This is a genomic window from Planococcus chinensis (assembly GCF_020071995.1).
Classification (GTDB): domain Bacteria; phylum Bacillota; class Bacilli; order Bacillales_A; family Planococcaceae; genus Planococcus; species Planococcus chinensis_A.
Genome location: NZ_JABWTK010000013.1, coordinates 1 through 57671, shown reverse-complemented (window position 1 = coordinate 57671; position 57671 = coordinate 1). Strand labels below are relative to the sequence as shown.

The following is a 57671-nucleotide window of genomic DNA, read 5'->3' as shown; positions in this document are numbered from 1 at the left end:
CCAGGAATTAAATGTGCAAGTCGCAACATGGTCAGTCGTTTATACAAAATTACATAATTTCCATTGGTATGTGAAAGGGCATCAGTTCTTTACATTACATGTGAAATTTGAAGAGCTGTACAACGAAGCGACACTACATATGGATGAAATTGCAGAGCGCTTATTAGCACTTGGCGGCAAACCGGTGGCTACCATGAAAGAGCAGTTGGAACTATCAGTTGTTGATGAAGCGACAAGCAAAGAAACTGCAGATGAAATGGTGCAAACCGTTGTATCGGATTACGATAAAATCATGAAATCTTTGAAAAAAGGCATGGAGCTGGCAGCAGAAGACAATGACGACATGACTGAAGACTTGTTGAATGCCATCCACCAAAGCCTTGAGAAACATTCTTGGATGTTGTCAGCATTTTTGGGCGAAAAGAAGTAAGATAGAGATACAGAAGCGTACACTGACAATTTCAGTGTACGCTTTTTCTGATGTCCAAGAGGTGAAAAGATGGAATATATCGATTTGAACGGCTGCCGCTGTGAACTGTCTTTTGAGCCCGAAACATTTCAGATTGAGAGCAGGCATGTGCTGGTGATCAGCAAATTCAACAACAATTGGGTGCTGACGAAACATTCGGTGCGCGGCCTTGAATTTCCAGGCGGCAAGGTAGAGCCGGGCGAAAGTTTAGCACAGGCAGCGAAAAGGGAAGTATACGAAGAAACCGGCGCAGTCATCGGCAAACTGGAATGGTTTGCGGAGTATGTGGTCTTTTCAGAAACACCATTTTCCAAAACGGTGTTTCTGGCGGAAGTGGAGCGTCTGGAAAAGATCGAAAAGATGGAAACCGAAGGCATTGTTTTATTAGACAAACTCAATCCGGATGGCTCTTTCAGCTTTTTGATGAAAGACGCCGGAATGAAGGAAATTATAAAGAAGGTGAAGCAACTTGGAAAATGGGGCAATTGAATCGCGAAAAATGTATCCGTCGCCCAATCCACATGTCCGTTTGACTGAAATCGTCTACTGGTCAGATGGTTTGCGGGTTAAGGGGCTGTTGGCCGAACCGAAACAGGCCGGCAATTGGAGCGGCATTCTTTATTTGAGGGGCGGCATCCAGTCCATCGGGATGGTGCGCCCGGCGCGCATTGCACAATTTGCAGCGCAAGGGTTTGTGGTATTCGCACCTTATTACCGCGGCAACCGGGGCGGGGAAGGCCGGGATGAATTTGCCGGTGCTGACCGGTGGGATGCCGTCCATGCAGTTGACGTCTTGAAACAGTTCAGCAACGGAAACGTGCATGTATTGGCTTTCTCGCGCGGCGGCATTATGGCGCTATGGACAGCCGTACTAAGAGGAGATATTCGTTCTGTCGTCACATGGGCCGGCGTTACGGATACGGTGTTGACGTATAAAGAGCGTCCGGATATGCGGCGCATGATGAAGCGGCTGTATGGCGGAACGCCAAATACGGCTTTAACTGCATACGAAGAGCGCAATCCATTATTGCGCTTGGACGAAGTGAATGCGCCCGTCTTGATCATTCATGGGCTGAAAGACGAAAACGTTTATCCGGGACAGGCGTATTTGCTGGAAGAAGCTTTGAAAATGAATGGCCAACCACATGAAACTTGGTATTTTCCTGAATACACCCATTTTTTTCCGCCAGCAGCAAACCGCAAGACGGCAAGGGCCTTGACGGAATGGATGAGAAGGCAAGAGCAGTAAGTCAGGAGATAGAATAAAATTTAAAAGTACTCAAGCAAAAAAAGCTATCCCAAAGGATAGCTTTTTTGCGTATGACTTATAGCGGTGTTGGTCCGCCTTGTGCACTGATGTCAGCTGAAACGGTACCGAATTTTTTGAAGTTGTCCTGGAATTTCTGAGAAAGCTCTTTCGCTTTTTGCTCGTAAGCTTCTTTGTCAGCCCAAGCTTCGCGAGGGTTCAGGATGTTGGCAGGTACGCCTTCGATTTGTTTTGGAATTTGCAGACCGAAGATTTCTTCTTTTTCTGTTTCCACGTCATGAAGTTCGCCTTTGATTGCCGCGCGGACCATTGTACGCGTATAAGACAATTTCATGCGGCTTCCAACGCCGTATTCGCCGCCTGTCCAGCCTGTGTTTACCAGGAAGACGTCTACGTCATGCTCATCGATTTTTTGTCCGAGCATTTCTGCATATACTGTAGCGTGAAGCGGCAAGAATGGAGAACCGAAGCAAGTTGAGAATGTCGCTTCCGGAGATGTGACGCCGCGCTCTGTTCCAGCAAGTTTCGAAGTATAGCCGCTCAAGAAATGGTACATGGCCTGTTCTTTTGTCAACTTGCTGATTGGAGGCAATACGCCGAATGCATCAGCAGTCAAGAAAACGATTGTTTTCGGATGGCCGGCAACCGATGGATCGACAATATTGTCAATTGCCTGGATTGGATAAGCCGCGCGTGTGTTTTCCGTCAAAGAACCATCGTTGTAATCCGGAATGCGTGTTTCTGGATCAACAACAACGTTTTCCAGGACAGAACCGAAACGGATGGCGTCGTAAATTTGCGGTTCGTGCTCACGTGAAAGGTTGATTGTTTTCGCGTAGCAGCCGCCTTCAATATTGAATACGCCGTTGTCAGACCAGCCATGCTCGTCATCACCGATCAATTTGCGGTCTTGGTCTGCAGATAAAGTCGTTTTGCCTGTTCCGGATAAACCGAAGAACAAGGCAACATCGCCGTCTTTTCCAACGTTTGCTGAACAGTGCATTGGAAGAATGCCTTTTTCAGGCAGAATGTGGTTCATAATTGAGAAAATGGATTTTTTCATTTCGCCGGCGTATTCTGTACCGCCGATCAAGATGATTTTCTTTTCCATTGAAACGATGATGAATGTTTCTGAATCGGTGCCATCCACTGCCGGGTCTGCATGGAAAGTCGGTGCATAAACAACAGTAAATTCGGCTTCATGTGCTGCTAATTCTTCCGCTGTCGGGCGGATGAATAATTGATGGGCAAAGAGATTGTGCCACGCGTATTCATTGACCGTCTGGATTGCCAGACGGGACTCAGGGTCTGCTCCTGCAAAGCCTTTGAAAACGTATAAGGCATCCTGTTTTTTCAAATGCTCAATTACTTTGTTATATAAGTTTTCAAAAACCTCAGAAGAAATCGGGCGGTTTACGGAACCCCAATCGACTTTGTCTTTAGAAATATCTTCTTCTACTATATACTTGTCTTTAGGTGAACGGCCTGTGTATTTGCCTGTTTCAGCTTTAACAGCACCTTCTCGAGTCAATACGGCTTCCCCACGTGATGTTGCAGCTTCCACTAATTGTGGAACTGAAAGTTGGACGTGCACATTTTGGCCATTTAAAAGATCCTTAAGATTGTTTGCGAAGTTCACTGGATTCATTTATATGTACCTTCCTTTTCGGTTATTCCCATGGCAATGGGGAGGATGTATATTCGAACATTAGTATAACACATTCAAACTAATAGTCTATACTAATAACCAATTGTTATGAAAAAAAACCTTTAAATGCGCCTATAAAACAAATTGCACCGGTTTAATTGGTTTATCGCTATTGTTTGAATGAAAATCGTTGACATCACATCCTACTTTCCGTATGATGAAAAATTGAACGGATACTCTTATTCCGAGCTGGTGGAGGGGACAGGCCCTATGAAACCCGGCAACCTGCTGCTGCATGCAGAGAAGGTGCCAAACCTGAAGCAAGGTCTCAACCTTGGACGATAAGAGTGAAAGGTGCTTATGATGATTTCTCCTTTCCACATGCAGATGCTGGATGGGATTTTTTTATGAAATTGCCCTTAATCCTCGTGTACAAAGGCCACAACGGCTTGAAGTTCAATCCTCACGGAACGGACTTGACATGGGAAACGAGTACCGTATCAATTTCGAGAGCAATCTCGCAGGATATAAGGAGGAAATACATTTTGAAAAACCGTCGATTATTCACATCAGAGTCAGTAACAGAAGGACATCCGGATAAAATTTGTGATCAAATTTCCGATTCTATTTTGGATGCCATTTTAGCAGAGGATCCAAATGCACGGGTTGCGTGCGAAACAACTGTAACAACAGGGCTAGTACTTGTTGCCGGGGAAATTACAACATCTACGTATGTTGATATTCCGAAAGTTGTGCGTGAAACAGTCCGTGAAATTGGCTATACACGCGCTAAGTACGGTTTTGACTCAGAAACAAGTGCCGTTTTGACAGCAATCGATGAGCAATCACCGGATATCGCTGCTGGAGTTAACGTAGCGCTTGAATCACGTGAAGGCCAAATGACTGACAAAGAACTTGACGACATCGGAGCAGGAGACCAAGGTCTGATGTTCGGATTCGCTTGTAATGAAACAGAAGAATTAATGCCGCTTCCAATTTCGCTTGCCCATAAATTGGCTCGCCGATTGGCTGAAGTGCGCAAAGAAGAAATCCTTCCATACTTGCGCCCGGACGGCAAAACACAAGTGACGATTGAATATGATGAAAACAATAAACCGCTTCGCGTGGACACAATCGTTATTTCCACTCAGCATCACCCGGAAGTAACGCTTGAGCAGATCCAGCGCAATATTAAAGAATACGTCATCAATGAAGTAGTTCCACAAAACTTGATCGATGATGAAACAAAATACTTCATCAATCCGACTGGCCGTTTTGTAATTGGCGGACCACAAGGAGATGCGGGACTTACAGGACGCAAAATCATCGTTGATACTTACGGCGGTTATGCACGCCACGGCGGCGGTGCCTTCTCAGGCAAGGACGCAACGAAAGTTGACCGTTCTGCGGCTTATGCAGCCCGTTATGTAGCGAAAAACATCGTAGCAGCAGGTCTTGCTGACCGTTGCGAAGTCCAATTGGCTTATGCAATCGGCGTAGCGCATCCGGTATCGATCGCATTTGATACGTTCGGAACAGGCAAAGTGGATGAAGATACACTAGTTGATCTAGTTCGCGCGAACTTTGACCTGCGCCCGGCTGGAATCATCAAAATGCTTGATCTTCGCCGTCCGATCTACAAACAAACAGCAGCTTACGGACATTTCGGCCGTACAGATATCGATCTTCCATGGGAACGCACAGACAAAGTGGAAGTATTGAGAGAACAATCAGGCGTTTTTAAACAAGCTTAATAACTAGCAAAAAGACGACCGGCAAATTATGCCGGTCGTCTTTTTTATGTTTCTTGCGGAGATTTGACGTTTGCCACGCGTTGGCCGATGGCTTCGATCAAAGGTGCATGCAAAGGGAAAGTTCAAGGCTGCCGGTTCTTTTGCTTATTCGCTCCTTTGAAGCGATTTGTAATACGCGCCTTTTTCTGCATATTCGCGGACAATGCGCTTCATGTCTTCTTTGTCATCGTCCTTTAGTTCACGGACCACTTTTGCGGGACGGCCGACAGCGAGCATGCCGGGAGGAATCACTTTGCCGGGCGGCACAAGGCTGCCAGCGCCGATAAATGCCCCTTCGCCAACTTCAGCTCCGTCCATGATGATTGAACCCATGCCGATTAAAGCGCCTTTTCGGATGACGCAGCTATGAAGCGTCACCTGATGCCCGATGGTGACTTCGTCTTCCAGAACCAAAGTCTTGCCGGGGCTTTGATGCAGCATGCACAAATCCTGGATATTGGTTTTATTGCCGATAATGGTTGGTGCAACGTCTCCGCGGATGACGGTATTGAACCAGACGGATGAATCTTCACCGATGGTCACGTCTCCGGTAACAGTAGCATGGTCTGCAATAAAGACAGAAGGGTGGATGGATGGATATTTGCCGTTAAATGGATAAATCATGGAAAACCTCCGTTAAAAAAGTTAAGATATCTTTAATCCTATCAAATTCGATGCAAAGGTCAAATGCAAGGGCAGGCAGGTACATAAAGTGTTGCTTGAGTCCGTGGATTTTCTTCCTGCTGACTCTTCATGAAGGCAATAGCCTTTAAAAAAATGGCTCCCGGCCACTAAGCGAGAAATCAGGATGAATGGAAATAAAGCAAAAGGAGATGACCGGAATGTGGAAATGGGAAGCAAAAGGAAAGCCTAAAGCCGTAATTGTTATCATACATAGCGCGTATGAAAATCATCTTCGCTACGCCTGGCAAATTGAACAATGGCGCACGGCGGATTTCCATGTCATCATGGGGGATCTGCCGGGGCACGGCAAGGGCGCAGAAATGGCCAAACCGCATGCGGAAGCTTTTAAAGAATATGAAAAATCGCTTAAGTATTCTATACGGGCGGCTTTAGAACATAGCTTGCCGGTATTTATTGCAGCTCACGGATTAGGGGCGACTATCGCGATGAACTTTTTGAGTAAGTCCTCACATCCTATAGCGGGGGCTATTTTAAGTTCACCATGGCTACGTTTAATAAAGACCCCGTCAAAACTGCCGGCTGCTTTGTCGGGCTTGCATAAATTGGCGCCAGGCGTGAACATCGACCACAATCTTCACATCGAGGATTTAACCCGCAATCCGGAAGTGATTGAACAGGAAAAAGAGGATCCTTATTACAATACGCATGTCACCGCCGGGTGGTATCATGAAATGCAGAATTATATGAAACAAGCGGTGCTTGGCGTCGGCAAGTTCCCGGATATTCCACTCTTTTTGCATATTGGGGAAGCCGATCAGGTAGCGGATAAAGAAGTGTCCAAACGCTGGATCCGGCAGCAGGACTTAACAGAATTCAGTTATAAAGAATGGAAGCAGTGCCGCCACGATATATTCCAGGAACCGGAGCGGGAAGATGCCTTTGTATCGTCGCATTTGTTTTTGCAGAATGTCATGCGCTCGCTTGGGTACGTCGTGACGTAAAGAAAGGGAGTACAAAATGGCACATTTAAAATACAGCATATTAGACCAGTCGCCCATTTCCGAAGGCAGCAATCCGCAGGAAGCTTTGAAACAGACAGCTATTCTTGCACAAAAAGCGGAAGAATGGGGCTATACGCGTTTTTGGGTGTCTGAACACCATGATGCGACAACGCTTGCGGGGTCTTCTCCGGAAATATTGATTGCCCATCTCGGCGCCGTAACGAAGACGATCCGCCTCGGGTCAGGCGGAGTGATGCTGCCGCATTATTCGTCTTTTAAAGTGGCAGAGAACTTTAAGCTGCTTGAAGCGCTGTATCCGGAACGCATTGACGTAGGAGTGGGACGGGCACCGGGGGGCATGCCGCGTGCCAGTTATGCGCTGAACGAAGGCAAAAAAAGGGATGTCGGCCGTTTTCCGGAACAGCTCGATGAATTGCAAATGTATTTGACGGATACCATACCTGAAGATCATTCCTATTACGGCATGAAGGCAACTCCGGTTACACCATCGGCGCCGCCGGTCTGGATGCTCGGCTCCGGACAGAGTTCAGCGGAACTGGCTGCGGAGAAAGGGCTGCCGTATATGTTCGCGCAGTTTATCAACGGAGAAGGCGGACAAAGCTTTGCCCGGACTTACCGGGACCGCTTTACTTCTCATAATGGAAGCGAAGCCTATCAAGGCGTCGCAATTTTTGTGGTCTGCCAGGAAACCGGGGAGCAGGCCGAGCGGGTGGCTTCTTCAATGGATTTGGCATTGGCAATGGGAGCTCAAGGCATGCCGTCAAAAGGCACACCGCCGCCTGAGCATGCAATGAATTATCCTTACAGTAAATTTGAGCGGCTGCTGGTGGAAGAAAACCGCAAACGCATGATTGTCGGAACACCAAAGCAGGTGGTGGACGGGCTTGAAAAGCTCGCTGCCGGATACACCGCTGATGAAGTGATGCTCGTATCGATCGCATATGATTTTGAAGATAAGTTGACGACGTATCGATTGATAGCGGAAGAAATGCAAAAACGCCAGACGGTTTAAGCCATCTGGCGTTTTTGCTGTTTCAAACCGTTCTTCTAGTTTTCCGGTCTTTTTACATTGGAAAGCGCGTCTCCGGCGGTGTTTTTAATGATCGACAAGGTGCCATCGGTCTCCAGTACAATCGCTTTAACTTCCTCCAGCGTACCGATTCCTTGCTTCCGGACCGATTGAAGCATTTCGTCTTCTGTCACCCGCTCTGTTTTCATGGCAGTTCGGTAAAATTGCCCTTCCTGAAAAAGCAGTGTGGGTTCTGCTTTGATCATTTGTGAAAACAGTTTTGAACGGACGGATAGAAACGTGATGATGAATTGGAATAAGACGAGAAGTGCAAATGCTAAAAGGCCCTCCAGCAGGCTGGTGTTGCTGTTGAGCAAAATGGTGGAAAGGACGGAACCAAATGCGACAGTAATCACAAAATCAAACATATTCAATTGCGAAAGGGTGCGCTTTCGTGAAATGCGCAGCAAGATAATCAGGCCGATATAGGCCAACGTACCGACTGTGGCAATCCGAATGAAACTTTGGAGCGTAATCTCGAACATTGGGAGTTCTCCTTTCTGCATTAGGCATGTTTTCTATTCAGGAATTTTGTCAGCGGATAAATTCCGATGCTTTGGAGCACAAGCGAAAGAAGGACAGCGGCAAATGCCAATGAAATAATGAGCTTATCGCCTTCGGCCACAGTTCCTTCTAGCCAAAGCAGAAGGGCAATGGACATCGTCCCTTTAATGCCGGCCCATGTCAGCAGGGAAGTTGCAGAAAAATCATTGGTGAATTCATTTTTCCAGGCAGGAACCGTATAAATAAAACCGCCAAGAACGATAAAACGGGCAACAATCGACAGGATAAAAATAATCACTGCGAGCCACCAGTGTGGAAAAGCCAAATATTCTGCTGCTTGTATGCCAATCATCAAAAACAGTACAGACAGGACCGTCGGAATAATAATGTCCCAAAAACCGTCCAGCGACTCTTTCATATGATTGTCTTTAATGACTTTTCCGAATTCAAAAGCGAGCGTAATACCTGCCACTACTGTAGCAAGAACTCCAGATACCCCAATGGCCTCAGCGATATAAAATCCTCCGTAGGCAACGATAATCGACAACATCACTTGATAGGTTCTGTGATGAGTGAAATGGATTACTTTGCATAATAGCCAACCCAAGACAAACCCTAGGGCAATGCCGCCTGCTGAGACGAGCAGAAAATCCGTGGCAAATTTGCCAAAAGAAAACCCATTTCCGGTTTCAAACATCGACAGGAGGATGGTGAAAATGACAATGCTTGTGCCATCGTTGACCATCGACTCGGCTTCCACGACATCGGCGATTTTCTCTTCGCCCGTACTTTGTTTCAAAATTGCCGTGACCGAAACCGGATCGGTCGGAATCAAAATGGCTGCCAGTAAAAACGACACAGTCATCGATAAGTCAACGAACGGAGCACTGACCAAATAGATGCCAAAGCCCAGCAATAAAGCGGTCGCCATCAATCCGAGCGTGCTGAGTGCTGCAATAATGCCGGCATTTTCTTTCAATTGCTTGAGCGGAAACTGATATGCTGAAGTGAAAAGAAGCGCCGGAAGAAAGACATTGAATATAATGTCCTTTGAAATATGAAGCGAATCAAAATAAGGAATAAAAGAAAGCCCGATCCCGGTCAAGACCAGGACGACTGGCACCGGGAAGTACTCGCGCTTCAAGTCGATGGTGTAAACGATATAACCGATAAACAGCAAAATAATGATTTGATGTGCAATCAACTATATCCTCTCCTTTAAAATGCTAATAAAAAATTCCTTATCAACCGCTTCAGCTGAATAAGGAAATGATAAATGCAATATAATAATCCCTTTCCCCTTAACTGTGAGCTTAAACAAAACGGAAATCTGCACTTTAAAGAAGGGATTTCACTGTTTTATGAGAATCCTTATACAACCGCTTTTTATTCGACCAGTTTGTTAGGATTCTGTTAGAGGAGGAAAAGGCATGGCCGATTTTATTCAAATCAAAGATGCGGCTGAAAATAATTTGAAAAACATTTCCGTGAATATTCCAAAGAACAAATTTGTAGTGATTACCGGCCCATCCGGCTCCGGGAAATCGACTTTGGCAGTGGATATTCTTCAACGGGAAAGCCAGCGCCAGTATTTCGAGATGAACGGCATGACGACGAATTTCATCAACAAGCCGAAAGTGGGGTCAATTGCCGGCTTGTCGCCGTCCATCGGTGTCAGCCAGCATACGACGACCAACCGCAATCCACGTTCAACGGTCGGAACCGTGACGGACATGTATACGTATTTGCGAGTCATTTACGAAAAGTTGGGTGAGCGGGAATGCCCAAACTGCCATAAATGGATGAAAAAACCGGCTGATTTGGACGAAGAAAGCCTGATGATGCCTTGTTCCAATTGCGGCTATGAAATGAAAAACCTGAACAAAGCCCATTTTTCGTTCAATACGGTGGAAGGGGCATGTGAAACATGTTTAGGACTGGGCAAAACTTTAAGCATCCGCACCGAATTGATATTTGATGAAGAACAGAGTATAAACAGCGGGGCGGTTAAAACCTGGTTCAAAAATATAATCGATTATTACGGGCTCGTGCTGAAAGCGGCAGCCAAACATTACGGGTTTGAATTTGATATGGATTTGCCGCTGAAAAACTATAGGCCGGAACAACGGGATTTGCTGTATTACGGGGTAGAAAGCGAACCGTTTAAGCAGCATTTTCCTGATACGCCGCCTCCGAAAACGACCAATAAAGGGAAGTTTGAAGGAGTCGTGACGGCGATGTGGAGAAGGTATCAGGAACGGGAAGGCGTCTCTAATGAGGCCATGTATTTCTACCATCAACTCTGTCCCGAATGCCACGGAGAAAAGTTGAAAAAAGAAAGCCGGCAAGTGTTTGTCGCAGGCCTGCCTATTTCTGAAGTATCCAAAAAACCGCTGGACCAGATGCTAGTATGGGTGATGGATATTGCAAAGGAATTGGAAGACCGGGAAAGTTCCATTGCCCGTTCGCTTGTCTTCGAACTGAAAGTGAAAATTGAGCGCATTGTCAGTATCGGGCTCGGGTATTTGTCGATGGAGCGGCAATCGGTCACGCTGTCAGGCGGCGAATCGCAGCGCCTACGTTTGGCCACGATACTCGGTTCGGCTTTGTCCGGCGTTCTCTACATTTTGGATGAGCCGACAATCGGCCTGCATCCGAAAGATACAGCCGGACTTGTCGGTGTTTTAAAGCAATTGCGGGATCTTGGCAATACCGTGCTCGTGATTGAGCATGATGTGGATGTTATGGAACAAGCCGACTGGATTATCGACATTGGGCCAGGAGCCGGTATGCGCGGCGGGGAAATTGTCGGGCAGGGGACGCTCGAATCGCTGAAAGCCCAGGAACAGTCGGTGACGGGCAATTTTTTAAAAGAAGACTATGTGCCAAAGCTGGAGAGAAGAGCCGGCAACGGACAAAAAATCACGGTGTATGAGGCGGTCAAAAACAATTTGAAGAATGTTACAGTGTCCTTTCCGCTCGGCTGTTTTATTGCGGTAACGGGTGTTTCGGGTTCGGGGAAATCCTCTTTGCTTTTTGATGTAGTGGCAGCGAGTGCGGAAGAAGGCCATATAAGAGAAGGCTATAGCCATATTGAAGGGCTGGAATCGGTGGAGCGCATGGTGACAGTCGACCAGTCGGCTTTGAGCCGGATGCAGCGGTCCAATATCGCCACTTATACAGAAGTTTATACTTTGTTCCGGACGCTTTTTGCCAAATTGCCAGAATCGGTAGATCGCGGGCTAACGGCCAAACATTTCTCCTTCAATACCGAAGGCGGGCGCTGTGAGCATTGCCAGGGGATGGGCTTTGTGTTGGTGAATATGCATTTTCTCCCGGACCTTGAAGTGGTCTGTCCGGTCTGCAGCGGAAAACGTTTTAAAGAAGAAGTGCTGGAAGTCTCGTACAAAGGGCATTCCATCTCCAGCATTCTGGACCTCAGCATTGAAGAAAGCATGGAGCTGTTCACAGAAAACAAAAAAGTCCAAATGACAATCAATTTATTGCTGGAAGTCGGCTTGGGCTACTTGAAATGGGGCCAGACCTTAACCACTTTGTCCGGCGGCGAAGCCCAGCGGCTGAAACTCGCCAAGGAATTGAACAAGACGGCCAAAGGCCAGACTTTGTACATCTTGGATGAACCGTCAACCGGCCTCCATCCGAATGACGTCAAACACCTGCTCCTTCTGCTTAATAAGTTGGTGGACGCCGGCAACACGGTCATCATCGTCGAACACAATACCGAAATGATCCAGGAAACCGATTGGATCGTTGACCTCGGACCAGAAGGCGGAGAGGCAGGCGGCTATATTGTGGCAGAAGGGACGCCGGAACAAATAGCTGAAAATCCTGCTTCTTATACGGGTGGTTTTTTGAAAGTTTAATGGTTAAAACAATTTAGTAAAAGTCATTTAAGGGGGAGAATACAGTGGAGATTAGATTGGACGATTTGTCAGGAAAAGAAATAGCGGAATTAGTTGAGGAGCATATACAGAATATGCTTCAGATTTCTCCTCCGGAAAGCAAGCACGCACTTGGTGTAGAAGCTTTACGAGATTCGGAAATAACTGTCTGGGGTGCTTGGGAAGAGGACGAATTATTAGGATGCGGGGCATTAAAAGAACTCGACCCGCTGCACGGTGAAATAAAATCGATGAGAACTTCTTCCAGCCATTTGAGAAAAGGCGTTGCTCGGAAAATACTCCAACACATGATGGATGAAGCGAAGAAACGCGGCTACCGGCGGCTGAGTTTGGAAACGGGATCGGCTGCGCCTTTTGAACCGGCGAGAACATTATACGAGCGCTTCGGTTTTAAAGTGTGTGAACCTTTTGCAGATTATAAGGAAGATCCGAACAGTGTATTTATGGCGAAGGAATTGTGAAGCGGTAAAAAAGTTTCCTTTACTTATGAGCAAGGTGATGTTGAATTCATTAACTGATTGCTGTAATAAAGGAAGAACCAATTTTCGTTCGTAAAAGAATATAAAAAACGGCGAACGTTCGTAAAGTGTTTTGGCACATTTACGAACGCTTTTGAGAGAAGGATAGAATTAATTTTCTCTATTGTGTGGAGGAATCTACAAGGTATAATCAAATTAATAAATATTACAATATCTAGAATAACGGATAGGTTTTTAAGTTATAAGCGCGTTAAAAGATGTTGGATTAATAAGGGATTACTAAAGTGTATAAAACGAGAAGTGAAAAATAAATGTAAATACTCGATTGAGTTAAGAAACGAGTTTACATATCTTTCACATTAGTAAGGGGAGAAAATATGGAGAACAGGGATGGCATGGTGAAAAATAAATTAGCGCTCTTTAGTTCATTTGTTATTTTATGTATATGTATATATTTATTTTTTCCTTTTCCGCATAACTTAATGCTAGAGGCTCGCACCACATTTATGTCATTTCCAATTCAGAATCAAGACGGATATATTTCACTTGGGATAATAGGTTCTGTCCTGTTTATAGTCGCTTTAATTCTACTTTTCATCGGCATGAAGAAATATCAATTTAGAACAATATTCGTAGTTGTCCTATTATATACATTTTTACCGAATCTTTTAATCACGACATATCAAGAAACCTTAGCAAGTGGCATTGCAGCCATATCATATGAGAATAATGGTCAATGCAATTTTGAGTTAATAGACCAAAAAATGAGTGGGGAATGCAATTTGGTATTACATAATCGAAGTAATGAGGCTGTGTCATTTGAATTAGAATTTATAGATTCATTTTTCATGGAAGACGACGTACAAATGGAATCACTTATGAATTTAGCTGGTCCGTATCGTATTACGATAGAAGCTAATCAAAAAGAATCTATTCAAATAAAGGAATTACTCGATCTATCAGATGTTCCAAGACATATCGATGGAGGAGAGTCATCTGGTATTCATTTTCATATAACTAAGAATGATCAAACACGTACTTTGTAGTAGATTGTTGTAAGGATGTAGATGGTATCTAAAAAGATTAAAGTTTACATATCATGAGGTTATCGGCAATTCAATTATGTCTAATAACTATACAAAACAAGAAGGCAGCCGGCTAAATTACTACCGGCTGCCCTTTAATTTACTTCTTCGATTTCTTCTTTTCAATCGCTACCAGAAAAGGAGGCGAATGGCGCTGGTTGATGAATTCGTATTTCAAGACGTCATATGAAACCTGCGGAAGGCTTTGAACGAATTCCATGACGGCGTCGCGTTCTTCGCTGCCGCCGTCATGGCCGCTGTAGATGACGACGAGCAAAAGCCCTTGTTCTTTTAACAGGCTCAAGCATTGCTCCATGGCCGCAAGCGTACTTTGGGCTTTCGTGATGATGCTATGGTCGCCTTTTGGCAAATAGCCCAGGTTGAAGACAGCGGCAGAAATCGGTTCGCTGACGTAGTCAGTGATTTTGGCGTGGCTGTCGTGGACCAGTTCCACATGCGTGAATTCTTCCACACGTTTTCGTGTCGCCTCTATGGCGTCCTGCTGGATATCAAAAGCAAATACTCTACCGTTGCGGCCCGTCAGTCCGGCTAGAAAATGGGTGTCGTGGCCGTTTCCGGCAGTGGCATCAATGACTGCATCTCCGGGACGCACCGTTTGTTCCAATAAACTTTTGGTAAAAGGCAATACGCGCTGCAAAGTCATATTTCCACACGCTCCGTATACAATTTTCCTTGCCAGCTGCCCCGGGCTTCGAGTTCGGCGTCGATGCCGTTCAGCACGTCCCATTTGTTGGCGCTCCACATCGGTCCGATCATCAAATCGATCGGGCCGTCTCCGGTAATGCGCTGGACGACCATCTCCGGAGGCAGGACTTCCAGCTGATCCGCAACAAGTTGGATGTATTCTTGCTTGTCCAGAAATTCAACCATCCCTTTTTCATATTGCTTCACCATCGGCGTCCCTTTCAGCAAATGAAGCAAATGGATCTTGATGCCTTGGACATCGAGTTTCGCGACTTCGCGTGCCGTTTCCATCATCATGCCGCGGTCTTCAAGCGGTAAGCCGTTGATGATGTGCGTGCAGACCCGGATGCCGTGTTTGCGGAGTTTTGCCACTCCTTCGACGTAAGCTGTGTAGTCATGAGCCCGGTTGACGAGCAGGGCAGTTCGTTCATGGACGGTCTGAAGGCCCAGCTCTACCCATAAGTAAGTGCGTTCATTCAGTTCCGCCAAGTATTCCACAACGTCATCCGGCAGGCAGTCGGGACGCGTCGCGATGCTTAAGCCGACGACGTTTTCCTGTTGCAATGCAGCTTCAAATTTTTCCTTGATTACTGGAAGCGGTGCATGGGTATTCGTGTACGCCTGGAAATACGCCATGTATTTTCCGTCTTTCCATTTGCGGTGCATTTTCGTTTTGATTTTATCAAATTGGACAGCGATCGGATCAACCCGGTCGCCGGCAAAATCGCCGGATCCCGCCACACTGCAGAATGTGCAGCCACCATGGGCAACGGTTCCATCGCGGTTTGGGCAGTCAAAGCCGGCATCGAGTGCGATTTTCATGATTTTCATGCCAAACTCGTCGCGCAAATGGCGGTTCCATGTATAGTAGCGTTTGCTGTCAGATGGAAAAGGCAAAGTAGAATTCATCTTAAAACAACTCCTCTGAAAGGTATTGTATCACGGGCGGAAAAGGAGCTACAACGCCTGAAAAATCTGATTTTACGGGTCTCGAAATATTTATCTTGTAGGAACGAATCAAAAAGAATACAATGACTTTTGGAATTGGAATATGAGGAGAGATTAGGATGCCAAAACGCGTCTGGCTTTTGATTATCGGAATGCTCGTCAACGTGACGGGGAATTCGTTTTTATGGCCTTTGACTACTATATATATGCACGACCATTTAGGGAAATCGTTGTCGCTTGCCGGGCTCGTATTAATGGCCAATGCAGGAGCAGCGGTAATCGGGAATTTGCTGGGCGGTGCACTTTTTGACCGGTTCGGCGGCTATAAATCGATCCTTGGCGGCATCATCATAACAACCATTGCTTTGACCGGATTAACTTTGTGGCACGAGTTTCTGCCATTTGTCATTTTTTATACGATTATCGGGTTTAGCGGCGGCATCGTGTTCCCGAGTATGTACGCAATGGTAGGCACCGTTTGGCCGGAAGGCGGACGCAAAGCGTTCAACGCCATTTACTTGGCACAGAACGTGGGCGTAGCCATCGGGCCGGCGATGGCCGGAATACTCGCGGCTTATCGCTTTGACTTTATATTTGCAGCGAACTTGGGAATGTATCTGTTGTTTTTCTTGATTGCCTTATTCGGCTTCAAGTCGATGTCGATTTCTCCGGTGTCGCATACATCGGTGTTCAATGAAGGAAAGCGGATCCGCAAAAAAGCGCCGTTCAATGCGTTGATGATCGTTTCCGCCGGCTATCTGTTGTGCTGGATCGGCTATGTGCAATGGCAATCGACGATTTCCGCCTATACGCAGGAAATCGGCATTACGCTGACCCAGTATAGTTTGTTGTGGTCATTGAATGGCTTTTTGATTGTGGCAGGTCAGCCGTTTATCCGGCCGATCATGAAACGGATTGAAGACAATATCAAACGCCAGCTCGTCATCGGCATGGGCATCATGATCGTTTCTTATGTAATTGTTGCATTTGCCCAGGACTTCTCGATGTTTGTGGCAGCCATGGTCGTGTTGACCATCGGGGAAATGTTCGTATGGCCAGCGGTTCCAGCACTGGCAAATCAGCTCGCACCAAAAGGCCGGGAAGGCTTTTACCAGGGAATCGTCAACAGCGTGGCAACTGGCGGCCGCATGATCGGACCGCTTCTTGGCGGTGTGATGGTCGATGTGTACGGCATGCCGGCGTTGTTCCTCCTGGTGACGGTGCTGATCGCTATCGCAATTGTCACCGCGTTATTATACGATCGTCCGCTTAAGGCAGAAAAAGCTGCACAGCTGCAGGAAAATTATAATTGATTGAATAAAAGAGGCTATCCAGTGTACTAAACGCTTCGCTAGCTTTGCTGCAAAGGAGTTGTCCCAAATGACCTTGGGGACAACTCCTTTCTTCATGTTGCGTTTTAAATCGGAGTTTGTTTAAATTAGAAGAGAAAGCGCTTTATTTAAATAATATTCTGTAAAGTCGAATGGAGGCCACTTTTAATGAAACCGATTTATGGTTCTGCTCAAGAAGCAGTTGAACAAATACAGGACGGCGCCACAATTATGGTGGGCGGGTTCGGTTTGGTTGGAATTCCGGAGCAATTGATCCTGGCGCTTGTAGACAAAGGGGTAACGGACCTGACCGTTATTTCCAATAACTGCGGCGTGGATGAATGGGGTCTCGGCTTATTGCTGAAAAACAAACAAATCAAAAAGATGATCGGTTCTTATGTGGGCGAAAACAAAGAATTCGAACGCCAGGTGCTGTCCGGTGAAATCGAAGTGGAATTGACGCCGCAAGGCACATTGGCTGAAAAAATGCGGGCAGGTGGAGCCGGCATTCCGGCATTCTTCACTCCGGCGGGCGTTGGCACAACGGTTGCGGAAGGAAAAGAAATCCGTGAATTTGACGGCAAAGAATACGTATTGGAGCATGCCTTGAAAGCGGATTTCGCTTTAGTGCGTGCAGCCAAAGCCGATAAAATGGGCAACTTGGTCTACAATAAAACAGCACAAAACTTCAATCCGTTGGCAGCAGCGGCTGGTAAAATCACAATTGCCGAAGTCGAGGAAATCGTGGAGATCGGCGACATCGACCCGAACCAAGTCCAGACGCCAAGCATTTACGTGCAAGGCTTGCTTCAAGCCAAACAGGAAAAACGAATTGAACGCTTAACCACTCGATCGGTATAAGAAAGGACGGGAATTCTGTGGACAAGAACTTAGTGAGAGAACGAATTGCCAGACGCGCCGAAAAAGAAATCAAAGACGGCGATTACGTGAACCTGGGCATCGGCATGCCGACGCTTGTAGCGAATTTCATTTCTGACAACAAAAGCGTTGTGCTGCAATCTGAAAACGGCTTGCTTGGCATTGGGCCTTATCCGACAGAAGACGAAGTGGATCCGGATTTGATCAACGCAGGCAAAGAAACAGTCACAACGATTCCAGGATCCGCTTTCTTTACAAGTGCTGAATCGTTCGCGATGATCCGCGGCGGCCATATTGATGTAGCCATTCTCGGCGGCATGGAAGTGGCAGAAAACGGGGATTTGGCGAACTGGATGATTCCGGGGAAAATGATTAAAGGCATGGGCGGCGCAATGGACTTGGTGCACGGCGCAAAAAAAGTCATTGTCATCATGGACCATGTGTCAAAAGACGGCTCACCGAAAATCAAAAAGCAATGCGATCTGCCTTTGACGGGCAAAGGCGTTGTCAATAAAATCATCACAGAACGCGCCGTCATCGAAGTGACGGAAAATGGACTTGTATTAACCGAAGTGTTTGAAGGCTTCACGGTGCAGGACATCATCGATTCAACCGATGCACCGCTGAATACGGAAAACGTGAAAGTGTCATAATGTATTGCCAAAGGCCGGCGGCTCCGATAGAATAAGGAGTAATAGCAAGTGGCTGTGAAGAGGAGCAGTAGATTGTGTCTATTCTTGAAGAGAGCCGGCGGGTGGTGCAAGCCGGTGAATAGAGCAGTTGAACTCGCCTTGGAGTCCGTGTATGTGAATGGAGTAATATACACCGTTTTCCGCGTTAAGGAGTCAAGTTGAGCGGTCTGCCGCTAATTTGGGTGGTACCGCGGGAAGCTCCCGTCCCTTATTTATGAGGGACGGGAGTTTTTATTTTTGAGGAGGAACAGAGATGACATTCAAGCACAAGACAGTTGAAAAGAAATGGCAAAAATACTGGGATCAAAACAAAACCTTCAAATTGGAAACGGATTTTTCCAAACCGAAGTTTTATGCGTTGGATATGTTCCCATACCCTTCAGGCGCCGGCCTTCACGTCGGACATCCGGAAGGATACACAGCAACCGACATTTTGAGCCGCATGAAACGCATGCAGGGCTATAACGTACTTCACCCGATGGGCTGGGATGCATTCGGCCTTCCGGCAGAGCAGTATGCGCTTGATACCGGCAACGACCCGGCGGAATTCACGGCGAAAAACATCGAGACATTCAAACGCCAGATCCAGGAACTTGGATTTTCCTATGACTGGGACCGCGAAGTAAATACGACAGATCCGAAATACTACAAATGGACCCAATGGATTTTCATCCAGCTTTACAACAAAGGCTTGGCCTATGTTGATGAAGTAGCGGTCAACTGGTGTCCGGCACTTGGCACCGTCCTTGCCAACGAAGAAGTGGTCGACGGCGTGTCAGAACGCGGTGGACACCCGGTTGAACGCCGCCCGATGCGCCAGTGGGTGCTTCGCATTACGGAATATGCGGACCGTTTGCTGGAAGATTTGGATGAATTGGACTGGCCGGAAAGCTTGAAAGATATGCAGCGCAACTGGATCGGCAAATCGGAAGGGGCGGAACTTGAATTCCAAGTGGACGGCAACGGCCATTCATTCCGTGCTTTCACGACCCGCCCGGATACGATTTTCGGTGCAACTTATGCAGTTTTGGCACCGGAACATAAACTAGTGGCTTCGATTACAACGGAAGACCAAAAAGCAGCAGTTGAAAAATACATCGACGACGTAAAAACGAAAAGCGATTTGGAACGCACTGATTTGGCAAAAGAGAAATCCGGCGTATTCACCGGCGCTTATGCAATCAACCCGGTAAGCGGCGAGAAAATGCCGATCTGGATTGCGGATTACGTGTTGGCAACTTACGGAACGGGTGCCATTATGGCGGTTCCGGCGCACGATGAGCGCGACTATGAATTTGCGAAGCAATTCGATCTGCCGATTGTGGAAGTGGTTTCTGGAGGCGATATTTCAACGGAAGCTTATGCAGGCGACGGCGAATTGATCAACTCCGACTTCTTGAACGGCTTGAACAAAAAAGAAGCGATTGCACGCGCGATTGCCTGGCTTGAAGAGCACGGCGTCGGCGAAAAGAAAATCACGTACCGTTTGCGCGACTGGCTGTTCAGCCGCCAGCGCTACTGGGGCGAGCCGATTCCGATCATCCACTGGGAAGACGGCACGATGACGCCGGTTGACGAAAAAGATCTTCCGCTGATGCTGCCGGTTACAACCGACATTAAGCCAAGCGGAACAGGCGAATCGCCGCTTGCCAATATTACCGAATGGGTCAATGTGGTTCATCCGGAAACCGGCATGAAAGGGCGCCGCGAAACCAACACAATGCCGCAATGGGCAGGCAGCTGCTGGTATTACTTGCGTTACATCGATCCAAACAACGAAGAAGCATTGGCAGATCCGGAATTGCTGAAGCACTGGCTTCCGGTTGACGTTTACATCGGCGGAGCAGAACATGCGGTACTTCACTTATTGTACGCACGCTTCTGGCACAAAGTGCTTTACGACATCGGCGTGGTTTCCACAAAAGAGCCATTCCAGAAATTGTTCAACCAGGGCATGATCCTGGGTGAAGGCAACGAAAAAATGTCGAAATCCAAAGGCAACGTGGTCAACCCGGACCAGATCATCGAAAGTCATGGAGCCGATACGCTTCGTTTGTACGAAATGTTCATGGGGCCGCTTGAAGCATCCATTGCCTGGTCGACAAACGGCCTTGACGGTGCACGCCGATTCCTTGACCGGGTATGGCGCCTGTTGGTGGAAGAAGAGCAGTTGAGCAGCAAAGTCGTTGACGCCAATGACGGTAAACTGGAAAAAGTCTACCACCAGACCGTCAAGAAAGTGACAGAGGATTTTGAAGGGCTGCGTTTCAATACAGCCATTTCACAAATGATGGTCTTCATCAACGAAGGCTATAAAGCGGATGCGATTCCAAAAGAATACGTCGAAGGCTTTGTAAAACTTCTTTCTCCGATTGCACCTCACGTGGCAGAAGAACTTTGGGAGAAATTGGGCCATACAGAATCGATCACGTATGCGGCTTGGCCGGAATTCGATGAGTCGAAAATGGTGGACGACGAAATCGAAGTGGTTGTCCAAGTAAACGGCAAAGTCAGAACAAAACTGGTCATTGCCAAAGATTCAACGAAAGAACAACTGGAAGCTGCAGCACTTGCTGATGAGCACATCGTGAAAGCGGCTGAGGGCAAACAAGTCCGTAAAGTCATCGCGATTCCAGGGAAATTGGTCAATGTAGTTATCGCTTAATAAGTTTAAAGCCTGTCCAGCAGAGCTGATGCTCATGCCGGACAGGCTTTTTTTGTTTGCTGCAAGTAAAATTGGAGTAGGTGCAAATAAAAGGTGAATGCCGCAAGTAAAGGTGCTCTTGTTGCAAGTAAAAACGATATACTGCAAGTAACCGGACATTTTCCGCAAGTAATGGGAATATGTGAAGGGAAGCACAGTGAAATAGTGAAACGCAGATAAAACTCCAGAATCGCAGATAAATTTTCAGTATCGTAGATAAAACCCGAAAATCGCAGATAAACGAAAATAAAAGCAGATAAACAGAAGTGAAGAGACAAACACCTTCGATAAAATCCACAAGCCTGCATCCTCCACCCAATATTCTCGTCCTATTAAAAAACGCCCGCTAAAAGCGGACGCTGCCATTCCTATTAAGCTTCTCGTGCAAAAGCTGCGGCGCTTTGTCCGGCGACATTGCCCGTCACCAAAGCGGAGGTGATGTTGTAGCCGCCGGTATAGCCGTGGATATCCAAAATTTCACCGCAGAAATAAAGGCCGGGCTTTTTGCGGGAAGCCATCGTTTTCGGTTCGATTTCTTTGATTGACACACCGCCGCCCGTGACAAACGCTTTTTCAATCGGCTGGGTGCCGGTCACGAACATCGAGAATGCCGTCAGTTGCTGAGCCAGTGCGCGTACTTTGTCGCTTGCCAGTTCTGCGCCGATCGCTTGCGGATCGATTCCGGCGCGTTCCATCAAAAACAGCAGCCAGCGTTCCTGGGTGATGCTTTTCCAGACGTTTTTCACCGCTTTTTTCGGCTCGTCTTTCATCATTTTATGGAGCAGCTGGAACGCCGATTCGGCATTTTCTTCCGGCAGCGTGTTGATGCGCATTTCTACCGGCTGTTGGCCGTTTTTCTTCATTTCTTTGACAACGTACTGGCTGCAGCGTAGAACTGCCGGTCCGCTGAGGCCAAAGTGAGTAAACAGCATATCCATCTGGTGAGTGACAAGCAGCTTGCCTTTTTTATTCAGTACGGATACAGCGGCATCGCGAAGGGCCAATCCTTGCAGTTCCCGGCCGACAATGAACGGCTCTTTGGACAGGAGCGGAACTTCCGTCGGATACAAATCCGTCACAGTATGTCCGGCTTTTTCTGCCCATGGGTAGCCGTCTCCGGTTGAGCCGGTCTGCGGAACCGCTTTTCCGCCGACTGCGACAACAACCGCCCGTGCCGTAAATTCTTCTCCGGAATGGAGGCGGACACCGGTCACTTTGGCATCGGTCATCAGCAATTTTTTGACCGGGGAATCAAGCATCACTTTGACGTTCAGCCGGTCCATTTCCCGGAACATGGCATCTGCCACGTCCTGTGCCCGGTTCGAAACAGGGAACATGCGGCCGTGGTCTTCTTCTTTCAAAGCGACGCCAAGGCCTTCAAAGAAGGCGATGATGTCTTCGTTATTAAAGACGGAAAACGGGCTGTATAAAAAGCGGCCATTTCCCGGGATGTGTTTCACAATTTCTTCAAGCGGCAGCCGGTTGGTGACGTTGCAGCGTCCGCCGCCCGAAATCACCAGTTTTTTGCCCAGCTTTTTGCCCTTTTCAATCAACAGCACTTTTTGGCCGGAAGCGGCCGCGGCGATGGAAGCCATCAATCCGGAAGGGCCGCCGCCGATAATTATTACATCATACATAAAATAAGAACTCGCTTTCGTTTTTATTAGTGTCCAGACTCCAGCGCCTAGCTCCTCGGCCATAAGCCAGCCCAGTGTCTAGTCTCCAACGCCTAGCTCTTCAGGACATAAGAAAGCCCAGCTATGTGGCAGAGACCGCCACTTCGCTGTTCTGTCTTATAACTGCCGGAGCTGATCAGGCGCTTCCGCTTTTCTCAAGTATACACCATGGAAGAAAACTCGTTGAGTAATTTCTTTTATAGGTGTAAACTATCGTGTAGATTGTTTTTTTTATTAGAAAAATGTCAGGAAGTGTAAAATGTCAACGTTAATAAAAGGAACCGCTATTTTAACCATGGGTTTGTTTTTATCTAAAATCCTTGGGGTCATTTATGTCATTCCGTTCTACGATATGGTTGGGAAAGAGAATATCGGCCTTTACCAGTATGCGTACATACCTTATAACTTAATGCTGTCGCTGGCGATATCAGGAGCGCCGATTGCGTTCTCGAAATTTGTCGCAAAATACAATTCACTCGGTGATTACGAAACCGGCAGGAGATTATTGAAATCCGGCCTGACGACTATGATGATCACCGGTTTTGTTTCGTTTTTGTTTCTTTATTTCTTTGCCGGTCCGCTTGCGGAACTGACAATTGATGAAAAAGACAAAGTCAATTCGGTCCAAGATGTAAAAGAAGTGATTCAATGGGTAAGTTTTGCGTTGATCGTTGTGCCATTCATGAGTTTGTTCCGAGGATTCTTCCAAGGCTATAATTTCATGATGCCGACGGCCGTTTCGCAATTGATTGAACAGATTGTCCGCATCGTTTTCCTGCTTGGCGGAGCGTACCTGGTTCTGAATGTCTTTAACGGAACTCCGGAAACTGCTGTGCAGATTGCCGTGCTTTCCGCATTTGTCGGGGCGCTTGGCGGCGTCCTTGTCCTGTTCTATTATTGGAGAAAGAAAAAACCGGAGTACAACGAACTCCGCGCCAAGTCGGCCGAGTCTTATGACGTCCGGCTGCGCGATATGTACAAAGAAATCGCGATTTATGCCTTGCCGGTCGTGTTTCTTGGAATTGCCAATCCGCTGTTCCAGTTTATCGACATGCTGACATTCAACAATGCAATGAGCACCACGGAAAACGCAGCCAATTCAAGCATTTACTTAGGAATTTTAAACTTGACCGCCCATAAACTGGTGATGATTCCGGTGATGCTTGCGACTGGATTCTCGATGGCGCTTATTCCATTGATCACCAAATACTTTACCAATCAACAATTCAAGTCTGTAAACCGAACCTTGGACCAGACTTTCCAAATTCTTTTATTCTTGACCTTGCCGGCTGTAGTCGGCATGACGATGCTGTCGGATGAACTGTACCATGTGTTCTATGAAATCAGTGAACCGGGTTCGGAAATTTTGGCGCATTATTTGCCGGTTGCCATCCTGTTTTCCATGTTCCCGGTGACGGCTTCGATTTTGCAGGGGATCAATCAGCAAAAATGGATCATTTTAAACTTGTCGATTGGCCTATTGCTGAAGCTTGCATTGAATATTCCATTGATCCGCATGTTTGAAACTGACGGAGCCATTGCTGCGACCATTATCGGTTATGTGGTCGCCATCACCATGAACTTAGGCGTCATCTTCAAAACGATGAATTACCGTTCGAATATGGTGCTGCGCCGCATCCTGTTGATTGTCATTTTGAATGCCATTATGGCTGGAGCAGTTTTTGCTTCCCTTGCAGGGTTGGATTTGTTCGTCGGAATGGATTCGAAATTCCATTCACTGGCCCGCATTCTCATTGTCGGAGGAATCGGCGGAGCGGTTTATGGATACCTCAGCTTGAAAACGGGTATCGCGCAAAAGCTATTGGGTGAACGGCTGACAAAATACACACGTAAATTCGGTTTTTAGGAGGGGCATTGTGCGCATAGATAAATTTTTATCGAATATGGGCTATGGATCCCGCAAAGAAGTAAAAGTCCTGCTGAAGTCCAAAGCGGTGGAAGTGAACGGCCAAGCCGTCCGCGATCCGAAAGTCCATGTGGATGAAGCAGCGGATGTAGTGACAGTAGGCGGAGAGAAAGTCGACTACACTGAATTTATATACTTGTTGATGAACAAGCCGCAAGGCGTGATTTCCGCAACGGAAGATAAATACGACCAGACCGTCATCGATTTGCTGGGGGAAGCGGAGCAGAATTTTGAACCGTTTCCGGTCGGCCGTTTGGATAAAGACACAGAGGGCTTTCTGTTGATTACAAACGACGGCAAATTGGCGCATGAGTTATTGTCGCCAAAAAAGCATGTCGATAAGAAATATTTCGCCGTGATTGATGGTGTGGTAACGGAAGAAGACGGGGAAGCGTTCAAGCATGGTGTCATGCTTGACGACGGCTATGTGACAAAGCCGGCTTTTCTTGAGATCCTGAAAAGCGGGGAACAATCAGAGATTCAATTGACGATTACAGAAGGCAAGTTCCATCAAGTGAAGCGGATGTTTCAAAGTGTCGGAAAAGAAGTGACTTATTTGAAGCGCCTGTCGATGGGGCCGCTTGAGCTGGATCCCAATTTGCAGCTCGGGGAATACCGCCATTTGGCAGAAGAAGAACTAGATGCTTTAAAACAAAGAAAATGACCGCAGATATTGCGGTCATTTTCTTTATGCAGGGGAAAATTTAAGCTTGCGCTTTTCTTGGGATGTCTAGACTCCAGCGCTTTTCTCAGGATGTCATTTTGACTTTCTTGTGCGTCGTTGTCCATTTGCCGCGAGTTGGACTTTCTACCAAATCGTTAAAGGCTAACACATTCAAATCTCTTTGAATGGTGCGAGGAGTGATGCCGAATTCATCGACAAGATCTTGCGTAGTTACAGTTCCGTTATCACGGATGTACTTATACATATCTTTAATACGAATTAGCATGCGATCAGTTGTTGGTTTCAAGTAAGAACCACTCCTTCATCTTTTTTCCTGTAGGCAAAGACTAGCGGACGAATGGCTGAGTTATACTCAGCAGGTTTGAAATAAATGCCAAAGACATCCCCTTTTTTTATAAAAATCTGTCAGTCGGTATTATCTGACAATTTGATTATAGCGAAAAAGTATTCGAATATCTACAAATAACGTTTATTTCACATAAACTTAACATTCTTAAAGACAGGATTATTTTCGCAATTTTGAGGTTGGTTCTTTAAATTTTTCTCAAAAGGTGTACAATAGCGTTAATAAAAGGGGAGTGAAAAATGGACTGGCATACAGAAGCAGAAAAAAGAAGAGACAAAATCATTGAGGAATTGCGAAGCTTAATTGCAATCCCGAGTGTGTTGAGTGAAGACGCAACACCGGAAGCCCCTTTTGGAACAGAAGTGAAACGTGCATTAGAGTGGTTTATGGATAAAGGTGAAGAGCGCGGCTACCGTGTGAAAAACGTAGCCAATGTAGCAGCCCATCTTGAAATCGGAGAAGGGGAAGAGCTGCTGGGCATCCTGGGCCATGTGGATGTTGTGCCTGCTGGGGCCGGATGGACGAAAGAGCCGTTTGGCGGCGAAGTAGAAGGCGGCAAATTATACGGCCGCGGATCTATCGATGACAAAGGACCGACCATTGCCGCTTGGACTGCATTGAATATGGTGAAAGAAGCAGGTTTTGAGTTTGATAAACGGATTCGCCTTATTATCGGAACTGACGAAGAAAGTGGATTCCGCTGTGTCGACCGTTATTTTGAAACCGAGGAAATGCCGACGATCGCTTTTGCACCGGATGCCGATTTCCCGATCATTCATGCTGAAAAAGGCATTGCGTCTCTTGCGTTTTCCAAAAAGGAATGGAATCAACCGGACGCCTTGCGGTCATTCGCTTCCGGGAAACGGACCAATATGGTGCCGGATTTGGCAGAAGCAATCGTGGATGGAAATATAGCGGATTGGCAGTCGCAGTTTGATGAATTCTGCAGCAAATACAAAGTTGTAGGCACATGCGAACAAGTGAATGAAGGCATCAAATTGACCGTACACGGAAAATCGGCGCATGCCATGGAACCGGACGACGGCGTTAATGCCGGCATCCTGCTGGCGGTCTTTTTGAAAGACCAGTTGGCTGGAGACGGCAAAGAATTTACGGCGTTTGTTGCAGATAATTTCTACAATGATTCGCGCGGCCGTGGGTTCGGCCTGGAGTACAAGGATGACATTTCCGGTGATACCACATTTAACGCCGGTATTCTGCAGTTTGAACAGGGCAAATTGGCAGCAGTTGAAGTCAGCATGAGGTATTCAATCAGTTATCCATTTGAAGAAAAGATGGCTGACGCGAAAACGGACGCTTTTTCAATGGAAATTCGCTCCAATTCGACTCCTCATTACGTGGATGAAAACGATCCATTCATCCGAACTCTTCAAAACGCTTACGAAAAACAAACTGGCAAGACCGCGGATCTTCTAGCCATCGGTGGCGGAACTTATGCGCGCGTGCTGCAAAAAGGCGTGGCATTTGGCATGCTGTTCCCAGGTGAAAAAGATGTCGCCCACCAAGCGGATGAATTTGTCGATATCGACAATTTAATTAAAGCGACAGCGATTTACGCTGAAGCCATTTACCAATTAGCATGCAAGAAAAGCGGAGAAGTTTGATTTCCGCAGTGGGCAAATGAAAGACCCGTGGAATGCGGCATTAGAAAATGAGGAAAGAGGGATTTGACATGGAGTGGATTTTGCATAACGGTGAGTTTATTCGGGAAAATGAGTTGAACATATCAAAAGAAGACCGGGGGTACCAATTCGGCGACGGGATTTATGAAGTCATCCGGGTATACGAAGGCAATTTGTTTACGGCTAAAGAACATATCGACCGTTTTTATGACAGCGCAGAAAAAATCAAAATAGTCATTCCCTATACAAAAGATGTTTTCCACAAAATGATGTATGACTTGGTGGAAATGAACGAAATTGACAATGGCCAAGTGTATGTACAAATTACGCGCGGGGAAGCTATGAGACAGCATCATTTCCCGCAAGCAACTTCTCCAGTGCTTGTCGCATATCCAAAGAAAGTGGAGCGGCCGGTGGAAATGATGAAAGCGGGCGTAAAAGCGGTATTTATTGAAGATGTCCGCTGGCTGCGCTGCGACATCAAAAGTTTAAATCTTCTTGGCAACGTGTTGGCGAAGCAGGAAGCTCATGAAGCAGGTGCATATGAAGCGGTTCTGCACCGCGGCGAAGTGGTGACCGAAGGATCTTCTTCAAATATGTACGGAATTAAAAACGGTGTCATCTATACACACCCAGCTACAAACTTGATCTTGAACGGCATTACGCGACGTGTGATCTTGGAACTGTGCAAAGAACAGGGCATTACGGTTCAGGAAACGGCATTCACCAAAACGGAAGCGCTCGAAATGGATGAAATCTTTATGTCGTCTACGACCGCAGAAATCATGCCGATCATCCAAATCGACGGCCAGAACATTGGGGAAGGAATCCCTGGTGAATTAACGGAAAAACTTCAGCAGGCGTTCGAAGCGAATTTAAAATTAACGGTAAAATCATAAATGACACAAAGTGATCGGCGAAAGCCGATCGCTATTTTTTTGTGGTGATATCAATGGTAAACTGAAGAGAGGTGATGACTTATGCAGGCACATTATTTTATTGGCATCAAAATCCCTGAGCCAACGGCAAAAAGGCTGGACCAGGCAAGGAAAAGCTGGAATCTTAAAAGCCATAAGCGTTACACCCATTGGGTCGACATGCACATCACACTTCTTTTTATCGGCAGCGATCCGCATGGCGAAATTCAGGAGGTGCAGCAGGCACTTTCCAAAATCCAGCAGGCACCGTTTGAATTGACGACAAGCACTGTAGAAACTTTCGGCAATCCTGCTACACCGCGCATTGTGTATGCAGCGGTGGAAGACAGTCCGGCGCTTGCAGAATTGCAAGCAAAAGTCAGGGAAGCGTTGCGTCCGTTCCGATTGAATCCGGATGGAAAGCCGTTTGTCCCCCACATCACCTTAGCCGGGAAATGGGCTGGCGGGCCGCCGCTTGAGACTGAAATGACGATTCCGGCCATGTCATTTCCAGTAACGGAATTCACTGTTTTCCGGATTGAGCCCGGCAGTGTGCCGAAGTATATACCAGAAGCAAGCTATCAACTGAAAGAAAGCGTTTAAACACGCGATAGGCGAGAGCAAATGAAAACAGTATTCATCATAAATCCAGTGGCCGGCAACGGCAATGCCTTAAAAAAATGGAGCCGCTTTGCCGAAACCATCCGTTTTCCATATGAAACGGTGCTTACGCAAAAGGCCGGGCATGCGATAACGATTGCCCGCTCCTATAAAGAAGCGGGGGAGAAAACGCTGATCGTCGGATTTGGCGGGGACGGCACCTTGCGCGAAATCATAGCGGGAGCGGCAGGAGCCGAGAATTTGTTGGTTGGCGCGATAGCAGCAGGATCCGGCAATGATTTCGGAAGAGGGTTCCACTCTTTTCAAAATGCTGAATCGATTGCGGAATTTTTAAAGCATCCAGAAGCCGTGCGGGAAGATTTAGGGGAACTGCAAAATGGCGGCATCCACCGCTTTGCCAGCAGTTCCGGCATTGGTTTGGATGCGGAAATATCGGCATTGGTCAACCTTTCAACATTAAAGAGATGGCTGAATAAAATCAATGCCGGAAAATTGGTTTACTTGTTGTATGTGGTTTTGACACTGGCACGCTTCAAGAAATTTCAGCTCACGGTTGAACAGCAAGGGCGGAAGACGGTTTTTGAAGATGTCTGGCTCGCTACGGTCAGCAACCAGCCTTATTTTGGCGGGGGCATGAAAATATCACCCGCTTCGAAAACCGATGACGGCTTGTTGGAACTGACGGTGGTCCACGGCATTTCCCGCTTGAAACTGCTGCTGGTCTTTGGTACGGTTTTTACCGGAAGCCATACGCGGTTTAAAGAAGTGCACCAGACGAGCAGCACTGAATTCAAGCTGGCGGTTGATGGGGCGATTTTCCGGCATACAGACGGAGACTACGCAGGAAAAACACCTATTCACGAAGCGGTAAGTTATACTGTAAGCGAGCATCATTGGTATGCCGTAAATACAAGGAAGAAAGAGGAACGTAAATGAGATCACGTTATAAACCATGGGCAGCCGATTTGATCGCTGCCAATCCGGAAATTGTTATTCCGAATCCGGAGCAGCAAAAAGGCAAATGGAAAGAAGTTTTCGGCAATGACAAGCCGCTTCATATTGAAGTGGGAACAGGCAAAGGCCGTTTTATCCTCGGCATGGCAAAAGCCAATCCTAAAGTCAATTATATCGGCATCGAGTTGTTTGACAGTGTCATCGTCAGTGCACTCGAAGGGGTCCTTGAAACGGAAGGAGGCATTCCAAACTTGCGATTGCTCCGGGTTAACGGAGCCGACTTGCTGGAGTTCTTTGAAAAAGGCGAAGTTGACCGCATCTATTTGAACTTTTCCGATCCGTGGCCAAAAACGCGCCACGCGAAGCGACGCCTTACGTACAAGACATTTTTAGCGCTTTATGAATCGGTCTTGCCGGAAAATGGGGAAATCCATTTTAAAACCGATAACCGCGGACTTTTTGAATACTCGCTTGTCAGCATGTCGGAATACGGCATGCTGCTGAAGGATGTTTCTTTGGATCTTCACGCAAACGAACCGGAATGGAACATTATGACCGAATATGAAGAAAAGTTCTCGAAAAAAGGACAGCCGATTTACCGGCTGGAAGCACAATTCAACGCGAATTAAGGACTGGGAGGAATTTGGGGATGGAGAAATTTCAGTTTCATGACATGGCATTAACTTGGTTGGACGGGGGAACAACTTGGCTGGACGGAGGCACAATGTTTGGGGTGGTGCCGAAAGTCGTCTGGTCAAAACGCTATCCGGTAAACGAAGGGAACCAGATTGAATTGCCGACGCATCCAGTGTTGGTGCAGTATAAAGGGCATAACATCATCATTGACAGCGGGCTCGGCTCAGGAAAGCTGACAGACCGCCAAAAACGGAATCTCGGCGTATCCGCCGAATCGCGCATTGATGAAAACTTGGCAGAACTCGGGCTGACTGCTGCAGACATTGACACGGTCTTGATGACGCATCTGCACGGAGACCATGCGGCCGGATTGACGAAGCCACAAGGCGATGCGTACGTTTCGGCATTTCCAAATGCCAAAATTCATGTTTCCGCCGTTGAGTGGGAAGAAATGCAGCATCCGAATATCCGTTCCAGAAATACATACTGGAAAGAAAACTGGGAGCCGATTGTGGAGCAAGTGGAAACCTTCGAAGGCGAAAAGACCTTGTTCGATGCCATTACGATGATCCACACAGGCGGCCACTCCAACGGCCACAGCGTCATTAAAATGGAAAGCGGCGGCGAAACGCTCCTGCATATGGGAGATATTATGCCGACGCATGCCCACCAAAACCCGCTATGGGTGCTTGCTTATGACGACTATCCGATGGATTCCATTTACGCCAAGGAAAAGCTTATGAAAGAAGCGCTCGAAAACGGTTATTACTTCTCGTTTTACCACGACGCTTACTACCGCGTCCTTAAATGGAGTGCGGATGGCAAAGAGATTGTAGAATCGGTGCAATACCAAGAGAAAAATCTATAAATAAAAAAGCCGGCTGAATGCCGGCTTTTTTGTTTCATAATGTAGATAAAGGCAAAATTAAACGAATAGCGATGCATAAAACCAACCGGACCGGCCACTTCGCTTTCCGTGGGCTCAGCTTCAGCCTCCTCGCCGCTTTGCGCCTGCGGGGTCTTCAGCTTTCGCTGTCCCACAGGAGTCTCCGTGGCCGGACCGGTTGGGGGCGTCTCTCTTTGATTCGATTGTGAACGTGAATCGGGTTGTAGCCTAAATAGATATTCCTAAGAGGAAAAGCGACATCTCTGGATAGCCTTCATGTTCAGGATCCGGAGTGGGAGCCCGCGGAACGCGTCCGGCTGAAACGGAGGATCCGGGATTTCCTTTCTAGTCGAATATTTATTCAGCAACCATGTGTAAAGGTCTATCGTCTATACGCTCAAATAAAAGAGCCGGCTGAATGCCGGCTCTTTTTTTTAGACTTTATTTACTTCAAGAACAGCTCCGGTATACGCATCTGCCAAAAACTCGAATTGCTCGAGCTCGTCTTCACGGTGCCGGGTAATGCCGCCTTTATAAACTTCTGTTGAAACTGCATGCTGTTTGTACGGTTCGGTTTTCATGAAAATCCACGAGCCGTCGATCGGTCCTTCTTCTTTAAACGCTGATTTGACGCTTTTCAATACATCGTCAGCCGGGTAAAGCGTAGCTTTTCTGTCATAGACTTCTTTGATGATATAAGTCGCTGCAACACCCGCTGCAAATCCAACCAATAAATCTCGATTTTTCACAAGAATCCCTCCTATACGTGCTCCATAAATTGTAACACAAAATTTTATTTCGCCATACCAAAGTGCTAAGCGGAATGTATTTCTTTCGATAATCGAAAGAAGAAGCTGGAAATCAGCCCAAAAAAGCTCTAAACTTGAATTAGCAATCCATTAGGAGGAACACTTAGATGAATAGTGAAACGCGCGAGTTATTTAAAACATTAACTGAACTTCCTGGAGCTCCGGGAAATGAACATGCAGTGAGAAAGTTTATGAAGCAAGAACTCGAAAAGTATTCAGATGACGTAGTGCAAGACAATCTGGGCAGCATCTTTGGCGTCAAGAACGGCCCGCAGGACGGACCGAAAATCATGGTGGCCGGCCATATGGATGAAGTCGGCTTTATGGTGACGCAAATTACCGACAACGGCATGCTCCGTTTCCAGCCTTTAGGCGGTTGGTGGAACCAGGTAATGCTTGCCACACGCGTGGAAATCATTGCCGGCGACAAAAAAATCCAGGGCGTGGTTGGCTCCATTCCACCGCACTTGCTCAGTGAAGAAATGCGCAGCAAGCCGATGGACATGAAAAACATGCTGATTGATATCGGTGCAGACGACAAAGAAGATGCCCTGTCATTCGGCATCCGCCCAGGCCAGCAGATTGTGCCATTCAGCCCGTTCACTCCGATGGCAAACGATAAAAAAATCATGGCAAAAGCTTGGGACAACCGCTACGGCTGCGGATTGGCCATTGAATTGCTGAAAGAACTGAAAGATGAACAATTGCCGAACCAATTGTATTCAGGTGCAACCGTCATGGAAGAAGTGGGGCTTCGCGGAGCTCAGACGGCTGCTGCAATGATTCAGCCGGATTTGTTCTTCGCATTGGATGCGAGCCCGGCAAACGATGCCAACGGCGATAAAAATGAGTTTGGCCAACTAGGAAAAGGCGCATTGCTACGCATCCTGGACCGGACGATGGTTACGCATCGCGGCATGCGTGAATTTATCCTGGATACAGCAGAAACGCATCATATCCCGTATCAATACTTCGTTTCACAAGGCGGAACGGATGCAGGGCGTGTGCACACAGCCAACGACGGCATTCCGAGTTCGGTTATCGGCATTTGTTCCCGCTATATCCATACTTCTGCATCGATTATCCATACAGATGACTACGCAGCAGCAAAAGAATTGATTACGAAACTTGTCAAAGCGGCTGACCGCACGACACTTGAGACCATTAAACAAAACGTCTAAAAAAGTGCCTTCGGGCTCTTTTTTTTTGAAAGGAATGAAAGGCATGAAAAAAATCAAAGCAGCAATCGCTTCGAAAAACCCGGCTAAAGTAAAAGCGGTGGAAGCGGTTTTGGAAAAACTGGAAATGGCGTATGATTTGGCCCAAGCAGATGTGGAGTCCGGAGTTTCCGCTCAACCGCTGTCTCTTGAAGAAACAAGGCAAGGAGCGGTTAACCGTTCGAAATCGGCACTGACTGGAACACTTGATCTGGCGATTGGCCTGGAAGGCGGCGTCTATGACCTGGAAGGGCAAATGTATTTGTGCAACTGGGGAGCCTTGTGGACGAAAGAAGGGCGCCTTTATACAGCAGCTGGCGCACAAATACCTTTGCCGGATGAGATTGCCGGGAAATTACGCGCCGGCCAAGAACTGGGGCCGGTGATGGACGTCTTTGCAAATGAAACCGGCATTCGCCACCATAAAGGAGCAGTCGGGATATTGACTGCAGAGCTTGTCAATCGGAATGAGATGTTCGAACATATTGTCAGCCTATTAGTCGGACAATATATCCGGGACATCGATACAGTTGCAAGTGTCCCGAAACATCTTTAAAATAAGAACAAGTATGGATAGGGAGGAATAAGTGTGCCTCGTAAAGGATTTATTGCAGGAATAATCATATCGGCGGCTGTCTTGGGCGGCTGTCTGGCATTGCCGGAAGAACGCATTACGGACGGCGTGGCAAAAGTGGCTGCAGCTTTTGAAGATGAGCCGGTTGAAACCAATGAAAGTTCAGATGGGACAGAACTTTATGTGCCAAGAAGCTATACCATTGAGGAGCCTTCCGATAAACAAAATATCATGATCACCAAGGGAAGCGATTCCTATGCGTTATTTATTAACCCGAACGAGGCAGCAGACAGCACGTTATTCTATGACCTTCAAAAAGCCAATCCAGAACAACAATGGGTAGCTGATGAAACTTTCGAGCAAAGTGGACGGTTTGGCTTCACAACCGTCCGGGAAATCGCTGAAGACCGCTATGAGTTGGTCGTAAGCGCTGGCGGCGTCAAGATGACCACCATTTCCGAAGAGCGTGATATTGAAAAAAACATGGACTGGATGATGAAGACAGTCCGATCAATTGAAAACTAGACGATAGGGGATAGCCGTATGAGAACGTTAACTACTACTGAAGAATTTCATGAATTGGCAGCCAACGAGCCGGTTGTGTTTATGTTTACTGCAGGCTGGTGCCCGGATTGCCGTGTGATTGACCCGGTAATGCCTGAAGTTGAATCGTCTTTCAGTGATTTTACATTTGTGTCGGTAGACCGCGACAATTTTATTGATTTATGCATTGAAAAAGACATTTATGGCATTCCGAGCTTTCTTGCTTATACGAACGGCAATGAGGCAGGGCGTTTTGTCAGCAAAGACCGTAAAACACAAGAAGAGATTGAGGCTTTTTTGACCAATCTGCCTAAATAACAAAATGACGGTTCGCCATTTCTGGCAGAGCCGTTTATTTTTGAAAGAAGGGATTTTTAGATGAAACCGACTGAACTGATCAACCTCTTAAAAGAACGGATGCCGAGCGAACAGCTTGAATGGCGCCATGACCGCGAAAAAAATAATTTGCATATCCGCCATAAAGGCATTGGAAAAGGAATGACGCTTGGCGTGCCGCAAGTGATCAACCGGTATGAGGCAAAAGGCGAAGCTGCCATCCAGGAGATTGTCTATACGATTACGGAAACTTTTGATGCCATGGAAAAAGAGTCGAAAGGCGAACTCAAATCGTCCGAGCATATCTACCCGGTCATCCGCTCGACATCGTTTCCGACAGAATCCAACGAAGGCCATAAATTCGTCACATCCGACCATACCGCGGAAACACGGGTGTATTATGCCTTGGATGCCGGCACCACCTATCGCTTAATTGATGAAAATATGTTAAATTCATTAAGTCTCACCGTAGAGCAGCTGAAGGAAATTGCCAAATTTCAGGTCAAAAAACTAAAAACAGCTGTGAAAGAAGACAAAGTCGCGGGCAATGTGTTTTATTTCCTAAATGAAAACGACGGCTATGACGCTTCGCGTATATTAAACGAAACTTTTCTTAAAGACATGAAAACTAAAATAACAGGTGATATGACCGTATCAGTGCCGCACCAGGATGTGCTGATCATCGGCGATATCCGAAACGAAACGGGTTACGACGTATTGGCCCAAATGGCCATGCATTTCTTTACCAACGGCAAAGTGCCGATTACTTCGTTGTCATTCATCTATGAAAACGGAGAATTGGAGCCGATTTTCATCCTGGCCAAAAATCGACAAAACAAGGAGAACGATAAAAAATGAATGCATTCTACAATAAAAACGGCATAGGCGATGTCCTATTGGTTCAACTTCAAACAGAAACTCCTGAAAAAATCCATACAGAACAAATGGACGATGTCACACTGATCAAAGATGAAAATGGCAACATTGCCGGTTTCAACTTATTCAGTGCTTCAACGTACATGGATTTGGGAGAGGCCGCTTCAGTGGACGTATCTGAGGAATTGGTGACAGCCTTGCAAAATGCTCTGGAAAAGAACGGTGTGGACTTGACGCTGGAAGTCGACCTGTCTCCAAAATTTGTAGTCGGCTATGTAGAAGCGAAAGAAAAGCATCCCAATGCAGATAAACTAAGTGTTTGCCGGGTTTCCGTCGGCACGGAGGAATTGCAGATTGTCTGCGGCGCTCCGAATATCGATCAAGGCCAGAAAGTAGTGGTTGCCAAAGTCGGTGCTGTCATGCCGTCTGGAATGGTGATCAAAGATGCCGAGCTTCGCGGTGTTCCATCAAGCGGCATGATTTGCTCTGCAAAAGAATTGGCATTGCCGGATGCCCCACAAGAAAAAGGAATTCTTGTTCTGCCGGAAGATGCAGAAACTGGTTCCGCATTTGAAGTGAAGGCGTGACGCAAAATGAGTTGGATTAAAAATTTATGGGATCGTTTGTTTTTCCAAGACACGGATGAAGAAATAATTGAAGTGGCTCCGGAGCAAGAAACGGAACCTGATGTCCGGCCGAAGAAATCGCCGTTCCGTTTTCCAGTCATAACAGATACAGAAAAAGAAGCTTTCTTAAAACAAAATCCGCGGGGGCGTCTGGGAGAATCGGTGCAGCGTGAAAAAACAAAAGCGGAAGCTCTTCATACAGCTCCGAAACGCAGACCGCATAGCCCGGCGTTAAACCAGAGCCGGCGCCATGAGCCTTCTGAGCCTTACTTGCCGGATTATGATGCACCCAAACAATCAACACCGATGGCAGAAGCCTATATGGTGTCGAAGCCGGCTAAAAAGCCAATTCCGAGACCGGCAGAGCCGAGAGTCCCAAGAGCAGTGCGTCCACCTGCTGCTCGACCGGTAACACCAAAGCCGTCCCGACTGGCAACAAAGCCCTATGAAGCGCCGAAATTTACGAAAAACCGGCATGTTGATACGCAGCCGATTAAGAAAACCCGCAGTTTCCAGCCAACCCGTGTTCCGTCTCCGGTCTATGGATATGGAGATGCCAATTCAGTCCCGGCAATGGGGACATTGGAGAAAAAAGGGCTGCAGATTGAAGAAAAGAATAACCAGCCGTCGCAAACTCCGCAAGACGTTTTAACAAAAGAAACAAGCCTTACCCGGAATACAGCAGAAGGGCTTGCGGCGACTGCCAAAGGCACAGCTGCATTGCCAACTGAATATCAGCCAGAAATTTTGTTCAGTGAGGAGCAGCCAATTTCCGAGGTGAAACATTCACAAAATCAAGGGTTTTCATTGACCGAGAAAACTTCTAGCAATTATGGGCAAGCAAATGCCGCAACTTTCGAATCCGAGGCGCCAACAGGGCAGCCGGATATTGAAGCGGAAAAAGCAGTGGAACTCCCGAGTGCCGATGCTGAACAGGCGCCGATTGCAGCTCCGGCTCCTGTTAAAACGAAAGCAACGAAGACAGCGTCTCAATCGGATGCAAAACGTGAAAAAACCGTGCCGTTCAATGTCTTGATGTTGAAATCGGATAAAGAACGCCAAAAAAAAAACAGCCAAGCAAGGCCGGCAGTTCTAGAAAATAAGCCGGCAGCGGAAAAAGCGGAACCGCTTCCCGCTAAAAAACTGGATGTAAAGACGCAGTTGATGTCTGAAGTGATCGCTTCATCAAAAGCGGCAACACCGGTACAAGAACCAGGGAAAGAAGCAGTTCAGGAAACAGTTCAGGAAGCAGTTCAAGCGCCGGTCCAAGAAACGGCTGCGCCTTATGAATACCCAAAGCTTGATTTCCTCCGCCCTCCAGAGAATGATTTGATTGATGAGACTTGGATGGAAGAGCAGGGGGAGCGCCTGATTGAAGCTTTGTCTTATTTCCAGATCCAGGCTTCGATTTTGAGCATCGTGCAGGGACCTGCTGTCACTCAATTTGAAGTAACCGTAGCCCAAGGGGTGAAAGTCAGCAAAATCCGCAATTTGGCGGATGATTTAAAATTGGCGCTTGCCGCGAGAGATATCCGGATCCAGGCACCGATTCCTGGAAAAAGTTCGATCGGGATTGAAATTCCAAACCGCAAATCCCGTCCCGTGCGGATTTCAGAAGTGATCGGGAGTCCGGTGTTCAAGGGTTCAGAGTCGCCGCTGGAAGCTGCGATGGGCCTCGATTTGACCGGCAAGCCGGTTACACTGGACTTGCGCAAAATGCCGCATGGCCTGATTGCCGGAGCTACAGGTTCCGGGAAAAGTGTATGCATTAACTCGCTGTTGGTGAGCTTGTTGTATAAATCATCGCCGCGTGATTTAAAACTGTTGTTGATCGATCCGAAAATGGTGGAGCTTGCTCCTTACAACCATATACCTCATTTGATCAGCCCTGTCATTACTGATGTCAAAGCAGCTACGGCTTCCTTGAAATGGGCTGTTGAGGAAATGGAACGCCGCTATCAATTGTTTGCGCATGTCGGAGTCCGAGACCTGAACCGCTACAATAAAATGGTTAAAGAAAAAGGGGAACACGCCCAGCATTTGCCATATATCTTAATTGTGATTGATGAGTTGGCTGATTTGATGATGATGTCGCCATCAGACGTAGAAGATGCCATTTGCCGGATTGCCCAAAAAGCGCGTGCTTGCGGAATCCATTTGGTTATTGCGACTCAGCGCCCGTCTGTCGATGTCATTACCGGGTTGATCAAATCCAATATCCCTACACGCATTGCGTTTTCTGTATCTTCCCAAGTGGACAGCCGGACAATTCTGGATGCGCAGGGAGCAGAAAGGCTGCTCGGCAGGGGAGACATGCTTTATCTTGGAAACGGCATGTCGGCACCGGTGCGCCTGCAAGGCACATTTGTGACGGATGACGAAATCGAAGAAGTGATTGCCCATGTCCGAAAACAAGGGGAGCCCGAATACTTCTTTAAAGAAGAAGAGCTCATTAAACGAAGTGAATCTCCGGATGTTCAGGATGATTTGTTTGAGGAAGCCTGCCGCTTCATTATCTCGCAAGGCAGTGCATCCACTTCCTTGTTGCAGCGGAAATTCCATATCGGATACAACCGGGCGGCGAGATTGATGGACATGATTGAACAGCATGGCTTTATTTCTGAACAAAATGGCAGCAAAGCCCGCGCTGTATTGATAACAGAAGATGACATGGCTGATGTTTTTCAGTAAAAAATGCCATTTCTTCACTATTTAACAGGAAAAATCGGTTATTTCATCTTAAATTCGAAAGATGGTATAATCGAGTGATTACGATTTGTAGACGGCTATAGATTCGCCCAGCGTTATTTATAGACCATTCTTCAACTTCCACAGGAGGTTCATTTATGACAGTATTACATTTTACCGGCATTAAAGGTTCCGGTATGAGCCCGCTTGCCCAAATCATGCATGATATGGGAGAGCACGTACAAGGCTCTGATATCGAAAAACATTTTTTCACAGAAGACCGGCTTCGTGAACGGGGCATCACCATTCTGCCTTTTGATGAAAACAATATTCAAGAAAATATGACCATTATTGCCGGGAACGCATTTAATGATGAGCATCCCGAACTCATTAAGGCGCGGGAACTCGGTGCAACCATTATCCGTTACCACGATTTCCTCGGTGATTTGATGAAGCAGTATGTGTCAGTGGCTATTACCGGCGCACATGGCAAAACTTCCACTACCGGCTTAATGGCGCATGTGCTTGACGGCTACAAACCGGTCTCGTATTTAATCGGGGACGGTACAGGCTTTGGGAAAGAAAATTCCCATTACTTTGTAGCGGAAGCTTGTGAATACCGGCGGCATTTCCTGGCGTACCATCCGGACTATGCCATCATGACCAATATCGATTTTGACCATCCGGATTATTTCACGGGTGTCGATGATGTATTCAAGGCATTTGAAGAAATGGCGCAGCAAGTCAAGAAATGCATTATCGCCTGCGGAGACGATGAGCATCTTCAAAGAATCCAGGCGCCTGTTCCTGTCGTCTACTACGGATTCGGACCGGAAAATGATTTTCAGGCACGGAACGTTGTAAAAGATACAGAAGGCACAACATTCGACGTAGTCATCCGGAATGAGTTTTTCCATACATTCCATATTCCAATGTTCGGGGACCATGCCGTTTTAAATGCACTGGGCGTCATTTCTTTATGCCATTATGAAAACATTCCTGCTGACATTATCCAGCAGCAACTATCCGATTACGGCGGCGTAAAACGCCGGTTTACCCAGACGGAACTGGGCGGCAATATTTTAATCGACGATTACGCCCATCACCCGACTGAAATTCGTGCTACGTTGCAATCGGCGCGCCAGAAATTTCCGGAACGCGAATTGATCGCGATTTTCCAGCCGCATACGTTCACCCGCACTCAAACATTCCTTCAGGAATTTGCGGACAGCTTGAGCGGGGCGGACCATGTTTACTTATGCGATATTTTTGGTTCGGCTCGTGAGCAGGCCGGCACTCTAACCATCCAGGATCTTGTGGAAAAAATCGAAGGCAGCCACGTGCTGCAGGCGGACGATGTATCGCCACTGCTTTCGCATGAACAGGGAGTTTACTTGTTTATGGGTGCAGGCGATGTGACCAAGTTCCAGGAAGCTTTTGAAAAATTACTAACTTCTCAGGAGACAGTTTGACTTTAAAGTCAAATTGTCTTTTTTTTATGAAGGATTTCCTATGGATTTGTGGAATAAAACTAAAGACCCTGTGTTTAGACAGACTTAGGGTAGGGTAGAAAAGGGATATAACAGTTTTGGAAAAGAAGGAGGAAACAGTATGGATTGGAGTATTTTGCTTTACATAGCTGCCATTGTTGCCGCTATCGGATTCTTAATTTTATGTGTGGCATTAGCTATGACATTAAACTCACTGAAGAACACTTTAAAAGAAGTGTCAGGCACTGTATCCGGCCTGGAAAATCAACTACAGGGTGTAACGTTGGAAACAACGAACCTGCTGCACAAAACAAATGCTTTGGCAGAGGACATCCAAGTGAAATCTGAAAAATTGAATACGGTGGTTGACGCTGTGAAAGGTGTCGGCAATGCTGTAACAGATTTAAACTCATCTGTCCGCCGCATCACGACTACCGTGTCTTCACAAGTTGAAGACAATGAAGAAAAAATCGCTCAAGTTGTTCAATGGGGCAACGTAGTCATGGGCATCCGCGACAAATGGAAAGAACGTAAGATTTATGAAGCACGCGCATCTTCATCTTATGCACCTGTTCCAGGGCAAAAGCGTTTGCCGCATAACGACCAGATTTAATTAAACCAAAACCAATGGAGGAATGTAAAATGATACAAAACAATAATAACAACAACCAAAACCCGAATTACAACGATTCTCAATACAATAAAAACTACTATTCTCCAACTGAACAGAATACAAACCAAAATTCTTATTATGCGAACGAAAGTGCTTTTAACCAAACTGATTATGTGCCGCAATCATACGGCATGGGCAACCGCTACGATGATCTATACGATTATGAAGAAGAAGCCGGATCAAAAGACTTTATCATTGGTGCATTAGTCGGCGGAATTATCGGGGCAGCTGCAGCCTTATTCCTAGCGCCAAAATCAGGCAAGGAATTGCGCACTGATTTGAATACGCACGCCAGCACATTGAAAGAAAAAACATCCGGTTATACAGATACAGCCAAAGAAAAGTCTAGCGGTTTGACTCAACAGGTAAAAGAGCAATCTTCTAAAGTGGTCGACAAAGTGAAAAACCTGAAAGGCGGCCAGTCTCCAATGGATGACGGCACGGCATCTTCTGAAGGCGAAGAACAGATCGAAATGCTGGATACTGTCCAAAGTTCTGTAGACCAAGCAGAATCTGCTGGCCATGAGGCGTTTGCTTCAACTGCCAGCGCTTTAAAAGAAGCGGTAGAAGAAGTGAAGGAAGAGAAGAAATCCAACACGTCTGCTACAAGCGGTACTTCTAGCACAACTGGATCAACAGGAACAACCAGTTCCACTGGCTACTCAACAGGAAACACAAGCACAACAGCATCTGGCACTACTGGAAGCAGCACAAGTTCAAATTCCAACAAAAACAATACAAACAGCTCGAACTCAAACAAAAACAGTTCAAGCAACACTTCAAACTCAAACAAAAACAACTCGAACTCAAACAACAGCTCAAACAAAAGTTCGAACAACAGCTCCAACAAAAATAATTCTGGCAACAACAAATCAACGAAATAATCTGGGAGCGGGTTAAATGGAAAATCTAGTGCGTGTACAAGATTTAGACAGTTTAAAACAGGCTACATCCGGTACAGAGCATTATTGGCTGTTCAAACATAGCAGCACATGCCCGGTATCCGCAGCGGCCTGGAATGAGTTCAATGAATATTGTTCTTTGCATCCGAACCAGCTATTTTTATTCCTGGTAGTTCAGGAAGATCGGGAATTATCGAACAATATTGAGGCGCTTACGCAGATTAAACACGAATCGCCGCAACTGTTTCATTTTTCCAATCAATCGGTTGATTGGCATGCTTCTCACGGGGATATCACAAGCAAAGCGATGCAGGAATTTATTGCTTAAAAAAAAAGCCGAAGCCTTGGTGCTTCGGCTTTTTGCTGCCTAAAATACTTTAGCGCGTTGAATCGCTAAAATAAATTGCGTGACTTTATCGAATACTTTGCTTATAATAACACTATTATGTTAATATGATTCACTAAGTAAGGTGATTCACGAAAGGGGAAGTAAAAGAATGAGCCATTCAGAATTAGAACAGCTTAGAGAAAAAGTCGATGCGGTCAACCTGCAAATCCTTTCTCTTATCAACGAAAGAGCAGCAGTCATCCAAGAAATCGGGAAAATCAAGGAAAAGCAAGGTGTAAACCGATACGATCCACTGCGTGAGCGCCATATGCTGAATCTGTTAAAAGAAAATAATAACGGTCCTCTTGCGCAAAAGACCGTTGACCATATATTTAAAGAAATCTTCAAATCCGCTTTAGATATGCAAGAAGAAGACCATCGCAAAGCGCTATTGGTATCGCGTAAAAAGAAAGCCGAAGATACGATCATTACGATCAACGGCGAACGCATTGGGGATGGCACACCTTCCTTCATCTTTGGCCCTTGTGCGGTAGAATCCCAAGAGCAAGTGTCTAAAGTGGCTGAAGCGATCGGTGCAAAAGGCCTTCGGTTGATCCGGGGCGGCGCGTACAAACCGCGTACCTCACCTTATGATTTCCAAGGGCTTGGTTTGGATGGGCTAAAAATTCTGAAAGCAGCTGCTGAACAATACAATTTGGCGGTTGTTTCTGAAATCGTTACTCCACACCATTTGGAAGATGCACTGCCATACTTGGAGGTTGTCCAAGTCGGAGCCCGCAATATGCAGAACTTCGAACTTTTAAAAGCAGTTGGCCAAATCAACAAACCGGTCCTCTTGAAGAGAGGGATGTCAGCAACTGTTGATGAATTCATCAACGCGGCTGAATACATCATCGCTTCCGGAAATGACCAAATCATTCTTTGTGAACGCGGCATCCGTACTTACGAAAAAGCAACGCGCAACACATTGGATATTTCAGCAGTTCCAATCTTGAAGCAAGAAACACATCTTCCGGTATTTGTAGATGTCACTCACTCTACTGGACGCCGCGACTTGTTGCTTCCAGCTGCTAAAGCTGCCATTGCAATTGGCGCTGACGGGGTGATGGCTGAAGTACATCCGGATCCAGCCGTTGCATTATCCGATGCAGCCCAGCAAATGGATTTAAACCAATTCGACGAATACTACGATGCTTTGATGAAATTCATGAAGCAATACGAATTGAAAATGTAATTCCGAAAAGCCGGGCATTCCCCGGCTTTTTCTTTTTGTGTATAAAGTGTGAAGAGAATAGTGGAGATTTGTCCTGAAAATGTAGGAGTTTGACAAATAATGACCGTATAATCATACACAATCCTATTTTTAGTTGATAACACGAAAGTTTTTGTCGTATGATAAAAGATATAGGAAAGGAGGGCGCACCGTGACTGTTACAATTTATGATGTAGCCAGAGAAGCAAACGTGTCCATGGCTACCGTTTCACGTGTAGTCAATGGCAATCAAAATGTGAAACCTGCTACACGAAAAAAAGTATTGAAAGTTATTGAAGAACTTGGTTATCGCCCTAATGCAGTGGCCAGAGGATTAGCAAGCAAAAAAACTACCACGGTCGGCGTCATCATTCCGGATATTTCCAACAGTATGTATGCCGAACTTGCCCGTGGAATTGAGGACATTGCCACAATGTACCGCTACAACATCATTCTGTCGAACTCGGATCAGAATGAAAACAAGGAACTTCAATTGCTTGAAACAATGCTTGGAAAACAAGTGGATGGGATTGTTTTCATGAGCGATGTGATTTCAAGTGAACTTCTTTATGAGATGAAACGTTCTCCAACGCCGATTGTATTGGCTGGCTCCATTGACGACTCCAATGCCATCGCTTCTGTAAATATTGATTATTACGGGGCAGCATATGAAGCGATGAAAAAGCTGATTGACAATGGCCATACAAGAATTGCTTTTGTCTCAGGCCTATTCAGCTCGAAAGTCAATAAAGATAAGTTGAAAGCGTATAGACAGGCTCTGCAAGATGCATCGATCGATTTTGATGAGCAGCTTGTGATTGAATGCGATAATTCCTACGATGAAGCGATTGAGGCAGTGAATACATTGGCGCCGCATAAGCCGACAGCTTATTTTGTCAGCAACGACGAAATGTCGATTGGTGTAATCCATGGTGTAGAAGCCAACGGCCAAAGGATTCCTGAAGATGTCGAAATCATCAGCTATGAAAATTCCAAGTTAGCGCGTATGGCTAGACCGATGCTGACTTCAGTGGCTTTGCCGCTTTATGACATTGGCGCTGTTTCCATGCGTCTTTTGACTAAATACATGAACGGGGAAGAGATCGAAGAAAACCAAGTCATCCTTCCATACCGGATCGAAGAACGCGCGTCTACAAAAAACGCTTAAATGTAAAGGAGCTATCCCAGAAAAATCTGGGATAGCTCCTTTTTCTATTAAGCATTGCGGATCATGTACAAAGCCTTGTTCAGCATTTGATGGTTTTTATCGGTAATTTCTTCTTTGCGGGGAATGGCTTGATACATATTGGCCGGATCCTCCCACGTGCCGATAAGCGGCACCGGAGATTCCGGCTGCCATTTGGAAAGCCAGGATTCCGGCAAATCGCCTGTCGGCAAGGCCATATCGTTCATTTCCATCCAAATCAGGGACCATGCTCTTGGAACGACACGCCAAATATCATAACCGCCGCCTCCTACTGCGATCCAGCGCCCCTCGCAGTACTCATGAGCCAGTTCATGGGCAATCCGGGGGATTTCCCGGTAAATGTTCATCGTGCCGTATAAATGGGTGAGAGGGTCTAAATAATGGGCATCTGCACCGTTCTGGGTCAGAATTACATCGGGTTTGAAAAACTCGATAATTTCTTTCATTGCTGTCCGGTAGATTTCCAGAAAAGATTCATCCTCTGTAAATGCATCAATCGGGAAGTTGAAGGACGTGCCGTAGCCTTGGCCGCTGCCGCGTTCGTTGATATTGCCGGTGCCAGGGAACAGGTAGCGGCCGGTTTCATGAATCGATACGGTGCATACATCCGGATCATCATAAAAACACCATTGCACACCATCTCCATGATGGGCATCGGTATCGATATAAAGCACGCGGGCACCGTACTTTTTCTTCATATAGTTAATGGCGACCGAGCTGTCATTGTAAATGCAAAATCCAGAGGCTTTCCCGCGGAATCCGTGGTGAAGGCCGCCGCCAAGGTTTAAGGCGTGCTGCGCTTTTCCTTCCATGACATAATCCACGGCAGTCAAAGTGCCGCCGACTAAACGGGCGCTGGCTTCATGCATGTTTTCGAAAATGGGTGTGTCTTCTGTTCCAATGCCGTAGCTTTCGCCCGCTTCCGGAGAAATTTCCCCTCGGCTCGCTTTTTTTACTATCTCTATGTAACGCGGGTCATGGGCGAGCATCAATTCTTCATCCGTAGCCACACGCGCCGGAACAACCGATGTTTCTGGAAGCGCATTCATTTTTCGCAGCAAATCAATGGTCAACACAAGCCTTTTCTGGTTGAAGGGATGCGTATCAGAAAATTTATACCCCAATTGATCTTCTGAATAGACAAAAACAGCATGGTTTATTCGTTCATTTGTGGTGTATTTGGCCATAAGACATCAAAACCTTCTTTTTGTAAGTCGTTTATAATGGCTAGCGGATTCATGGTTTGTACACGGAAAACCAGAATTTTGTTTGAGCTGTTTTTCTTATCGGGGTAAACGAGTACGCTTAAGACATTGACATGTTGGTTATAGAATACTTTTGAAACTTCATAAAGAATACCTGAACGGTTAGGAACCCGGATTTCGATATGGGAGCCGGGCTGATGGGCACCGGTCAATTCGATGTATTTATACAGTAGATCCGTTTCGGTAAGAAATCCGACTAACTTTTCCTGGCTGACAACAGGCAGGCAGCCGATTTTCTGCTCGTAAAAGATTAACGCGGTTTCTTCCACAAAATCCATTGGGTGGGCCGTAATCGGGTTTTTCGCCATGATTTCAGATACCAGTTTCTCGTATGCATTAATTTTAGGGGACACAGAAAAACGGGAAGGCAGTGCATCCTTCAAATCCCGTTCGGTCACTACGCCGACGACTTTGCCGTTTTCCACTACAGGCGCGTGGCGGATCCGCTTTTCTTCAAACAAATCGACTACATCCTGAACGGTCTGGTCCGGATGCAGCGTATATACATCAGTTTTCATAATTTCTTCAATTAACATGGAAACACCCCTTAATTCGTATCAGTACATATAGCGGTTCATAAAGCGAAGCTGATCAAATTTCTGTATGGATTCAGGATCGACCCGCTTGCCGATTCTTGCCATCAGGCAATTGGCAGGATGGGAGCTGATTTCCGGATCATCGGTCGCATAATATTCGAGACCGCCGGCCTGCATCATTTTTTCCATGATTTTTCGGTATTCCCAGACATTCAAGCCGGTTCCTTTTAAATCCCAATGCCAATAATATTCGGTGGTAATGACAATGAAATCCTCGAATGCATCATCCAACATCGATACCTTCAGCAAGGATTTGCCGACGCCGGTGCCGCGGAATTTAGGAATGACTTCAATGGCGCCAAGTTCGATAAGATTATCCATTTTCCCTTCCGACCAGCGCTCTAAAGGATCGGGGTAGAGAAAAGTGACATAGCCGACAATCATATTTTGATCCCGTGCAATCAAAATCCGCCCTTCAGGCAAATCGGCAATTTCTATAATCGCTTTATGCTGTTGCTCGGGTTGCCGAAACGCGACAAGGTCTTCATGAAAATCAAGCGCTTTCAATTCGCTGGATGGAATCGGCCCTTCAATGATGATTGTTCCGTGCTTTGTTTCTAACTCCATGGCATTATACGTTTTTTTATGCTCCATCATTTCACCGCCTGTTGGGTACAATTAGGTACATTATACATGAAAAGGAAGTGGAGTTGTGAAATTACATTAACAAAAACAGCCAGTTTTCTAAAAAGTTAAAATTATTCGCATTAAATTGTCAGAATGTTGTAGAATGGAAGAGAATCTATGCGAAAGGGTGATTTGGATGAAAGTGGAATTAATTCCAGCGAAACAAGGGGAGCACCATCTACATAATTACGAAGAAGTTGCGGCAGCTTTTGATTGGGCTGAAGTGGAAAAAGAATTTAGTTGGTATGAGACCGGAAAAGTAAATATGGCGTATGAAGCCATTGACCGCCATGCCGACTCTGACCGCAAAAACAAAGTAGCTCTTTACTACAAAGATCAGAATCGCCACGAATCCTATACATTTTATGAAATGAAGCGTATGACCAACCGGGCTGCTAATTTATTGAAAGCGCATTCGGAACTGGAAAAAGGGGACCGGATGTTCATCTTTATGCCGCGTTCGCCTGAACTGTATTTTGCCATGTTCGGTGCGTTGAAAATGGGCCTGATCGTCGGGCCATTGTTTGAAGCGTTCATGGAAGGTGCGATTTATGACCGGTTGGATGATAGCGATGCCAAGGCAATCATTACGACGCCGGAGCTTTTGCCGCGTGTTCCGCACGACCGTTTGCCAAACTTAAAGACCATTTTCCTCGTTGGTGAAAATATCGAAGAAGATGGCAAGACTGTTGATTTCATGAAGCATTTAAACGGTTCTTCTGATCAGTTCGATATTGAATGGCTTGATAAAGAAGACGGACTGGTGCTGCATTATACATCCGGTTCTACCGGCAAGCCGAAAGGTGTTCTTCACGCACAATATGCCATGGTGCAGCAGTATCAAACAGCCAAATGGGTGCTTGACCTGCAGGAGCAGGATATTTACTGGTGTACAGCTGACCCGGGCTGGGTGACTGGAACAGCTTATGGCGTATTCGCTCCTTGGCTGACTGGAACGACGACGGTCATTCTAGGCGGACGCTTTTCTCCGGAAGGCTGGTATAAAGCCATTGAAGATTTTGGCGTTACAGTCTGGTACAGTGCGCCAACAGCTTTCCGTATGCTGATGGGAGCAGGGGACGCTTTGGTGAAAGAATTTGATTTGTCGACTCTGCGCCATGTTTTATCTGTCGGTGAACCGTTGAATCCCGAAGTAGTGCGCTGGGGCGTCCAAGTATTCGACAGACGGATCCATGATACTTGGTGGATGACGGAAACCGGAGCGCAGACCATCTGCAATTACCCGTCAATGGCGATTAAGCCAGGATCGATGGGGAAACCGGTCCCAGGCATCAAAGTGGCCATCGTGGATGATCAAGGGAAGGAGCTGCCGCCAAACCAGATGGGGAACTTAGCCATTGAAAAAGGCTGGCCATCCATGATGCGGCAGATTTGGAACAACCCGTCCAAATATGAATCGTATTTCTTGAACGACCAGTGGTATGTTTCCGGAGATTCGGCCTACATGGATGAAGAAGGCTATTTCTGGTTCCAGGGCCGGGTTGATGATGTAATTATGACTTCAGGGGAACGCGTAGGTCCGTTCGAAGTGGAAAGCAAATTGCTTGAGCATCCGGCAGTTGCAGAAGCAGGAGTCATCGGGAAACCGGATCCGGTCCGCGGAGAAATCATTAAGGCGTTCGTTGCTTTAAATGACGGCTATGAACCATCGGATGAATTGATTCAGGACATCCAGCAATTTGTGAAGAAGGGTCTAGCTGCACACGCGGCTCCAAAAGAAATTGAGTTTAAGGACAAACTGCCGAAAACACGAAGCGGGAAAATCATGCGCCGGGTTCTGAAAGCCTGGGAACTGGATTTGCCGGCAGGCGATTTGTCTACAATGGAAGATTAAGAGACCAAACAAATAACCCCAGCTGAGTTTTCAGCTGGGGTTTCTTTTTGTGTTTTTTTACTTATGGATCAGTAGGCTCTTCCGGTTCTGTCGGTTCTTCCGGTTCAGCAGGTTCGTCAGCCGGCTCTTCCGGTTCTGTTGGTTCTTCCGGTTCAGCAGGCTCCTCAGGTTCTTCAGGTTCTGCTGGTTCTTCCGGTGTTTCTTCCGGATCGTCTGCCGGTGGAGTATCCGGTTCATCCTTTTCCTCTTCCTCTTTTGGTGCAGGTTTCGGTTCCGGTTTTGGTGCTGCGACACTCACCGTATTGGAAGCAGAAGACTGCTTGCCGGTGATATCGACGGCTACTACATAATAGCTGCCCGCACCCGGAACTTTGAATGAGTTGCCGCGTGATTCAGAGATAGAAGCTAAAGAGCCGCCGCCGCTGCGGTAAACCCGGTAGCCGACAATATCATTGGAAGGTGAATCGCTCCAAGTGATGGTCGTTCCGCTAATGCTGGCGCTGACACTTGATGGAGCAACTCCATCATGTTTCAATGAAGCTCCCGAAACGACTCTTGAGAATCTGGAGTTTCCAGGGAATAGCTTCCCGGCATCCCCGCCGAATGGAGCAAGCATGCGGTCGATATATGCTTGTGACACTCCAGCGCCGCCGCTTGTAACAAATTCTCTTGGCGTGCTGTCCAGAGCCAAGTAGCGGCTGCCATTAACGGTTGTATAAGACCCCGAAGTTAAACTGTCATCTGCTTTGTTCGGTGTCATGACGTTTTCGTTGAACAAGTCAGACGCGACTAGGCCAGCTGATGAACAGCCGCCGCCTGGCGCAAGGCCTGAAATGCTGCAGAACGAACGGGTGACAACGCCTTTTGGTGCTTTGAACGTTTCTTTAGCTCCAACTACGTCAGGAGCAACTTGATAAGTCGTATTCATTAAGCTCGCCCACAGTTGGTTCACGCGGACGGAAGGCTGCAAGTTGGTATTTCGGAAATTGTCTAGAGAGTATTTTTCTCTGTCATAGCCCAGCCATACACCCATTGTGATATTCGGGTTATACCCAACCAGCCAAACATCTCTTGTTTCTTGAGTTGTACCGGTTTTGCCGGCAAAGTCAGCGCTAAAGTTCAACAATCCATTGGCACGGTTGGCGGTACCTCGATCCGTGTCAAATACATCACGGAGCATATCCGTTAAGATATAAGCTGTTTGCGGTGTGTAAATTTCTTTTTCTTCGGCTTTGTGCTCAAATACTACGTTGCCATCCGCGTCTTCTATGCGTTGGATCATGAACGGCTCCACTTTCTTGCCGCCATTGGCAACTGCAGCATAGCCGCTAGTCAATTCTTCTACAGATCCTTCAATCCCGCCGCCTAAAGCAGCAGAAGCATTGTAGTTTTCATTTTCAACAACTGTTGAGAATCCGGCATTGATCAAATAATTAATCGGCATTTGTTCTCTGATTTGGCCATACAGGCGAAGGGCAGGCAAGTTTTGGGACTGTGCCAGTGCATCGCGCGCCGGCATGATGCCTTGTTCGCTTGTTGGAACAAAGTTGGCAGGCGTCCATGGCTTGCCGTTGTCATTTAATGTGAATTTCACATCGACTACGGGGCTGCCTGCACCAATTGCACCAAATTCAAGTGCTGGTCCGTAAACAAGCAAAGGCTTCACGGTAGAGCCGATTGAGCGGTATGCTTGTGTCGCATGGTTCAATTTTTCAACTTCATGGTCCCGGCCGCCGATAAAACTCAAAATCCGGCCGGTTTTGTTTTCAATCATCATGCTGCCTACTTGGACGGGAAGTTCTTTCATGACTTCTTCGCCATCTTCGTTGGTGGAGGCAACTGTTAAAGTCGTACCGTAACCTTTGTAAGCATTTTTCGCTTTTTCATGGGCATCGTATAGATCTTTATTGATGGTCGAATGGATCCGGTAGCCGTTCGAGCGGACTGCACGGTCAGCTAGAATTGCATATTCCTCGTAGATTTTGTTGTTTTCTTCAAGGGTTTTCGGATCGACGCCATCTTGTTCAGCGAGTACGTCCATAATGATTCGCGCTGCCCGTTTTTCAAGTTCAACGGTCACATATGGATATTTCTCGTATGAACGTTGTTCATCTTTACGGAAATCCTTCACGATGTCATAAGCAACCGCCTGATTGTATTCTTCTTCCGTGATATAGCCGGTTTCTTTCATCCGGAACAGCACTGTTTTCATTCGATCAATTCCTGGCTGCAATCCTTCCGCTTCTTTCAGTTTACCGCCTGAAGAATAAGGGGTATAGCGGAAAGGGGCTTTCGGAATCCCGGCAATAAACGCGGCCTGCGGCAAATTCAATTCGCTTGCTGAGGTATTAAAGAGTCCGTTAGCTGCAGTTTCAATGCCGGCAATATTAGCGCCGGAAGAGTTTCTGCCATAAGGGATGATGTTAAGATAAGCTTCCATGATTTCGTCTTTTGACATGAATTTCTCAAGACGCATGGCAAGCAGGATTTCTTTCGCTTTCCGTTCATAGGATACTTCATTTGTCAAAATCTGGTTTTTAATCAGCTGCTGGGTCAGCGTAGAGCCGCCTGTCTGGCTATCAGAGTTTGATACGTCCTGGAACAATCCACGAAGAATCGCTTTTGGCACAATGCCATCATGTTCCAAAAAATATTCGTCTTCGGTAGCGAGAACTGCGTCAATCGCTGTTTTTGAGACTTTATCCAATTGGATTTCTTTCCGCTCCAAATCCGTCTGGACTTTTCCGATATAGACCTCATTATCAAAAAACATTTCAGACGTTTCTTCGTAGCTGTAAATTTCTCCACGCATTTCATCAGGGGTCCGAAGTTTTTCTTCGTCCACTAAAGAAGCAAAATAACCGGCTCCGACTGAAGCGGCAAATACACCGCCTGCGACAAGGATAATCGCCAGCAGAATGGCCAAGTTCCAAAAGACGCTTGTCGTGATGCTTAACCTTTTATACCACTTTGCGGAGGTCCATCTATTTAAAGTTTCTTCAGTTTTCCTGAGAGCATTTTTCACCTTATCTTGCACTGTAATCCTCCTCCTAAATCTGGCTTTATTATAGCATATTCTGTGAATTGCAACGAAAAAGATTGACAATATGCCAGATTGAAGTAAACTAACTAATATATTTTCATATTCAAACGAAGAAGAGTCCGAAGTAGGGCGTGCGAACTTTGTCCAGAGAGCCGGTGGAAGGTGTGAACCGGTCAAAACGCAGCGGCTGAATTACAGGCTTGGAGTTTACGGAAGTGTCCCGTATGGCACATTAAGTCGGGAGATTCTGGTCTCCAAGCTGGGTGGTACCGCGCAATAGCGTCCCTGCATGAAATTCATGCAGGGGCTTTTTTATTTTCATTGAGGAGGAATTGGAATGGGCAACGAATTGATTGAAGACTTAAAATGGCGTGGTCTGCTGTACCAGCAGACTGATGAAGAAGGAATGGCGAAATTACTGGATGAACAAAAAATTTCCCTTTACTGTGGGGTAGATCCAACTGCTGACAGCATGCATATTGGGCATATTGTGCCTTTACTGACATTGCGCCGGTTCCAAAAACATGGCCATCAGCCGATTCTGCTTGTCGGCGGAGCGACCGGGATGATTGGCGATCCATCTGGCCGCAACGAAGAGCGCCAGCTGCAAACGACTGAACAAATTGATAAAAACGTAGAGGCCATCAAAGTTCAAATGGAACAGATTTTTGATTTTAATTCAGAAAACGGAGCCCGTATGGTCAATAACCGCGACTGGATCGGCGAAATGAGTGTCATCGAATTCCTGCGTGATTACGGGAAACTGATTTCCGTCAATTACATGCTGGCAAAAGAATCCGTAGCATCCCGTCTGGAAAGCGGCATTTCGTTTACTGAGTTTACGTACACGTTAATCCAGGCGATTGACTACAACCATTTATACGATCATTACAATTGCCGGGTTCAAATTGGCGGGTCCGACCAATGGGGCAATATCACTTCCGGCCTTGAAGTGATCCGCAAGACGCATGACGAAGAAGCCAAAGCATTTGGCATCACGATTCCGCTGGTGACAAAAGCGGACGGAACGAAGTTTGGGAAATCAGCGGGTGGAGCGGTTTGGCTTGATGCCAAGAAGACATCACCGTATGAGTTTTACCAGTTCTGGATTAATACGGCAGACGCCGATGTGATTAAATACTTGAAGATTTTCACGTTCATCAGCCGCGGGGAAATTGAAGCACTGCAACAAACGGTAGAAACCGAGGCACATTTGCGTAAAGCGCAAACGGTACTTGCAGAAGAAATGACAAAACTGATCCACGGCGAAGAAGCGCTCGAAGATGCTCAGCGCATTACGAAAGCATTGTTCAGCGGGGATTTAAAAGCTTTGTCTGCTGAAGAGATGAAAGCCGCCTTTAAAGACGTTCCTTCTGTTGAAATGGTGAAAGAGCCGAAAAGCATTGTCGATTTGATTGTTGAAGCCGGCATTTCCTCTTCGAAACGCCAGGCAAGAGAAGATGTGACAAACGGCGCGATTTCAGTGAACGGCGAAAAAGTGACCGACTTGGAATACGTCATTGACGAGAAAGACCGGCTGGAAGATGCCTTTGCAATTGTGCGCCGCGGCAAGAAAAAATACCATATGGTGCAGTTTCAATAAATAGAAGAAATGACTCAAGCAGCCAGATATTTCCTGGCTGCTTTTTATTTTACTTCTATAGAAAAGGCGTAATTGCCACCCCCTTGCTTCCAATCGGCAAAGATATGAAAGACGTAGATTCCTGGAGCTTTCGGAGCGGTAAGGAGGCCATTCCTTAAGAGAGCGGGCTCGCTGTTTGTTTTGCTTGTCCAGAGTTCAGCACTTAAACTTCCGGGGAGGGGCTGCTTATTGAAATCAATGAGTATAGCGGCGCCAGCTTTTACGGCTGCAGGCGCAGTCTCAACTCCTTGTTCCCAAGGACTTGCATAAGACATGTCCACACATTCTGCTTTCCAGGTACTTTCCCAGCAGTAAGAACCTGGCGTAGTTGCGACCATTCTGCCTTCAGCTTTAACGGAAGGCATTGGAGGAGAAGCGATATAGCTGTAGCCTATAACCAGCAAAACTACACACAAAAGAAATGCGAAATTCTTGATCAGAAAAATCACTCCTCCATTTTTAGCAGTAGACGCAAATTGTCAAAGGAAAGTTACATGTACTTAATAGCGCAGCACCAAGAGGAAATGGGTTCATGTTTAGCGGCAGGGCAGAAGGGTATTTTGAAACTGTAGCATTTCCATTGCTCAAAAACTGAGGAGGCGTTTAAGAATGTCAAAAGTAGTTGGTTCTTACCATTCGGAGAATGAAGCAATCGATGCAATTGAAGACCTTAAAAGACAAGGATATCGTTCAGAGGATATCTCGGTTCTCAGTAAAGACAAAGAGGAAACGCGTAACGTAACAGAAGAAACCGGAACGCATGCCGGGGAAGGCGCAGCAACCGGCGCGGTTACAGGCGGAGCTCTTGGCGGATTGGGCGGTGTACTAGCAGGCATCGGAGCACTTGCCATTCCAGGCATTGGGCCGATTGTAGCTGCCGGGCCAATCGTAGCCGGGCTTACGGGAGCAGCAGCGGGTGCCGGAGTCGGCGGACTTGCCGGTGCTTTAATTGGCATGGGGATTCCGGAGGATGAGGCCCAGGAATACGAAACGCAATTTAAAGAAGGCCGAATTCTTGTGTTGGTGGATGACAGCAACAGCGCGATTCCAGATCACAATGACCGCGATAGTTTCATAAGTGGACAACAATCCAGCACTGGAGTGGTGCGGGAAACGTACACGACGGACCGAACAAGCTCTGGAATTACTAGAGATTCGGATTCCTTTGGCCGCGATTCAAGTCTTGGCGATAACCGCAATTCCTTCGATTCCACAAGCGGCAGGGATGCGGATATCGGTTCAACGAAAGATGCATACATCAGCAGCAGCAATGCCGATGATGGAACGACCCGTGAAACCTATATCAGTGAGCGCGACTCACAAGACGGGTTGATCCGCGACAGTTCAGCGCTTAACCATAACCAGGACCCACTCATTGGCGATGAGCGCAGTTCAACCATCAGAGGCGACCGCAATTCAGCTTTAGGCAGCGACAGCGATGCCGGGTTGGATGACGATTTGGATCATCCGAACAAAAGAGGGCAAGCAGGATTGTAAACAATTCCAAAGTAAATAGGCGAACCCGTATTCCAGGGTTCGCCATTGTTATGTCTGTTTTTCACGTATGAACCGCGGCAATTCCATATCGCTGTATAATTCCGGATGAATCAGTTTGCCCAACCGGATCGCTCCTTCGATGAGGCGCGGAGAAGGGCGGCAATACAGTTCTTCTTCCATGATGTGGATGTGGCTATAGCCTTTCATTTCATTCCAGCCGGGCCTTTTGCGGACCAGTTCCGGTTTTACTTTTGAAGTCATGATGCCGACCCAGGCAAGCAAAATATAGTCCGGGTCGCGCTGCCGCACATCTTCCCAATCCGTCTGGAAATTTGCAGAAGGGACGTCTTCAAATGCATTGCGCGCACCGGTAATCTGGCTGATTTCCGTCAGCCAGTTCACGCTGCCGGGTGTAAAAACGGGCTTTGGCCACCATTCCCAGTAAAGCGACGGGTGGATCTCTGCTTGGGAAGAGCGTTTCTTAATGTCTTCAATGACTGACAGAAATTCCGTATGTATCGGGTATGCATCAATGCCGCATGCTTGTCCGACAGCCAGTAAATCCTGGCCGATATCCTCGAGCGTTTGTGGATTCAGCACCAAATGCGGGATTTTTCGGCGGATCAGCTCTTCTACGTTTTTCTCCATTCCTGGCACACTCAGTGAAGCAAGCACCAGATCCGGCTTTAATGCTTCGAGTTCATCCATCCGAATGGCTAAATCAGGACCGAGTCTCGGCAAAGCAGTGATTTGGCTGGGCCAGTCGGAATAATCATCGATGCCGACCAGTAAATGATCTGCACCTAAAAAAGCCAGCAGTTCGGTATTGCTAGGGCATATTGAAATGATTCGCATAGCTGCACCTCCGTTTTTTTCAGTTTAGCATAAAGCGGTGAAGAACCAAACGGGGGTTGCTTAACTCTTCCGATAAATTGGAATACAATAAATTTTTTGAATGAATTAATGCATGCCGCAGGCCAATGTATTATGATAATTAACAAGTAGTTAAGGTCAGCCTGCAATCAGCTTCAAAAAGGCAAAGGCCGGGAAAGTTGCAGGAGTGAGCAGGAGGAAAAGAAAATGGTGGAAAATCAGCAATTGCACGAATATTTGCGTGAACGCACATGGGAAATGACTGAACAATGGTATGGAACGTTGAATAAGAACCAAAGAGGAATTTACAGCACCAACAATCCGGAAGAAGTAGAAAACCTCAAACGCCAAAACCATGATTTTCATGTGTTGTTCTGTTCAATGTTTTCTGAGGATCAGCAGGACTTTCCCCAGGAATTTCAAGATTGGATTGAGGAAATTGCCACAGATGACGGACATTTAAAAACACCGATTGTCGTGGTCATTGAAGAATTCTTCCGAACCCAGCAGCAATACCTTAAGATAATTGCAGAATTTGCATCCCAGCATCAAGATAAAGTCACTTTTGAGCAATTAAGCAAGTGGAATCTGGCAATCGTCGAAACGATCGGGAAAGTCATTCTTGAATTTACGGCACAAAATACAAGAGTGGCACAGGAACGCCTGCAAACCCAGCAGCAGATGATTGTGGAAATGAGCGCGCCTGTGATTCTTCTGACGAAAAGTTCAGGATTTTTGCCGCTGGTGGGGGAGATCACTTCACACCGGGCCCAAATCATTTTCGAAAAGACGTTAAAACAATGTGCCAAGCATAATCTGGAACGGCTGGTTGTCGATTTATCGGGCGTGCCGATCATTGATACGATGGTTGCGCAGCAAGTGTTCCAATTGATCACCGGTTTGAAAATCATCGGCGTCAAAACAGCTTTATCCGGAATCAGTCCGATCATCGCACAAACTGCGGTGCATCTCGGCATCAAATTCACGGATATCGAAGTGTATAACTCACTTGCCCAGGCGTTGAAAGAAAACGGTGTCCAGCTTGTGCAATAGCAGGCTTGAAAATCCTTTGCCGAATCGGCGAAGGATTTTTTATGGCATAAAAAAACCCCGAAACGGAAAACCGTTTCGGGGTTTTTAAAAGCAACAGATTAACGTGAGTAGTACTCAATAGTATCGAAAACCCTTTGCACTGTAAGGGTTTGGTGGGCTGTTTCAAAAAGCTCCCCCAGAAGTTCCCCCAGTTCCTACATATTCATAATTCGTGAGAAGGATTC

53 protein-coding genes, 1 riboswitch and 1 other annotated feature (1 of these 55 running past the window's edge) are annotated in these 57671 nt (G+C 46.6%); of the genes, 38 read left to right on the top strand and 15 right to left on the bottom strand.

Annotation, left to right across the window (positions count from 1 at the left end; translation table 11 throughout):
* From HU147_RS16885 to HU147_RS16875, 3 genes are all read left to right on the top strand, one after another.
* On the top strand, nt 1-430 hold the 3' portion of the coding sequence (locus tag HU147_RS16885) for a Dps family protein (RefSeq protein WP_224077318.1). The gene continues 17 nt to the left of window position 1, outside the view; the window shows 430 of its 447 coding nt (coding positions 18-447); the start codon falls outside the window, past its left edge; it ends in the stop codon at nt 428-430.
* A gap of 69 nt (nt 431-499) precedes the next feature.
* Nucleotides 500-958 carry an RNA deprotection pyrophosphohydrolase gene (gene ytkD / locus HU147_RS16880; protein WP_224077317.1) on the top strand — a complete coding sequence of 153 codons (459 nt, stop codon included), beginning with the start codon at nt 500-502 and terminating at the stop codon, nt 956-958.
* A complete protein-coding gene (locus HU147_RS16875) occupies nt 939-1718 on the top strand; it encodes an alpha/beta hydrolase family protein (RefSeq protein ID WP_224077316.1) in 780 nt (259 codons plus the stop codon). Before ytkD ends, HU147_RS16875 begins: the two co-directional genes overlap by 20 nt.
* A gap of 76 nt (nt 1719-1794) precedes the next feature.
* On the opposite strand, the gene pckA is transcribed toward HU147_RS16875, so the two are convergent.
* Complete coding sequence (gene pckA, locus HU147_RS16870) at nt 1795-3384, bottom strand: phosphoenolpyruvate carboxykinase (ATP) (protein ID WP_224077315.1); 1590 nt, start codon at nt 3382-3384, stop codon at nt 1795-1797.
* A gap of 236 nt (nt 3385-3620) precedes the next feature.
* A riboswitch (SAM riboswitch) is annotated at nt 3621-3732 on the top strand.
* A gap of 197 nt (nt 3733-3929) precedes the next feature.
* On the opposite strand from pckA, the gene metK reads away from it, so the two are divergent.
* Nucleotides 3930-5138 (top strand): methionine adenosyltransferase, encoded by a 1209-nt coding sequence (gene metK / locus HU147_RS16865; protein ID WP_224077314.1) that lies wholly within the window; start codon nt 3930-3932, stop codon nt 5136-5138.
* Between the two features lie 144 nt (nt 5139-5282).
* On the opposite strand, the gene HU147_RS16860 is transcribed toward metK, so the two are convergent.
* Entirely contained in the window at nt 5283-5801 is a 519-nt protein-coding gene (locus HU147_RS16860) for a gamma carbonic anhydrase (protein WP_224077313.1), read from the bottom strand.
* Between the two features lie 218 nt (nt 5802-6019).
* Here HU147_RS16860 and HU147_RS16855 point away from each other — a divergent pair, with 218 nt between their 5' ends.
* Together HU147_RS16855 and HU147_RS16850 are read left to right on the top strand one after the other, a co-directional pair.
* Nucleotides 6020-6823: an alpha/beta fold hydrolase gene (locus tag HU147_RS16855; RefSeq protein ID WP_224077312.1), complete on the top strand. Its 804-nt coding sequence runs from the start codon at nt 6020-6022 to the stop codon at nt 6821-6823.
* 16 nt (nt 6824-6839) lie between these two features.
* Nucleotides 6840-7856 carry an LLM class flavin-dependent oxidoreductase gene (locus HU147_RS16850; RefSeq protein ID WP_224077311.1) on the top strand — a complete coding sequence of 339 codons (1017 nt, stop codon included), beginning with the start codon at nt 6840-6842 and terminating at the stop codon, nt 7854-7856.
* Between the two features lie 35 nt (nt 7857-7891).
* On the opposite strand, the gene HU147_RS16845 is transcribed toward HU147_RS16850, so the two are convergent.
* Nucleotides 7892-8398 carry a DUF421 domain-containing protein gene (locus tag HU147_RS16845; protein WP_224077310.1) on the bottom strand — a complete coding sequence of 169 codons (507 nt, stop codon included), beginning with the start codon at nt 8396-8398 and terminating at the stop codon, nt 7892-7894.
* Between the two features lie 20 nt (nt 8399-8418).
* Nucleotides 8419-9621 (bottom strand): cation:proton antiporter, encoded by a 1203-nt coding sequence (locus HU147_RS16840; protein ID WP_224077309.1) that lies wholly within the window; start codon nt 9619-9621, stop codon nt 8419-8421.
* Nucleotides 9622-9847: 226 nt separating this feature from the next.
* Between HU147_RS16840 and uvrA the strand changes: the two genes are divergently transcribed.
* From uvrA to HU147_RS16825, 3 genes are all read left to right on the top strand, one after another.
* Nucleotides 9848-12301, top strand: a complete 2454-nt coding sequence (uvrA, locus tag HU147_RS16835; RefSeq protein ID WP_224077308.1) for an excinuclease ABC subunit UvrA — start codon at nt 9848-9850, stop codon at nt 12299-12301.
* Between the two features lie 44 nt (nt 12302-12345).
* Nucleotides 12346-12801, top strand: coding sequence for a GNAT family N-acetyltransferase (locus tag HU147_RS16830; RefSeq protein WP_224077307.1), 456 nt, complete (start codon nt 12346-12348; stop codon nt 12799-12801).
* Nucleotides 12802-13196: 395 nt separating this feature from the next.
* Complete coding sequence (locus HU147_RS16825) at nt 13197-13865, top strand: hypothetical protein (RefSeq protein WP_224077306.1); 669 nt, start codon at nt 13197-13199, stop codon at nt 13863-13865.
* Nucleotides 13866-14004: 139 nt separating this feature from the next.
* Here HU147_RS16825 and HU147_RS16820 read toward each other — a convergent pair whose 3' ends face one another.
* Nucleotides 14005-14568, bottom strand: coding sequence for a class I SAM-dependent methyltransferase (locus HU147_RS16820; RefSeq protein ID WP_224077305.1), 564 nt, complete (start codon nt 14566-14568; stop codon nt 14005-14007).
* Nucleotides 14565-15518, bottom strand: coding sequence for a TIGR01212 family radical SAM protein (locus tag HU147_RS16815; RefSeq protein ID WP_224077304.1), 954 nt, complete (start codon nt 15516-15518; stop codon nt 14565-14567). Before HU147_RS16815 ends, HU147_RS16820 begins: the two co-directional genes overlap by 4 nt.
* Before the next feature lie 158 nt (nt 15519-15676).
* Here HU147_RS16815 and HU147_RS16810 point away from each other — a divergent pair, with 158 nt between their 5' ends.
* From HU147_RS16810 to leuS, 4 genes are all read left to right on the top strand, one after another.
* The gene (locus HU147_RS16810) at nt 15677-16870 is read left to right on the top strand and encodes an MDR family MFS transporter (protein ID WP_224077303.1); all 1194 of its coding nucleotides are present in this window, start codon (nt 15677-15679) and stop codon (nt 16868-16870) included.
* Nucleotides 16871-17056: 186 nt separating this feature from the next.
* Nucleotides 17057-17749, top strand: coding sequence for a CoA transferase subunit A (locus HU147_RS16805; RefSeq protein ID WP_224077302.1), 693 nt, complete (start codon nt 17057-17059; stop codon nt 17747-17749).
* Nucleotides 17750-17766: 17 nt separating this feature from the next.
* Nucleotides 17767-18420 carry a 3-oxoacid CoA-transferase subunit B gene (locus HU147_RS16800; RefSeq protein ID WP_036802200.1) on the top strand — a complete coding sequence of 218 codons (654 nt, stop codon included), beginning with the start codon at nt 17767-17769 and terminating at the stop codon, nt 18418-18420.
* Nucleotides 18421-18465: 45 nt separating this feature from the next.
* Nucleotides 18466-18671: a binding site (T-box leader), on the top strand.
* A gap of 41 nt (nt 18672-18712) precedes the next feature.
* On the top strand, nt 18713-21124 hold the full coding sequence (gene leuS, locus HU147_RS16795) for a leucine--tRNA ligase (RefSeq protein WP_224077301.1): 2412 nt from the start codon (nt 18713-18715) through the stop codon (nt 21122-21124).
* A 410-nt stretch (nt 21125-21534) separates the two neighbouring features.
* On the opposite strand, the gene HU147_RS16790 is transcribed toward leuS, so the two are convergent.
* Nucleotides 21535-22800 (bottom strand): NAD(P)/FAD-dependent oxidoreductase, encoded by a 1266-nt coding sequence (locus tag HU147_RS16790; RefSeq protein WP_224077300.1) that lies wholly within the window; start codon nt 22798-22800, stop codon nt 21535-21537.
* 298 nt (nt 22801-23098) lie between these two features.
* Here HU147_RS16790 and HU147_RS16785 point away from each other — a divergent pair, with 298 nt between their 5' ends.
* Together HU147_RS16785 and HU147_RS16780 are read left to right on the top strand one after the other, a co-directional pair.
* Nucleotides 23099-24706 (top strand): putative polysaccharide biosynthesis protein, encoded by a 1608-nt coding sequence (locus HU147_RS16785; RefSeq protein WP_224077299.1) that lies wholly within the window; start codon nt 23099-23101, stop codon nt 24704-24706.
* Nucleotides 24707-24716: 10 nt separating this feature from the next.
* Nucleotides 24717-25430, top strand: coding sequence for a pseudouridine synthase (locus tag HU147_RS16780; protein WP_224077298.1), 714 nt, complete (start codon nt 24717-24719; stop codon nt 25428-25430).
* A gap of 85 nt (nt 25431-25515) precedes the next feature.
* Here the strand turns inward: HU147_RS16780 and HU147_RS16775 are convergent, their stop codons facing one another.
* Nucleotides 25516-25737 carry a DeoR family transcriptional regulator gene (locus HU147_RS16775; RefSeq protein WP_036802205.1) on the bottom strand — a complete coding sequence of 74 codons (222 nt, stop codon included), beginning with the start codon at nt 25735-25737 and terminating at the stop codon, nt 25516-25518.
* Between the two features lie 299 nt (nt 25738-26036).
* Between HU147_RS16775 and pepV the strand changes: the two genes are divergently transcribed.
* The 6 genes from pepV (at nt 26037) to HU147_RS16745 (ending at nt 31436) form a co-directional block, all read left to right on the top strand.
* Nucleotides 26037-27422, top strand: a complete 1386-nt coding sequence (gene pepV / locus HU147_RS16770; RefSeq protein ID WP_224077297.1) for a dipeptidase PepV — start codon at nt 26037-26039, stop codon at nt 27420-27422.
* 68 nt (nt 27423-27490) lie between these two features.
* Nucleotides 27491-28339, top strand: a complete 849-nt coding sequence (gene dat / locus HU147_RS16765) for a D-amino-acid transaminase (RefSeq protein WP_224077296.1) — start codon at nt 27491-27493, stop codon at nt 28337-28339.
* An 81-nt stretch (nt 28340-28420) separates the two neighbouring features.
* Complete coding sequence (gene thpR, locus HU147_RS16760) at nt 28421-28960, top strand: RNA 2',3'-cyclic phosphodiesterase (RefSeq protein WP_224077295.1); 540 nt, start codon at nt 28421-28423, stop codon at nt 28958-28960.
* A 21-nt stretch (nt 28961-28981) separates the two neighbouring features.
* The gene (locus HU147_RS16755) at nt 28982-29914 is read left to right on the top strand and encodes a diacylglycerol/lipid kinase family protein (RefSeq protein ID WP_224077294.1); all 933 of its coding nucleotides are present in this window, start codon (nt 28982-28984) and stop codon (nt 29912-29914) included.
* A complete protein-coding gene (gene trmB / locus HU147_RS16750; protein ID WP_224077293.1) occupies nt 29911-30561 on the top strand; it encodes a tRNA (guanosine(46)-N7)-methyltransferase TrmB in 651 nt (216 codons plus the stop codon). The genes HU147_RS16755 and trmB overlap by 4 nt, the downstream gene beginning before the upstream one ends.
* Nucleotides 30562-30581: 20 nt before the next feature.
* Complete coding sequence (locus tag HU147_RS16745; RefSeq protein ID WP_224077292.1) at nt 30582-31436, top strand: YtnP family quorum-quenching lactonase; 855 nt, start codon at nt 30582-30584, stop codon at nt 31434-31436.
* Nucleotides 31437-31888: 452 nt separating this feature from the next.
* Here the strand turns inward: HU147_RS16745 and HU147_RS16740 are convergent, their stop codons facing one another.
* Nucleotides 31889-32203 (bottom strand): PepSY domain-containing protein, encoded by a 315-nt coding sequence (locus HU147_RS16740; protein ID WP_224077291.1) that lies wholly within the window; start codon nt 32201-32203, stop codon nt 31889-31891.
* A 167-nt stretch (nt 32204-32370) separates the two neighbouring features.
* Between HU147_RS16740 and HU147_RS16735 the strand changes: the two genes are divergently transcribed.
* The 13 genes from HU147_RS16735 (at nt 32371) to ccpA (ending at nt 44957) form a co-directional block, all read left to right on the top strand.
* Nucleotides 32371-33444, top strand: a complete 1074-nt coding sequence (locus HU147_RS16735) for a M42 family metallopeptidase (protein WP_224077290.1) — start codon at nt 32371-32373, stop codon at nt 33442-33444.
* Between the two features lie 43 nt (nt 33445-33487).
* Complete coding sequence (locus HU147_RS16730; RefSeq protein WP_224077289.1) at nt 33488-34036, top strand: DUF84 family protein; 549 nt, start codon at nt 33488-33490, stop codon at nt 34034-34036.
* Between the two features lie 33 nt (nt 34037-34069).
* Complete coding sequence (locus HU147_RS16725; RefSeq protein WP_224077288.1) at nt 34070-34579, top strand: hypothetical protein; 510 nt, start codon at nt 34070-34072, stop codon at nt 34577-34579.
* An 18-nt stretch (nt 34580-34597) separates the two neighbouring features.
* The gene (locus HU147_RS16720; protein ID WP_224077287.1) at nt 34598-34915 is read left to right on the top strand and encodes a thioredoxin family protein; all 318 of its coding nucleotides are present in this window, start codon (nt 34598-34600) and stop codon (nt 34913-34915) included.
* Nucleotides 34916-34975: 60 nt separating this feature from the next.
* Nucleotides 34976-35791 carry a DUF1444 family protein gene (locus tag HU147_RS16715; RefSeq protein WP_224077286.1) on the top strand — a complete coding sequence of 272 codons (816 nt, stop codon included), beginning with the start codon at nt 34976-34978 and terminating at the stop codon, nt 35789-35791.
* Nucleotides 35788-36396 carry a YtpR family tRNA-binding protein gene (ytpR, locus tag HU147_RS16710; RefSeq protein WP_224077285.1) on the top strand — a complete coding sequence of 203 codons (609 nt, stop codon included), beginning with the start codon at nt 35788-35790 and terminating at the stop codon, nt 36394-36396. Before HU147_RS16715 ends, ytpR begins: the two co-directional genes overlap by 4 nt.
* 6 nt (nt 36397-36402) lie before the next feature.
* Entirely contained in the window at nt 36403-39126 is a 2724-nt protein-coding gene (locus HU147_RS16705) for a DNA translocase FtsK (protein WP_224077284.1), read from the top strand.
* A gap of 155 nt (nt 39127-39281) precedes the next feature.
* Nucleotides 39282-40595 carry a UDP-N-acetylmuramate--L-alanine ligase gene (gene murC, locus HU147_RS16700; protein WP_224077283.1) on the top strand — a complete coding sequence of 438 codons (1314 nt, stop codon included), beginning with the start codon at nt 39282-39284 and terminating at the stop codon, nt 40593-40595.
* A 139-nt stretch (nt 40596-40734) separates the two neighbouring features.
* Complete coding sequence (locus tag HU147_RS16695) at nt 40735-41226, top strand: DUF948 domain-containing protein (protein WP_036804904.1); 492 nt, start codon at nt 40735-40737, stop codon at nt 41224-41226.
* A gap of 29 nt (nt 41227-41255) precedes the next feature.
* Nucleotides 41256-42170: a YtxH domain-containing protein gene (locus HU147_RS16690; RefSeq protein WP_224077282.1), complete on the top strand. Its 915-nt coding sequence runs from the start codon at nt 41256-41258 to the stop codon at nt 42168-42170.
* 16 nt (nt 42171-42186) lie between these two features.
* Nucleotides 42187-42516, top strand: a complete 330-nt coding sequence (ytxJ, locus tag HU147_RS16685; RefSeq protein WP_224077281.1) for a bacillithiol system redox-active protein YtxJ — start codon at nt 42187-42189, stop codon at nt 42514-42516.
* A 169-nt stretch (nt 42517-42685) separates the two neighbouring features.
* Complete coding sequence (locus tag HU147_RS16680; protein ID WP_224077280.1) at nt 42686-43771, top strand: bifunctional 3-deoxy-7-phosphoheptulonate synthase/chorismate mutase; 1086 nt, start codon at nt 42686-42688, stop codon at nt 43769-43771.
* A gap of 190 nt (nt 43772-43961) precedes the next feature.
* The gene (gene ccpA / locus HU147_RS16675; protein ID WP_224077279.1) at nt 43962-44957 is read left to right on the top strand and encodes a catabolite control protein A; all 996 of its coding nucleotides are present in this window, start codon (nt 43962-43964) and stop codon (nt 44955-44957) included.
* Between the two features lie 47 nt (nt 44958-45004).
* Here ccpA and HU147_RS16670 read toward each other — a convergent pair whose 3' ends face one another.
* Genes HU147_RS16670 through HU147_RS16660 form a run of 3 tightly spaced genes read right to left on the bottom strand, consistent with a single transcriptional unit; the run spans nt 45005 to nt 47451 of the window.
* Entirely contained in the window at nt 45005-46183 is a 1179-nt protein-coding gene (locus HU147_RS16670) for an acetoin utilization protein AcuC (protein ID WP_224077278.1), read from the bottom strand.
* Nucleotides 46153-46797, bottom strand: a complete 645-nt coding sequence (locus HU147_RS16665) for an acetoin utilization AcuB family protein (protein ID WP_224077277.1) — start codon at nt 46795-46797, stop codon at nt 46153-46155. The genes HU147_RS16670 and HU147_RS16665 overlap by 31 nt, the downstream gene beginning before the upstream one ends.
* A 21-nt stretch (nt 46798-46818) precedes the next feature.
* Nucleotides 46819-47451, bottom strand: coding sequence for a GNAT family N-acetyltransferase (locus HU147_RS16660; RefSeq protein ID WP_224077276.1), 633 nt, complete (start codon nt 47449-47451; stop codon nt 46819-46821).
* A gap of 169 nt (nt 47452-47620) precedes the next feature.
* On the opposite strand from HU147_RS16660, the gene acsA reads away from it, so the two are divergent.
* On the top strand, nt 47621-49339 hold the full coding sequence (acsA, locus tag HU147_RS16655) for an acetate--CoA ligase (protein ID WP_224077275.1): 1719 nt from the start codon (nt 47621-47623) through the stop codon (nt 49337-49339).
* Between the two features lie 61 nt (nt 49340-49400).
* Here acsA and HU147_RS16650 read toward each other — a convergent pair whose 3' ends face one another.
* Nucleotides 49401-52376 (bottom strand): transglycosylase domain-containing protein, encoded by a 2976-nt coding sequence (locus HU147_RS16650; RefSeq protein ID WP_224077274.1) that lies wholly within the window; start codon nt 52374-52376, stop codon nt 49401-49403.
* A 343-nt stretch (nt 52377-52719) separates the two neighbouring features.
* Here HU147_RS16650 and tyrS point away from each other — a divergent pair, with 343 nt between their 5' ends.
* Complete coding sequence (gene tyrS / locus HU147_RS16645) at nt 52720-53985, top strand: tyrosine--tRNA ligase (RefSeq protein WP_224077273.1); 1266 nt, start codon at nt 52720-52722, stop codon at nt 53983-53985.
* A 44-nt stretch (nt 53986-54029) separates the two neighbouring features.
* Here tyrS and HU147_RS16640 read toward each other — a convergent pair whose 3' ends face one another.
* Nucleotides 54030-54473 (bottom strand): hypothetical protein, encoded by a 444-nt coding sequence (locus HU147_RS16640; RefSeq protein WP_224077272.1) that lies wholly within the window; start codon nt 54471-54473, stop codon nt 54030-54032.
* A 160-nt stretch (nt 54474-54633) separates the two neighbouring features.
* On the opposite strand from HU147_RS16640, the gene HU147_RS16635 reads away from it, so the two are divergent.
* A complete protein-coding gene (locus tag HU147_RS16635; protein WP_224077271.1) occupies nt 54634-55521 on the top strand; it encodes a general stress protein in 888 nt (295 codons plus the stop codon).
* 48 nt (nt 55522-55569) lie between these two features.
* Here HU147_RS16635 and HU147_RS16630 read toward each other — a convergent pair whose 3' ends face one another.
* Nucleotides 55570-56376, bottom strand: a complete 807-nt coding sequence (locus HU147_RS16630; protein WP_224077270.1) for a cobalamin-binding protein — start codon at nt 56374-56376, stop codon at nt 55570-55572.
* 225 nt (nt 56377-56601) lie between these two features.
* Between HU147_RS16630 and HU147_RS16625 the strand changes: the two genes are divergently transcribed.
* Nucleotides 56602-57447: an STAS domain-containing protein gene (locus HU147_RS16625; RefSeq protein ID WP_224077269.1), complete on the top strand. Its 846-nt coding sequence runs from the start codon at nt 56602-56604 to the stop codon at nt 57445-57447.
* Nucleotides 57448-57671 lie beyond the last annotated feature (224 nt).

Bases quoted from the DNA above. Each gene is read 5' to 3' on its own strand.
- HU147_RS16805 (WP_224077302.1), top strand. From the start codon at position 17,057: ATGAAACCGATTTATGGTTCTGCTCAAGAAGCAGTTGAACAAATACAG.
- ytxJ (WP_224077281.1), top strand. From the start codon at position 42,187: ATGGAAAATCTAGTGCGTGTACAAGATTTAGACAGTTTAAAACAGGCT.
- HU147_RS16820 (WP_224077305.1), bottom strand. From the start codon at position 14,568: ATGACTTTGCAGCGCGTATTGCCTTTTACCAAAAGTTTATTGGAACAA.
- thpR (WP_224077295.1), top strand. From the start codon at position 28,421: ATGCAGGCACATTATTTTATTGGCATCAAAATCCCTGAGCCAACGGCA.
- HU147_RS16660 (WP_224077276.1), bottom strand. From the start codon at position 47,451: ATGGAGCATAAAAAAACGTATAATGCCATGGAGTTAGAAACAAAGCAC.
- HU147_RS16690 (WP_224077282.1), top strand. From the start codon at position 41,256: ATGATACAAAACAATAATAACAACAACCAAAACCCGAATTACAACGAT.
- HU147_RS16850 (WP_224077311.1), top strand. From the start codon at position 6,840: ATGGCACATTTAAAATACAGCATATTAGACCAGTCGCCCATTTCCGAA.
- HU147_RS16720 (WP_224077287.1), top strand. From the start codon at position 34,598: ATGAGAACGTTAACTACTACTGAAGAATTTCATGAATTGGCAGCCAAC.
- acsA (WP_224077275.1), top strand. From the start codon at position 47,621: ATGAAAGTGGAATTAATTCCAGCGAAACAAGGGGAGCACCATCTACAT.
- HU147_RS16845 (WP_224077310.1), bottom strand. From the start codon at position 8,398: ATGTTCGAGATTACGCTCCAAAGTTTCATTCGGATTGCCACAGTCGGT.
- HU147_RS16860 (WP_224077313.1), bottom strand. From the start codon at position 5,801: ATGATTTATCCATTTAACGGCAAATATCCATCCATCCACCCTTCTGTC.
- pckA (WP_224077315.1), bottom strand. From the start codon at position 3,384: ATGAATCCAGTGAACTTCGCAAACAATCTTAAGGATCTTTTAAATGGC.
- HU147_RS16705 (WP_224077284.1), top strand. From the start codon at position 36,403: ATGAGTTGGATTAAAAATTTATGGGATCGTTTGTTTTTCCAAGACACG.
- HU147_RS16825 (WP_224077306.1), top strand. From the start codon at position 13,197: ATGGAGAACAGGGATGGCATGGTGAAAAATAAATTAGCGCTCTTTAGT.
- HU147_RS16715 (WP_224077286.1), top strand. From the start codon at position 34,976: ATGAAACCGACTGAACTGATCAACCTCTTAAAAGAACGGATGCCGAGC.
- HU147_RS16790 (WP_224077300.1), bottom strand. From the start codon at position 22,800: ATGTATGATGTAATAATTATCGGCGGCGGCCCTTCCGGATTGATGGCT.
- HU147_RS16635 (WP_224077271.1), top strand. From the start codon at position 54,634: ATGTCAAAAGTAGTTGGTTCTTACCATTCGGAGAATGAAGCAATCGAT.
- HU147_RS16665 (WP_224077277.1), bottom strand. From the start codon at position 46,797: ATGTTAATTGAAGAAATTATGAAAACTGATGTATATACGCTGCATCCG.
- ytkD (WP_224077317.1), top strand. From the start codon at position 500: ATGGAATATATCGATTTGAACGGCTGCCGCTGTGAACTGTCTTTTGAG.
- trmB (WP_224077293.1), top strand. From the start codon at position 29,911: ATGAGATCACGTTATAAACCATGGGCAGCCGATTTGATCGCTGCCAAT.
- HU147_RS16680 (WP_224077280.1), top strand. From the start codon at position 42,686: ATGAGCCATTCAGAATTAGAACAGCTTAGAGAAAAAGTCGATGCGGTC.
- leuS (WP_224077301.1), top strand. From the start codon at position 18,713: ATGACATTCAAGCACAAGACAGTTGAAAAGAAATGGCAAAAATACTGG.
- HU147_RS16630 (WP_224077270.1), bottom strand. From the start codon at position 56,376: ATGCGAATCATTTCAATATGCCCTAGCAATACCGAACTGCTGGCTTTT.
- HU147_RS16625 (WP_224077269.1), top strand. From the start codon at position 56,602: ATGGTGGAAAATCAGCAATTGCACGAATATTTGCGTGAACGCACATGG.
- HU147_RS16735 (WP_224077290.1), top strand. From the start codon at position 32,371: ATGAATAGTGAAACGCGCGAGTTATTTAAAACATTAACTGAACTTCCT.
- HU147_RS16785 (WP_224077299.1), top strand. From the start codon at position 23,099: ATGTCAACGTTAATAAAAGGAACCGCTATTTTAACCATGGGTTTGTTT.
- ytpR (WP_224077285.1), top strand. From the start codon at position 35,788: ATGAATGCATTCTACAATAAAAACGGCATAGGCGATGTCCTATTGGTT.
- HU147_RS16695 (WP_036804904.1), top strand. From the start codon at position 40,735: ATGGATTGGAGTATTTTGCTTTACATAGCTGCCATTGTTGCCGCTATC.
- HU147_RS16670 (WP_224077278.1), bottom strand. From the start codon at position 46,183: ATGGCCAAATACACCACAAATGAACGAATAAACCATGCTGTTTTTGTC.
- HU147_RS16855 (WP_224077312.1), top strand. From the start codon at position 6,020: ATGTGGAAATGGGAAGCAAAAGGAAAGCCTAAAGCCGTAATTGTTATC.
- pepV (WP_224077297.1), top strand. From the start codon at position 26,037: ATGGACTGGCATACAGAAGCAGAAAAAAGAAGAGACAAAATCATTGAG.
- HU147_RS16755 (WP_224077294.1), top strand. From the start codon at position 28,982: ATGAAAACAGTATTCATCATAAATCCAGTGGCCGGCAACGGCAATGCC.
- HU147_RS16810 (WP_224077303.1), top strand. From the start codon at position 15,677: ATGCCAAAACGCGTCTGGCTTTTGATTATCGGAATGCTCGTCAACGTG.
- HU147_RS16745 (WP_224077292.1), top strand. From the start codon at position 30,582: ATGGAGAAATTTCAGTTTCATGACATGGCATTAACTTGGTTGGACGGG.
- tyrS (WP_224077273.1), top strand. From the start codon at position 52,720: ATGGGCAACGAATTGATTGAAGACTTAAAATGGCGTGGTCTGCTGTAC.
- HU147_RS16730 (WP_224077289.1), top strand. From the start codon at position 33,488: ATGAAAAAAATCAAAGCAGCAATCGCTTCGAAAAACCCGGCTAAAGTA.
- HU147_RS16815 (WP_224077304.1), bottom strand. From the start codon at position 15,518: ATGAATTCTACTTTGCCTTTTCCATCTGACAGCAAACGCTACTATACA.
- uvrA (WP_224077308.1), top strand. From the start codon at position 9,848: ATGGCCGATTTTATTCAAATCAAAGATGCGGCTGAAAATAATTTGAAA.
- dat (WP_224077296.1), top strand. From the start codon at position 27,491: ATGGAGTGGATTTTGCATAACGGTGAGTTTATTCGGGAAAATGAGTTG.
- murC (WP_224077283.1), top strand. From the start codon at position 39,282: ATGACAGTATTACATTTTACCGGCATTAAAGGTTCCGGTATGAGCCCG.